Below are 56,323 nucleotides of genomic sequence, written 5' to 3' on the forward strand. Positions count from 1 at the left end.
ATGCGTTGCGATCCGGACTCGATCTGACGGGTCCTCATGGGTCGTCATGAGCCCTCACGGTCCCTCAGAAGGGCGTCCGGGGGCGGTGGGTCACCCGTTCGGTCGCGGCCGGGCGGCTCAATTCTCTCCGGGGTCTCCTGTGCCTCATTCGGCCCAGCCGCCGGGACGGTGTCCTTGAGCAGCGGCGATCAATGCGTGATCAAGCGGCGATCGGTACGACGAAGAGATCATCTGCCGACGGTCAGTGAATTCGGTGCATTCCTTCGTCCGGGCGAATTCCGGGCGCCGTCTGCCTTTTGATCTTCGCGACTACCGGCGAATTCCCTTTGAGGCGCCCTGTTTTGATCAACCGGGGCTCCCTACAATCCGTCCACATCTCTTGCTCAGGACGCCTGAGCGTGCTTCCGCGCGCCCATGTGCCAAACGTCAAGGAGGACGAATGGCGGGGCCTTACACCCCTCAGTTGCTTGACACCCCCTCTTTTCTGGCCGGGCCGTCACTGACCGCGGGCAACCGCGGCATCGTGCTGGTGATCGCCGCGGTAGCGCTGGCGGCGCTGGCCGTCGCGGCGGTGCTGGTCCGCCAAGTGCTTGCGGCCGGCGAGGGAACCGACAGTATGAAGAAGATCGCGGCGGCGGTGCAGGAAGGCGCAAATGCCTACCTGGCACGGCAGTTGCGGACCCTCGGCGTATTCGCGGTCGTGGTGTTCTTCCTGCTCATGCTGCTGCCCGCGGATAACTGGTCGCAGCGCGCCGGACGCAGTGCCTTCTTCTTGATCGGCGCGGCATTCTCGGCGGCCACCGGCTATATCGGCATGTGGCTCGCGGTGCGCAGCAATGTGCGTGTGGCGGCGGCCGCCCGGGAGGCCACTCCGGCCGAGGGCGAATCCCGGGAAAAGGATCTTACGGCGGTATCCCACAAGGCGATGAAGATCGCTTTCCGCACCGGTGGTGTGGTCGGCATGTTCACCGTGGGACTCGGTCTGCTCGGTGCGTCCTGTGTGGTCCTCGTCTACGCCGTCGACGCGCCCAAGGTGCTGGAGGGCTTCGGCCTCGGAGCCGCGCTGATCGCGATGTTCATGAGGGTCGGCGGCGGCATCTTCACCAAGGCCGCCGACGTCGGCGCCGACCTCGTCGGCAAGGTCGAGAAGGGCATCCCCGAGGACGACCCGCGCAACGCCGCGACCATCGCGGACAACGTCGGCGACAACGTCGGTGACTGCGCCGGTATGGCCGCCGACCTCTTCGAGTCGTACGCCGTCACACTGGTCGCCGCCCTCATCCTGGGCACGGCGGCCTTCGGGGACGCGGGCCTCGCCTTCCCGCTGCTGGTGCCGGCCATCGGCGTGATCACCGCGATGATCGGCATCTTCGTCGTCGCGCCGCGGCGCCGGGACCGCAGCGGCATGACCGCCATCAACCGCGGCTTCTTCGTCTCCGCGGGCATCTCGCTGGTCCTGGTGGCCGCCGCGGTCTTCATCTACCTGCCGTCCAGCTACCGCGACCTGACCGGTGTCAGCGACCCCGTGGTCCTGCGCCACAGCGGTGACCCGCGGATGCTGGCCCTGGTCGCGGTCGCCGTCGGCATCGTGCTCGCCGCGCTGATCCAGCAGCTGACCGGCTACTTCACCGAGACCACCCGGCGGCCCGTACGGGACATCGGCAAGACCTCGCTGACCGGCCCGGCCACCGTCGTCCTCTCCGGCATCTCGGTCGGTCTGGAATCGGCCGTCTACTCGGCGGTGCTGATCGGACTGGCCGTCTACGGGGCGTTCCTGCTGGGCGGCGCGTCCATCACCCTGGCGCTGTTCGCCGTGGCGCTGGCCGGCACCGGCCTGCTGACCACCGTCGGCGTGATCGTGGCCATGGACACCTTCGGACCGGTCTCCGACAACGCGCAGGGCATCGCCGAGATGTCCGGCGACGTCTCCGGGGACGGCGCGCAGGTGCTGACCGACCTGGACGCGGTCGGCAACACGACCAAGGCCATCACCAAGGGCATCGCCATCGCGACCGCCGTATTGGCCGCCTCCGCGCTCTTCGGCTCCTACCGGGACGCGATCGCCACCGCCGTACGCAACATCGGGCGGGCCGCCGGCGGCATGGGGCTCAGCCTGGACATCTCGCAGCCCAACAACCTGGTCGGGCTGATCCTCGGCGCCTCGGTCGTCTTCCTGTTCTCCGGGCTGGCGATCAACGCCGTGTCGCGGTCGGCGGGAGCGGTGGTCTTCGAGGTGCGCCGGCAGTTCCGGGAGAAGCCCGGAATCATGGACTACACCCAGACGCCCGAGTACGGGCGGGTGGTCGACATCTGCACCAAGGACGCGCTGCGCGAGCTGGCCACCCCGGGCCTGCTGGCGGTGCTCACCCCGATCGCGGTCGGCTTCTCGCTGGGTGTCGGCGCGCTGGGCTCGTTCCTGGCCGGGGCGATCGGCACCGGCACCTTGATGGCGGTCTTCCTCGCCAACTCCGGTGGCGCCTGGGACAACGCCAAGAAGCTGGTCGAGGACGGCCACCACGGCGGCAAGGGCAGCGAGGCACACGCCGCCACCGTCATCGGTGACACCGTCGGCGACCCGTTCAAGGACACCGCCGGACCGGCGATCAACCCGCTGCTGAAGGTGATGAACCTGGTGGCGCTGCTGATCGCGCCCGCCGTGGTGAAGTTCTCGTACGGCGAGGACAAGAACATCGGCATCCGGATCGCGACGGCCGCATTGGCGCTCGTCGTCATCATCGGTGCCGTGTACGTCTCCAAGCGGCGCGGGATCGCCGTGGGTGATGAACACAACAACTCCGAGGAGCCCGACGGCGTCGCCAAGTCGGCCGAGACGGCGGTGGCGTCCTAACCGGAACCGACCGTCGGAAGGCTCGCGGACCGCTCAACTGGGCGGGTGGACGGCGCACGTTGCAGGCGCCGGCCACCCGCCCTCGGTCTGCCCGGGTGGCCCTGCGCTCCTTGGTGCAAATGGCTGCAATGAGGGCCGGGCCGGATGCCCGACCCGGGGACCAGGGCGTTCGGACGTGTATGTTCCGGGGCCGAGAGCCATGGAAGGGACCAATCCGGTGAACAAGAAGCTTGTGGCTGCACTGTCCGGCGGGGCGGCACTGATGCTCGCGCTGACCGGCTGCAGCGAGGACAACGGAAAGAAGCTCAACGACTGGGCGAAGAGTTTCTGCGACCCCGCGCAGGCTCCGTTCAAGCAGATCCAGGACGCCAACGCCGCCATGCAGACGGCCGACAACGGCAGCACGGACTCCAAGAAGGTCCAGCAGACCGACTCGGCGGCCTTCCAGAAGATTTCCCAGGCGTACGCCTCGCTGGCCAAGTCCCTGCAGCAGGCCGGGCCGCCGCCCACCGACCAGGGCAAGCAGGCGCAGGAGAACGCGGTCAAGGAGCTCAACTCGCTGTCCAAGGGCTACGCGGACCTGCAGAAGCAGGTCAACAGCCTCGACACCTCGAACAAGCTCAAGTTCGCCGACGGGCTGCGCGACCTGTCCAACGGCATCAACAAGCTCAACAAGCAGAGCGAGGCCGCCTTCAAGAACCTGGAGGCCGGTGACGTCGGCGCCGCGATGGCGAAGCAGAAGGGCTGCCAGAACCAGGCCGCGTCCGGTTCCCCGGTGCCCACGCCGTCCAAGAAGTCGTAGCGCCTCCGCGGGGCCTCCTGCCGGCCCGGCGACGCGCCCGGGAAGGGCGTGCCGCCGGGCCGGCGCCGATTGTCGGTGGCAGCACGGACAATGGTCGGTGTGAGTACGCACCTCCCCACCGCTGATGTCCAGGACCCCGAGAGCAACGCCCGCACCGCCAGGCTGCGCGAGGCGCTGCTGACCGCCGCCTTCACCGCCGACGGGCTGCTGGACCTGCTCGGCGCGCCCGCCTACGCCGCGCTGGCGCGCAACGAGACCGTCCCCGCGCTGCGCGCGACCCGCGGCGACAGCCCGCTCGCGACCCTGGTGCGGCTGTTCCTGCTGCAGCGGCCGGTGGAGCTGGGCCGGGCGCGGGCGGCCCTGCCGGTCGAGGACTGCCTCGCCGACGGCTGGGTGGTGCAGGACGGCGACACCCTGCGCGCCACGGTGGACGTCCGCCCGTACGGCGGCCCCGAGGGACAGGACTGGTGGATCGTCTCCGACCTGGGCTGCGCGGTCGGCGGCGCCGGCGGCATCCGGGGCGCCGGGGAGACCGAGCGCGCGCAGCTGGTGCTGGGCGTCGGCGGCGCGTCCACCACCCTCGCCGGGATCACCGTGCGCCGGCCGGCCGCCAAGGCGCTCGACCTCGGGACGGGCTCCGGCATCCAGGCGCTGCACGCCGCCCGGCACGCCACCCGGGTCACCGCCACCGACCTCAACCCCCGCGCCCTGCGGATCACCGCGCTGACGCTGGCGCTCTCCGGGGCGGGCGCGGCGGACCTCAGGGAGGGCTCGCTGTTCGAACCGGTCGGGGACGAGACGTACGACCTGATCGTGTCGAACCCGCCGTTCGTGATCTCGCCCCTCGGGCCGGACGGCGCCCGGCTGACGTACCGGGACGGCGGGATGGGCGGCGACGACCTGTGCCGGATCCTCGTCCAGCAGTCCGCCGCGCACCTCAACGACGGCGGGTACTGCCAGATGCTCGCCAACTGGCAGCACGTCGAGGGCGAGGAGTGGCACGACCGGCTGCGCTCCTGGGTGCCGCGCGGCTGTGACGCCTGGATCGTGCAGCGCGAGGTGCAGGACGTCACGCAGTACGCCGAGCTGTGGCTGCGGGACGCCGGTGACCACCGCGCCGGCGACGAGGAGTACGCCGCACGGTACGACGCCTGGCTGGAGGAGTTCGCGGCCCGTAGGACCAAGGCCGTCGGCTTCGGCTGGATCACGCTGCGCAAAACCGGGTCCGACACCCCGTCCGTCACGGTCGAGGAATGGCCGCACCCGGTCGAACAGCCGCTGGGGGACGCGGTCGTGGCCCACTTCGAGCGCCAGGACTATCTGCGCTCCACGGACGACGCCGCGCTGCTGGCCGGGCGCTTCCGGCTCGCCGACGGCGTGGTCCAGGAGCAGGTCGGGCTGCCGGGGGCCGAGGACCCCGAGCATGTGGTGCTCCGTCAGAACCGCGGTATGCGACGGGCGACGAAGGTGGACACCGTCGGTGCGGGCTTCGCCGGTGTGTGTGACGGCACGCTGCCCGCCGGACGGATCCTGGACGCCATCGCCCAACTCGTCGGCGAGGACCCGGTGCTGCTGCGGGACCGTACGCCCGCCTCGATCCGGATGCTGGTCGAGCAGGGCTTCCTGGAGCCGGTGGCGGAGGAGGAGAAGTAAGGGGGAGCAGGGGGAGTAGGGGAGCAGAGGGGGACGGCGAGGGGGCGGAAGGCGTTCATCCGGTGTTCGCCGGGACGCCGCCCTGGAGTGCGACGCTGCGCGCATGGAGAGTGGACCCGAGGCATTCGCCGGTGTGGCGTTCGCGCTGTTCGGTGCCGGACTGCTGGTGTGGACGGGGGCGTGCGCCCGGACCGGTACCCCGGTCGCCGAGGGGGTCAGCCGCCCGGTCGCCGCGGTCACCGCGCTGCTCGCGGGGGTGCTGTTCCTGATCACCGGGGCCTGGCTGCTGGTGGCGCTGTAGCCGGGCGGCGGGTGGAGGCGCGGTGGTACGTCCAGTTCCAGACAGTTCTGTCACAGATGGCTGATCTGTGACGGCCCGCGGAACGTCCGCGGGCCGTCCGTCATGTTCCTCGGTGAAGGTCGCCAACGGCCACCACACCGACAGTGAGGAAACTCCCATGAACCGCGCACTTCGCTACGCCACCGTCGGCGCCATCGCCGTCTCCCTGATCGCCGGGGGCTCGGCCGCCGCCTTCGCCGCGCCGCAGGACCTCCACGCCGCCAAGCCGGTCGTGGCCACCGCCCCTGCCGCCGCGTCGCTGACCGCGAAGGCCAGCGTGAACTCCGTCAAGGCCTGGCAGGAGTTCCGGATCTCCGGCACCGCCAAGGGCCTCAAGGCGGGCACCAAGGTCACCGTCCAGCAGAAGCAGGGCACGAAGTGGGTCTCGCTGCCCGCACAGACCCCGGTTGCCAAGAGCGGTGCCTACTCGGTGCGCGTCAAGCTCGGCATCAAGGGCGCCAACCAGCTCCGGATGGCCGCGGGCAAGACCGTCTCGCCGGCGGTCTCCGTCACCGTCCGCTGACCTTGATGGTCTGGGTCCCCGTCGGCTGAGGCCGCCGGGCGTCAGCCGACGAGGTTGCGGACGAGCATCCACACCGCGGCGATGCCGAACACCACGGCATTGCCGCGGCCCGTCAGTTGCAGCCGGTACGCGCGGCCGCGCAACCCCAGGACCAGCCAGCGCAGCAGGACGTACGCGATCGCCGGCACGCCCAGGACGAGCAGCACCGCGTTGTCGTGGAAGGCCCGCAGCACGTCGCCGTGCAGCAGGTCGTACGCCATCCGGGTGCCGCCGCACGCCGGGCACAACACCCCTGTCAGCAGCCGGAACGGGCAGGGGATCAGCACCTGCCCGGGCTGGTGCGGATCGGTGTGCCAGAGGTAGACGGCGGCCGCCGCACCGGCGGCGAGGGCGAGTGACGCCCGCCGGACGGTGCGGCTCCGGATCGCCGCCCCGGAGGGCGGACCGGCCTGTCCCGCGTCGCTCACACGCTCAGCGACCGTGCGTAGTTGACCTGGTTGAGCACGAACATGACCTGCTCGCGCGACTGCACCGGGACCATCGTGGAGTGGTGCCGGCCACCGCTGGCCACCGTGACCTGCACGAAGCCGGTCGTGGTCCGCTCCTTCATCAGCAGGAAGAGCAGACCCAGCAGACAGAACAAGAAAAAGATGATGGCGAGCACGACCGCGTGCGCCGGCATCTTCTCCTCGGTCCGCGACATGTCCGTCGCGGTCCACACGGCGCCCTTGAGCGGCATCGCCCCCGTAGGCGTCATGATCGTGTCGCCGCTCACCGCGATGTCCCCGAGCGACAGCGCCATCCCGCCGGGCTGCGGAGCGGCCTGGAAAGCGCCGGGGCCGGGCGGCGGGGGGCCGGCCGGAGCGCCGGCGGGCGGGAAACCGGGCGGCGGGGGCGTCGAGCCGGGCTGCGGATAGCCGTATCCGGGCTCGCCGGGGCTGCCGCCCTGCGGATAGCCGTAGGCGGAGTCGGCCGGGCCGGGCGTGGCGTACGGATTCTGGCCGGGCTGAGCGGGCTGGCCGGGCTGCTCCGGTGGCGGTCCGGGGTACTGGTTCGCCATGGGTGAGATTCCCCCGAGGGTATGCGTGACGACGGCGGTACCCGGCCCGAGCGGTGGGCCGTGCCGTGTCCATCCTGCGCCCATCCTGCCAGCCCGCTCACCTGACGTACCAAGACAGTGAAGGGATCCGGGGCCGTCTTGTGACATGTGCCGCGGCGCGGGCGCGGATCGCGGACCTGGATCATGCGCGGGCCTCCGGGCGGAGCCGCGGGGCCGTCATGATCCAGATGGCGCGTGCCGGACCCGTGGCGGCCGGCTGAGGTGGTCCAGGCGGCATGAAGGCATGTAGTCGGGTTACCGTTCGAGTGGCGTTGCGGGGTTTTTCCGTTTGACACGGGGGCGGGAGGTACCGTCACACTCCGCAGCGTCAAGCGTCACCGCAGTGCGCCCCCGCATCCGGCCGGGGGGCATTTTCCGCGTCGACCGGAGAGAAGAGCGAAGTTGTCCCCGACCAGCGAAGCCACGAAGGGCGGCGGCCGCCGACTTGTCATCGTCGAGTCGCCTGCCAAGGCGAAGACGATCAAGGGCTACCTCGGCCCGGGCTATGTGGTCGAGGCCAGCGTGGGGCACATCCGTGACCTGCCCAACGGCGCGGCGGAGGTCCCGGCCAAGTACAAGGGCGAGCCCTGGGCCCGGCTCGGGGTGAACGTCGACGCCGATTTCCAGCCCATCTATGTGGTGAACAGTGACAAGAAGGACCAGGTCAAAAAGCTCAAGGAGCTGCTGGCCGAATCCGACGAGCTCTACCTCGCCACCGATGAGGACCGCGAGGGCGAGGCCATCGCCTGGCACCTCCAGGAGATCCTCAAGCCCAAGGTCCCGGTCCACCGCATGGTGTTCCACGAGATCACCAAGGACGCGATCCGCGAGGCCGTCGCCAATCCGCGCGATCTGAACCAGAAGCTGGTCGACGCCCAGGAGACCCGCCGGATCCTCGACCGCCTCTACGGCTACGAGGTCTCGCCGGTCCTGTGGAAGAAGGTCATGCCGCGGCTGTCGGCCGGCCGGGTGCAGTCCGTGGCGACCCGTCTCGTCGTCGAGCGGGAGCGCGAGCGCATCGCCTTCCGCTCCGCCGAGTACTGGGACCTGACCGGCACCTTCTCCACCGGGCGGGCCGGCGACGCGAGCGACCCCTCGACGCTGACCGCCCGCCTGAACACCGTCGACGGCCGCCGCGTCGCGCAGGGCCGCGACTTCGGCCCCAACGGGCAGCTCAAGAACAACGATGTCCTCCACCTGGACGAGGCGAACGCCCGCGCGCTCGCCGCCGCCCTGGAGAACACCGACTTCTCGGTGCGCTCCGTGGAGTCCAAGCCGTACCGGCGCTCCCCGTACGCGCCGTTCCGGACCACCACCCTCCAGCAGGAGGCCAGCCGCAAGCTCGGCTTCGGCGCCAAGGCGACGATGCAGGTGGCGCAGAAGCTGTACGAGAACGGCTTCATCACCTATATGCGTACGGACTCCACCACGCTCTCGGACACCGCGGTCGCCGCGGCCCGGGCGCAGGTGACGCAGCTGTACGGCGCCGGCTACCTGCCGGACAAGCCGCGCACGTACGCCGGCAAGGTCAAGAACGCGCAGGAGGCGCACGAGGCGATCCGCCCCTCCGGCGACCGCTTCCGCACCCCCGCCGAGACCGGGCTGACCGGCGACCAGTTCAGGCTCTACGAGCTGATCTGGAAGCGGACCGTCGCCTCCCAGATGAAGGACGCGACCGGTAACTCCGTCACCGTCAAGATCGGCGGCACCTCTGCCGACGGCCGGGACGCCGAGTTCAGCGCCTCCGGCAAGACCATCACCTTCCACGGCTTCCTCAAGGCCTACGTGGAGGGCGCCGACGACCCGAACGCCGAGCTGGACGACCGCGAGCGCCGGCTGCCGCAGGTCGCCGAGGGCGACGCGCTGGCCGCCCGGGAGATCACCGCCGACGGGCACGCCACCAAGCCGCCCGCCCGCTACACCGAGGCCACCCTGGTCAAGGAGCTGGAGGAGCGGGAGATCGGCCGCCCGTCGACGTACGCGTCGATCATCGGCACCATCCTCGACCGCGGCTACGTCTTCAAGAAGGGCACCGCGCTCGTCCCCTCCTTCCTCTCCTTCGCGGTGGTCAACCTCCTGGAGAAGCACTTCGGCCGGCTGGTCGACTACGACTTCACCGCCAAGATGGAGGACGACCTCGACCGCATCGCCCGTGGTGAGGCGCAGGCCGTGCCGTGGCTGCGGCGCTTCTACTTCGGCGTGGGCGAGGACGCGAGTGCGGTGGGTGCCGCTTCGGACGCCGGCAACGGCGACGGCGACCACCTCGGCGGGCTGAAGGAGCTGGTCACGGACCTGGGCGCGATCGACGCCCGGGAGATCTCGTCCTTCCCGGTCGGCGAGGGCATCGTGCTGCGGGTCGGCCGCTACGGCCCGTACGTCGAGCGCGGCGAGAAGGACAGCGAGGGCCACCAGCGCGCCGACGTCCCCGACGACCTCGCGCCCGACGAGCTGACCGTGGCGTACGCGGAGGAGCTGCTCGCCAAGCCGAGCGGCGACTTCGAGCTGGGCATGGACCCGGAGAGCGGCCACCAGATCGTCGCCAAGGACGGCCGCTACGGCCCGTACGTCACCGAGATCCTGCCCGAGGGCACCCCGAAGACCGGCAAGAACGCGGTCAAGCCGCGCACCGCCTCGCTCTTCAAGTCGATGTCGCTGGACACCGTGACGCTGGCGGACGCCCTCAAGCTGATGTCGCTGCCGCGCATCGTCGGCAAGGACCCCGAGGGCGTGGAGATCACCGCGCAGAACGGCCGCTACGGCCCGTACCTGAAGAAGGGCACGGACTCGCGCTCCCTGGAGAGCGAGGAGCAGCTCTTCACCATCACCCTCGAGCAGGCCCTGGCGATCTACGCCCAGCCCAAGCAGCGCGGGCGGGCCGCCGCCAAGCCGCCGCTGAAAGAACTGGGCACGGACCCGGTCAGCGGCAAGCCGGTGGTGGTCAAGGACGGCCGGTTCGGTGCGTACGTGACCGACGGCGAGACCAACGCGACGCTGCGGCGGGACGACGACGTCGAGACGATCACGCCCGAGCGCGGCTACGAGCTGCTGGCGGAGAAGCGCGCCAAGGGGCCGGCGAAGAAGAAGACGGCCAAGAAGGCGCCGGCGAAGAAGACGGCCGCCAAGAAGACGACGGCGAAGAAGACCGCGGCCAAGAAGACCACCGCGAAGAAGACGACCGCCAAGAAGGCCACCGCGAAGACCGCGGCGGCCAAGAAGACGGCGGCTTCGGCGGAGGACTGAGCCACCTGGTTCCAGGGCCGGGGCCGGGCCCTGTGCCCCTGGTGAGGCGTGGTGTGCGGGCGGGCACGACGGACGCGTTCCGTTGTGCCCGCCCGTTTGTTCGGGCGGGCGGTCGACGGTACGCGCCCTCCCGATAGGCTGGCGGGATGACGCGTGCCGAGCAGCCAACGGTCGTGACCCCCACTTCTGGCGCCCTAGCCGCGGATTCCCGCGAGCGCGCCGTGCGAGCCCTGCTGCGCTTCCCCCCACTGAAGCGGCTGTGGAGCGCCCAGTTCGTCGGGGGCATCGGCGATGCCCTGTCCATGCTTGTCCTGGTGGTACTCGCCCTCCAGGCGGCGCTGTACGTGCCGCTGGGCGGCGAGGCCGTCTTCGGCGGCGGCTATCGCGGTGCCGCCCTCGCCGTCACCGCGGTCTTCGGCGCCCGGATGCTGGCGACACTGCTCTTCGGAGCCGTCCTCCTGGGCCCGCTGTCCGCACTCACGGCGCCCTCCGGGCCGCTGGACCGCCGCTGGACGATGATCGGCGCGGACGTGCTGCGGCTCGCGCTCCTGGTCGTCGCCCCCCTCTGGATCGACTGGACGCCCGGCAAGGCCCTGGCCTGGGTGCTGGTCACGGTCTTCGTGACCGGCGTTGCCGAGCGCTTCTGGACCGTCGCCAGGGAGAGCGCGGCGCCCGGCCTGCTGCCCACGCCGCCCCCCGAGGGCGCCGTCGTGAGGCCGCTGCCGGACAACCTGGACGCCCTGCGCCGCCTCTCGCTGCGCACCACCTTCATCTCCCTGCCGATCGCGGCCGCCGCCCTGGTGGTCGTCACCCTCATCAGCAAGCTCCTGGGGACCGGCATCGACTGGTTCCACCTCCACCAGGCGGCACTCGCCTCCTACGTGGCGGCCGGTCTGTTCGCCGCCTCCGTGTCCATCCTGTACTTCATCGAGCTCCCCGGTGGGCAGACGCCGCGGCCGCGCTCCCCCCTGGAGGGGCTGCGCCGCCCGAAGGCCGCGAAGTCGGCCCAGGGCGAGCCGGCCGGTGCCGACAAGGGCCGTACGGGCGCCGTCCCGCTGCTGGTCACGGCGTGTGCGGCGGTCGCCGCCGGGATCGCCGCGGCCGTCTCGCTGGCCGTGCTGCACGCCTACGACCTCGCGGGCGGGCCGGCCTTCTTCGCCCTCCTGGTGCTCGCGCTCACCGGCGGTACGGCCGCCGGCATCCGCGGCGCCCACCGGGTGCTGCCCGCGCTCTCCCGGCGCCGGCTGCTCGCCCTCGCGGTGGCCGCCACCGGCGTCGCCCTGCTGGCCATGGGCCTGGTCCCGGACCCGACGACCGTCCTCCTGCTCGCGCTGCTGGCCGGCGTCGGCGCCGGCATCGCCGCCAACACGGGACACGTCCTGCTGGACCAGGAGGCCGAGGAGCTCCGCACCGCCCGTACGACCGAGCACCTGCACGCCGTCGTACGGCTCGCGATCGCGCTGGCCGCCATCGTGGCGCCGCTGCTCGCCGCCCTCATCGGGCCGCACCACCTGGGCAACGCCACCTTCGACTTCTCCTACGGGGGCGCCGCCTACACCCTGATGCTCACCGGCGCGCTGCTGCTGCCGGTCGCCGCCTGGGTCCTCGGCAAGGTCGACGACCGGCACGGCGTCCCGCTGCGCCGCGATCTGCGGGAGGCGCTGCGCGGCGGCGACCCGGCGCAGGCACCCGCGCCCACCGGCTTCTTCATCGCCCTCGAAGGCGGCGACGGGGCCGGCAAGTCCACCCAGGTCGAGGCGCTCGCGGAGTGGATCCGCAACAAGGGCCACGAGGTCGTGGTGACCCGCGAACCGGGCGCCACCGCCATCGGCAAGCGACTGCGCTCGATCATCCTGGACGTCGCGACGACCGGGCTGTCCGACCGGGCGGAGGCGCTGATGTTCGCCGCCGACCGCGCCGAGCACGTCGACAGCGTCATCCGGCCCGCCCTGGAGCGCGGTGCGGTCGTCATCTCCGACCGGTACATCGACTCCTCGGTCGCCTACCAGGGCGCCGGGCGGAACCTCGCCCCCACGGAGATCGCCCGGATCAACCGCTGGGCGACGGACGGCCTCGTCCCGCACCTGACCGTCCTGCTCGACATCTCCCCGGAGACCGCCCGGGAGCGCTTCACCGAGGCGCCCGACAGGCTGGAGTCCGAGCCCGCCGAGTTCCACCAGCGGGTCCGGGCCGGCTTCCTCACCCTGGCCGCCGCCGACCCCGCGCGCTATCTGGTCGTCGACGCCGGACAGGAGCCCGAGGCCGTCACCACCGCCGTACGGCACCGCCTCGACCAGGTGCTCCCGTTGTCCGAGGCCGAGGCCAAGGCCCAGGAGGAGGCCCGTAGGGCGGCCGAGGAGGAGGCCCGCCGCCGGGCCGAGGAGGAGGCCGCGCGCAAGGCCGAGGAGGCGCGCCTGGAGCGGGAGCGCCAGGAGCAGCTCGCCAAGCTGCGCGCCGAGGAAGAGGAGCGCAAGCGCCAGGAGGCCGAGCAGGCCAAGGCGCTGGAGGCCGCCCGCCAGGCCGCGGAGGCCCGGCAGCGCGCCGAGGAGGCCCGCCAGGCGGCCGAGGCCGAGCGCCAGCGCCGGGAGGCGGAGGAGCGGGCCCGCCTGGCCGAGCAGGAGCGGCTGCGCAAGCAGCACGAGGAGCAGGCCCGGCTGCGCAAGGAGGCCGAGGAACGCCGCCTGGAGAAGCAGCGCAAGGCCGAGGAGGCCCTGCTCCGCGCCGAGCAGGCCCGGATCGCGGCCGCGGAGGCGGCGGCCGCGGCGGAGGCGAAGGCGGCTGCCGAGGCGGCCGCCGAGGTCGAGGCAGCGGAGGCGCCCACCAGGGAAACGCCGGTGGCGGACCTGCGGAAGCGACTGGGGGAGGAGCACGGCGACGGCTCTTCGTCCGGGGCGGAAGCGTCCGGTTCCGGTTCCTCGGGCGCCACGTCGCAGGAGCGGACGGAGTCGCTGCCGCGGCCCGAGGCCTGGGGCGGCAACGCGCCCGGCGCGGCGGACGAGACGGCGGTGCTGCCGCCGGTCCGCGACGCCGGCTCCGACGCGGGCCACGGTGCGGGCACCGACGCCGAGCAGACGGCCGTCCTGCCACCCGTACGGGACACCCGGCCGGGTGGTCAGGAGGCCCCGCAGGCTGGTCAGGACGCCTGGCACCAGGACACCCGGCAGGAGCAGCGGAACGACCGGCAGGGCCGGAACGACTGGCAGGCGCGGGACACCCGGGGCGAGGACCCCACCGAGCGGGTGCCGTCGTGGATGTTCCGCAAGGAGACCCCGAACAGCGCCTCCACCGCGGAGTCGGGCATCGAGCGCACCCGCGAACTGCCGCAGATCGACCCGTCGACGGGCCACCCGTCAGAGAACCCGCCGCGCACCCGCCGGCGACCCGAATGGGCGGAAGAGACCCCACTGGACGATCTGCCGACGCTCGCCGACGAACTGCTCGGTCCGCGTGACGACGAGGACGCGGATGACGGTGCGGGCGACGACGGCCGCCGCGGGGGCCGGGGCCGGCGCCGCTAGCCCGGACGGGAGCCGGGGCGAAAGGCGTTGCAGAAGCGGGCCGTGGCCGCAGTGGGAACACTGCGGCCACGGCCTTTTCGCGGCCTTCCACGGGGTCCTGCGCAGCGCCTCCGCGGGGCCGCGCGGGCTCCGTCCGACTGCCCCGGCACCGGCTTCCGGATTCGTTTGTCAGTGGGTTGCACCACAATGGGTCAGGTCGCGGGCGACGCGCGGACGGCGATCCCGGCCGTGGCGCCGACCGGCGGTCACAGACACGAAGACACCGGAGAAGAGGAACGGCGGCAGCGATGGCGGTGTGGGACGACGTGGTCGGCCAGGAGCGGGTGACGGCTCAGCTGGCCGCTGCCGCGCGGGACGCGGACGCCCTCGTCACCGCCGAGGCGGAGGGCCGGGCCCGCGCCTCGGAGGGCCGGTCCGGGACGCCGTCCCCGGGCGAGCGGAGCGGTGCCTCCCAGATGACGCACGCCTGGCTGTTCACGGGGCCGCCCGGCTCCGGCCGGGCCACCGCCGCGCGTGCCTTCGCCGCCTCCCTGCAGTGCGTCAGCCCCGACCGCGCCCTCGGTGGCGCCCCCGGCTGCGGCTTCTGCGACGGCTGCCACACCACCCAGGTGGGCACGCACGCCGATGTCGAGATCGTCCGTACGGACCTGCTGTCCATCGGCGTGAAGGAGACCCGCGACCTGGTCCGCCGGTCCTCGCTCTCCCCGGCCGGCGGCCGTTGGCAGGTGATCGTCCTGGAGGACGCCGACCGCCTCACCGAAGGCGCCGGCAACGTCCTCCTCAAGGCCGTCGAGGAGCCCGCGCCCCGCACGGTCTGGCTGCTCTGCGCGCCCTCCATCGAGGACGTCCTCCCCACCATCCGCTCCCGCTGCCGCCACCTCTCCCTGCGGACCCCGCCGGTCGCCGCGGTCGCCGACGTCCTCGTCCGCCGGGACGGCATCGCCCCGGAGGCTGCCGACCGTGCCGCCCGCGCCACCCAGGGCCATATCGACCGGGCCCGCCGCCTGGCCACCGACGAGCGCGCCCGCGCCCGCCGCGCCGCCGTCCTGAAGCTCCCGCTCCGCATCGACGACATCGGGGGCTGCCTCAAGGCCGCCCAGGAGCTGATCGACGCCGCGGGGGAGGACGCCAAGCAGGTCGCCGAGGAGGTCGACACCAAGGAGACCGAGGAGCTGCGCGCCGCGCTCGGCGCCGCCGCCGGGACGGGCGGCCGGCTGCCCCGGGGCACCGCCGGCGCCATGAAGGAGCTCCAGGACAAGCAGAAGCGCCGCTCGACCCGCACCCAGCGCGACAGCCTCGACCTGGCCCTGGTCGACCTCACCGGCTTCTACCGGGATGTCCTCGCCCTCCAGATGGGCGCCTCGGTCCCGCTCGCCAACGACGAGGTGCGCGACAGCCTGGAGCGCATCGCCGCCGGTTCCACCCCCCAGCGCACCCTCCGCCGGATAGAAGCGGTGATCGCCTGCCGAGAGGCCCTGGACCGCAACGTCGCGCCCCTCCTGGCGGTCGAGGCGATGACCGCCGCCCTCCGCGCCGGCTGACCTGACCACCTGCCCTCGCCCCTCGTAAAGCCGCAGCGGGCACCCCGCCCACCCGCCCAGCCACCACTCCACCTGGCCAGCCACCACTCAGCACCCGCCAACAGCCCACCCGCACCCGCTCTTCAGCGCCACCACCGAAGCGTCACCACCGAAGCGCCACCACCGAAGCGTCACCACCGATGAAGCACCACCCAAGACGCCTCACCCTCAAGACGCACCACCGCCGAAGCACCGCCCAAGACCCACTACTGAAGATCCACCCCCAAGACGCACCACCACGAGGTACCCGCCACCCCCCACCACCGGCTCTCCCGGCTACCAGACCCAGGCTCCAGCTTCCAGGGACCGCGACCAAGGGACCGTCCATGGCCACCAGCCGTCTGCTCCGCACCTCCGCCGCTGTCGTGGCGGCCACCGCTCTGCTGATGTCCGGCTGCTCCTCGGGCAGTTCGTCCCCTGATGCCCACGCGTCCCCGGGCCGTACGACGGAGGCCGGCGCCCAGCGGCCCGCCGACGACGCCACCCTGCAGCCCCTGCCCGCCGCGATCCCGGCCGACCTGCGCCCGTACTACGACCAGAAGCTGACCTGGCACCCCTGCGGGGTCGCCGGCTTCGAGTGCGCGACGATGAAGGCCCCCCTGGATTACGCGCACCCCTCCGCGGCCACCGACCTGAAGCTCGCGGTGGCCCGTAAGAAGGCCACCGGCCCCGGCAGCCGGCTCGGCTCCCTCATGGTCAACCCGGGCGGCCCCGGCGGTTCGGCGATCGACTACCTCCAGCAGTACGCCCCGCAGCCCGCGTCGGTCCGCGCCCGCTACGACATGGTGGCGATGGACCCGCGCGGCGTGGCCCGCAGCGAACCGGTCGAGTGCCTCACCAACCCGCAGATGGACCGCTACACCCAGACCGACCAGACCCCGGATACACCGGCCGAGGTCAACAAGCTCGTCACCTCGTACCGCGACTTCGCCAAGGGCTGCCAGGCCCGTTCCGGCAAGGTGCTCCGGCATGTCTCCACGATCGAGGCGGCCCGTGACATGGACGTCCTGCGCGCCGTCCTGGGCGACAAGAAGCTGACGTACGTCGGCGCCTCCTACGGCACCTTCCTCGGAGCCACCTACGCCGGCCTCTACCCCTCCCGCACCGGCCGCATCGTGCTGGACGGCGCCGTGAACCCGGCGCTGGACTCCCGCACGATCAACCTCGACCAGACCAAGGGCTTCAACACCGCCTTCGCCGCGTTCGCCGCGGACTGCGTCAAGAAGAAGGACTGCCCGCTCGGCCACAAGAACGCCGAGGACGCCGGCAAGCGGCTCGCCGCCCTGTTCAAGAAGCTCGACGCCCACCCGGTGGAGACGGGCGAGGCCCGCAAGCTCACCGAATCCCTGGCCACCACGGGCGTCATCGCCGCGATGTACGACCAGCGCGCCTGGCCGGTCCTGCGCGAATACCTCGCCCAGGCCGAGGCGGGCAACGGCCGCGGGCTGCTCACCCTCTCGGACAGCTACTACGAGCGCGACCCCAGCGGTAAGTACGCCAACCAGATGTACGCGAACCCCGCCGTCAACTGCCTCGACCTGGCGCCCACCTTCACCGGCCCAGACCAGGTCCGCAGCGCCCTCCCCGCCTTCCGCAAGGCCTCCCCGGTCTTCGGCGAGAGCTTCGCCTGGTCCGCGCTGAGCTGCGCGTACTGGCCGGTGAAGGCCACCGGCACGGCCCACCGCATCCCGGCCAAGGGCGCCGCCCCGATCGTCGTCGTCGGCACCACCCGCGACCCGGCCACCCCGTACGCCTGGGCCCAGGCCCTCGCCGCCCAGCTCTCCAGCGCCACCCTCCTCACCTACGAGGGCGACGGCCACACCGCCTACGGCCGCGGCAGCACGTGCATCGACAACGCGATCAACACCTACCTCCTGACCGGCACCACCCCGCCCAAGAACAAGCACTGCACCTGACCGCGCCCCGCCCCGCCGCGTGACCCGCCCCACACCCCTCCCCGCCCACCTCTGACCAGCCCCGCAACCGGTTACGAACCACCCCTCAGTGGTGTGTAGACTGGGCCGCGCACCACGCCGCCTTAGCTCAGTTGGCCAGAGCAACGCACTCGTAATGCGTAGGTCTCGGGTTCGAATCCCGAAGGCGGCTCCGCGGAAAAGCCCAGGTCACGCTATGTGGCCTGGGCTTTTTGCGATGTCTGGTGGGCTGGCGACGGGCTCGGTCGTGGTCTCAGTCGTGGTCGCGCGGCGGAGGGCGGTCGTGGTGAAGGCGATGGTCAGCAGGGCGGCGGTGGTGGCAGGGCGGGCGCCACATGCCGACGTGCGGACGTAGGCGCTGTTGTGGGTGCGGCGGTGGTCGCCAGGGCACCGATCTGCATGATCAACCAGGGGGCGTCCGAGCCCCGTACGGCCAGGTAGCCCCGGGGCTTGGGGGCGGGCAGGACGACGGCGTCTCGCGGGCCGACGGGTCGGAGGGGCGGCGGGTCCGGTCGCGGAAGCCGGCGAGCCGGCGCCGTGGGGCCGAGGGGCCAAGGGGCCGGGCAGGGCGGGGGCAGACGTAGCGTCAGGTCGTCGGGAGCCGCTTGTTGTTGCCCGCTGCTGCTGCGGTAGGGCTTGGTGGGTGCTGAGGCTGGTGGGCCTAGTGAGCCTTGAGGGCCTGGTGGCCGTCCTTGGTGACCGTGAGGTGCTTGGGGACCTCGACCGTGAATCTGGCGTCGCAGAGGGCGAGTCCGCTGCAGCCGGCGTCGATGTCGAGGATGTCGCCCTTGAGCGTCCACTTCAGGTGCACGGTGCCCGCGGCGGAGTCGAACCAGCGGGTGACCTTGATGTCCTTGCGGTCCGTCGCCACCAGTTTCGTCGCGACCTCGTGGGTCTGCAGCTTCAAGGACGTGCCGGCGTACGGGAAGCGCTTCGATTCCGGCTTCGCGGTTTTGGCGTCCACGGAACAGCCGGTGAGGCCGAGTACCGCGACAGCTGCGAAGGCAACGGCGGCCGCCGTGACGGATGCGGCGGTGCGGGATGTGCGTGTGGGGGTGGGGATGGAGGTCGAGTTGAGGGTGGGGGCGGGGACTTGGGCGGGGGACGGTACGCCTGAGGACATCGGAATCTCCGGTTGTACGTGTTCGGCTGGGGAGCGGTGGCTCCGAGGAGAGGATTCCGGGGCGCGGTGGCCGGCACATCTGCCGATCGGTAGATATCGCGGAGTCAGATATCGCGGAGGCTGGTGTGGGGAGGGAGCGGGCGTCACTTGGTGAGGGGAGGACTCCTCAGCGGGTGGGCGGCGTGGGCAGTAGGCAGCGCACGTGCCAGCCCTTTCCGTTTCCGTGCGGGCCGGCTTCGAGGGTGCCGCCGAGGGCGCTGACGCGTTCGGCGAGGCCGGCGAGGCCGGTGCCGCCGCCCTGGCGGGGGCTGCGGGCGGATGTGGCTCGACCTGCGGTGTTCGTGACCGAGATCTTGAGGGTGCGGTCGGCGGTCCGGCCGACGGAGACCTCGACCCGGTCTGCCCGCGGGGCATGGCGGCGTACGTTGGTCAGCGCCTCCAGCACCACTCGGTACGCGGTGTCCTCGGCCTCTCGGGTGAGGCTGTCGGTGCCGGTGAGCTCAGTGAGCTCGGTGAGCTCCAGTGTGACCTCGGCGGGTGTCATGGACGAGAAACGGTCGACGAGTTCCGGCAGATCGGTCAGGCCGTGGGGGCGGGTGGGTGGCGGTTCGGTTGGTTCCCGTTGGCTAGGTGGTTCGCTTCCGGCGCTTCCCTCTTTCCCATCGCTCCGCTCGCGACTTTCTGCCGTACGTAGCGCTGCCACCGTACGGTCCATGGATTCCAGGGCCCGCAGCCCGGCCTGCTCGATGCGTTCGAGCAGGGCGCGGTGTTGTTCCTGCTGATCCTGCTGATCCTGCCATTCCTGTTGGGGATGGTGTTGGTGTTGGTGGGGTGGGTTGGGGGCGTTGGTGGTTGGGGTTCGGGTTGGGGGCGAGGGTGCGGGGGCGGTGAATTGGGCTGCCTGTGCTTCCAGAACGATGCCGGTCACTTCGTGGGCGACGAAATCGTGGAGGTCGCGGGCGACTTCGAGGCGTTGTTCGCGGCGGGCCAGGGCCACCGCGTGCGCACGGCGGGTGTCCAGCGACCGCAGGTAGACGCCGACGCCGGTCGCGCAGGCTGCTGGGAAGAAGGCCAGCGCGGCGACGAAGATCGATTCCTTGAGCCCGGTGTGCGGCGCGTGCAGGGTGAAGCGCAGGGGCAGCAGCACCGCCGCGGCGCCGGTCAGGCCGCCGACCAGGCCCACTCGGGAGCCGGGCACCTGGCGTACCGCCCGCCCCAGGAGAACGAGCAGTGCCACCGTCTCGAAGGGGAGCCAGAGGACGACGAGGCCCGGCGGCCCGAAGTACGCGAGGTCGGCGGCGAGCGAGAGCAGCGCCGTGCCGGCCGCTACGTGGGCGAGTTCGTACCGGCGTATCGGCCAGGAGAGCAGTGAGACGACGGTGGTCAGTGCGGCCAGGATGGCGAGTGGGGCGGCGCCGGGCGGGGCGAGGAGTGCGGGGGCGAGCAGCAGTACCGCGGCGGTCGTTGCCCATGCCCGGCGGAAGCGGCCATTCCGTTGGACCGACTGGCTTTGGTGCGGTGTGTGGCTACCTCGCTCTGCGGCCCGGGGCTGCCGGGGCGGGGTGATGGACGGCGTCATCGCGACGGTCCCGATGGTCCCAGTGGTCCTGGCGGACCCGATGGTCCCGGCGGTCCCAGCGGTCCCGACGGTCCCGGCGGTCCGGGAGTGCGGCCGGTGGCGTAACCCAGTTCCCAGGCCCGGACCGCGATCCCCACCCGATTGCGGACCTGCAACTTCCGCTGAATGCTGGCGATATGGGTCTTGACCGTGCCCGCGGAGATGAACAACTCGCCGGCGATATCCGAATTGGTCTTTCCCTCGGCGACCTTTCCCGCGATTTCCCGCTCCCGTTCGGTCAGCACGGAATCACGGCGCCGGGCGCGACGGTCCGACGTGCTTCCCGTGACGTGCTGTAACAGCCGTACGGTGATCGACGGGCTGATCAGGCTGTCGCCGGCCATTGCCGCCCGCACCGCCTCGATCAGCATTGCCGGCCCGGACCGTTTGAGCAGAAAGCCCGAGGCGCCGAAACGCAGCGCGGGATAGACGTATTCGTCGAGGTCGAAGGTGGTGACGACCACGACGCGTACCGGGTGCGCCGAGGCGGGATCGGCCAGCCGACGGGTCACTTCCAGGCCGTCGAGGCGTGGCATGCGGATATCCACCAACGCCACATCGGGCGCGAGGGCCCGGCCCAACTCGACGGCGGCCACTCCGTTCGCCGCTTCGCCGACCACTTCCATGTCGGGCTGGCTCTCCAGAATGCGGCGTATCCCCCGGCGGACCATCTCCTGGTCGTCGGCGATCAGCAAGCGAATGGTCACGGGGAGGAATTCTGCCGTACCGGCCTTGGCGCCGTACTGCGTCATGGCGCCGAACCGCACCGCAGCGCCGTACCGCACCGCTCCCGGCCTACCGCAGAACCCGGTGCTTGGCGAGGCGGCCGGGCGCGGCCTCGTGGATACGGCTGGCGGGTCACCGGAATGGACGCGTGCCCGCAGGCCGTTCACCGACCTCCCCGCTCACCTCGCCCCCTCCTCCCGGCCCTGCCCTGACCTGCGGAAAGCTGCGTAAAGGCGCCGTGACGAGCCAGGGGTGCAGCCGCTCGGGCGCGGCCGTCGCCGGACCGTTCGCGTGGCCGACTCGCCGGCCCGCAGGCACGTTGAACAGAAAGGCCCACCGGTCAGGGCCCGCGTGGAGGGATCCCAGTGGCGCCATACGGGAGCCCCGGCGGTGCCCTACGGGAGCCCCCAGGGACGCCTACGGAGCCGTGCGGGGCGCGCCATACAGGGCCTACCTGATGGGCCCATGTGATGGGCCTACCTGATCCCACGTGCCCGGACCGACCTGGAGGCTGCCGCATGCTTCGGAGATCGTTGCGGATACCGGCCGCCGGAGTCGCGTACCTGGTGACGGCGGCGATATCGTCGTCGGCCATGGCGCCGGGGCCGGAGGAGTACGCGGACGTCGCCGTGAGCAGCGGGGCGCGGGCCGGGCCCGGCACCCCCGCCGCCATGGTCATCGCGCACCGCGGCGCCTCCCGTTACGCACCGGAGAACACGCTGGCCGCCGTGGACGCGGCACATCGCCGCGGCCTCATATGGGTCGAGAACGACGTGCAGCGCACCAAGGACGGCCGGCTGGTGGTGATCCACGACACCACGCTCAAGCGGACCACGGATGCCGCGAAGGTGTTCCCCGGGCGGGCGCCCTGGCGGGTGGGGGATTTCACGGCCGCCGAGATCGCTCGGCTGGATGCCGGGAGCTGGTTCGGCAAGCGGTTCGCGGGGGAGCGGGTGCCGACGCTCGCCGACTATCTGCGGCGTCTGGACCGTAACGGGCAGCGGCTTTTGCTGGAGATCAAGTCCCCTAAGGACTATCCCGGAATCGAGGCCCAGGTCGTCCGGGAACTGCGGTCCCACGGTTGGCTGGATCGCGACCATGTGCGGAGCCGACTGGTGGTGCAGAGCTTCCGCGTGGCCACCGTGAAGACCGTGCATGCACTGGTACCACAGGTACGTACGGGAATCCTGGGGGCGCCCGATGTACGCAAACTGGCGGCCTACGCCCGCTTCGCCGACCAGATCAACCCCCGTATGTCAGCGCTGAGTTCGCGATGGCTGGCGGCGGTCCACCGGCTGCGCGGCCCGCACGGGCGCCCCTTGCAGGTCTACGCCTGGGACGTGGCGGAGAACACCAACGCGCGGGCGGTGCGCGCCCGGGGAATCGAAGGTGTTATTGAATAGCGGGTGGCGTCCCCGACGGTCCGCCGGCCGGCTCCGGCCCCTGACGGTGCGTGAAGGTGCTGTGGAGGGTGGATGGGTGCCGGGTGGCCGCGACAGGCGGGGATTTACGTGATTCCCACCGCGGAGCTAAGGTGCCTGAGATGTTCGACGCCGCCACCCTTCCCGTAAAAGAACTAAGACGCAGGATTTGGCTTTTGGGTTCCGATTTGCGGCCCGGTGCGGGCCAGCGTCCGGCTCCTCCCGTGGGCTCGTTCCGGGAGGCTTCTTGAACAACGATTTTCCGGTGTACGGCCAACGGCGGGTCCCGCTCCCACCGCCGCGGCAGACGCCGAACGGCACGAACGACGGTGCCGGTTCCGGCGCCCCGTACTCCTCTTCGTCCTCCTCCTCGTACTACTCCTCGCCATACTCCGCCACGCCCTCGTCCTCGTCCTCGTATGCGTCTGCCCACGCGTCCCCGGCAGCAGCAACGGCCGCGATGACGGCCGCGACGACGATGGCGCCGGCCGGCACGGAGCCGGCCGAGTCCGAACGCTCCATGGGTGAACGCGCCCTGAGCGAGGGCGCAATGGCCGATGGGTCCGTGGCGGAACGTGCTGCGGCACCGGCGGGCGGACGGGCCTCCGGCTCGGCCTCGCACGCCAGGCCCCGGGGCCGCGCCAGGGGCCGGGGACGAGGCAGCCTCGCGAACGACGGCGCCGTCGACACCAAGGCCGGCGCCAGTGCCAACGCCGCGGGCGGCGCCAAGGGGAAGCCGCGCGACGCGTTCTTCGACAACGCGAAGTACCTGGCCATCGTGCTGGTCGCGATGGGGCACTCGTGGGAGCCGCTCCGCGACGGCAGCCGGTCGGCGGCGGCGCTGTATATCACCGTCTACGCGTTCCATATGCCGGCCTTCATCATCATCTCCGGCTATTTCTCGCGCAGTTTCGATATGCGCAAGGACCGTTTGCAGCGGCTGATTACCGGCGTCGCGGTGCCGTACATCCTCTTCGAAGTCGCCTATACCTTCTTCAAGAGGTGGGCGGATGACGACCCGCATTACCCAATAAGTCTTACGGACCCTTGGTATCTGACCTGGTTCCTGCTGGCCCTGTTCATCTGGCGGCTGACCACTCCGCTGTGGAAGATCGTGCGCTGGCCCGTACCGCTGGCGCTCACCATCGCCGTCCTCGCGTCCATCTCCCCGAACATCGGCGACGACCTGGACCTCCAGCGGGTGCTGCAGTTCCTTCCGTTCTTCGTGATCGGGCTGTCGCTGCGGCCCGAACACTTCAAGCTGGTCCGTCGCAAGAAGGCCCGGATCCTGGCCGTCCCCGTCTTCGCGAGCGCCCTGGTCTTCGCGTACTGGGCGGCACCCCGTATGAACGCCGCCTGGTTCTACCACCGGGATGCGGCCCAGGAACTGGCCGCTCCGTGGTGGAGCGGTGCGGTGATGACCCTGGCGATGTTCGGATGCTCGCTGGTACTGGTGGCGTGCTTCTTCGCGTGGATACCGGGCCGCACGATGTGGTGCACGGCGCTGGGCGCGGGCACCCTGTACGGCTATCTGCTCCACGGTTTCCTGGCAAAGGGATCGCGCTTCTGGAACTGGTACGACGTGCACTGGGTCCACACCCCGTGGGGCGCCGTGCTGCTCACCCTCGCCGCCGGCACCGTCGTCACGCTGCTCTGCACACCACCGGTCCAGCGGATGTTCCGCTGGGCCATGGAGCCGAAGATGACCTGGGCCTTCAAGAAGGACCCGGTGGGAATGGCCCGCGAACGCACCTGACCACCACGGCCCACGGCCGGCGGGCCGCCCCACGGCCACCACAGCCAGATGGGCGGCCCCACGGCCGCCACGGAGAGCAGGGCGGCCCCACGGCCGCCACGGAGAGCAGGGGGCCACTACGGCCACCAAGACCCGCGGGGACCCGGTGGGCGGGACGGCCCCCAGCGTTCCGTAGGGAGCGACAGTCAGCGGCGAGAACAGCACCAGCACCAGGGGCGCCTGCGCCGCCGGGAAACCGGCCGCGGGCGCCCCTGGCGCGTTTGGAGCCTTGGGGCGTACGGCGCCGTGGTTCGCACGGAGCGAGCAATGCTCAAGACCTGTGGATCAGCGGGTGGGACGCGGAGGGCGTACCTTCCCGATGATCCCTTGACGGTCATCGAGTTGGCCCGCGTTGCAGCGCGGGTCGGGAAGGCACGCCCGTGCTCAGCGTAGTCACCGAAGACGGCACCACCCAGTCCGGCTCCCTGATCGACGAGATCGTCCGCGAGGGCGCGCGCCGGATGCTCGCCGCCGCGCTGGAAGCGGAAGTCAACCAGTACATAGCCGAGTTGGCAGGCGAGCGGGACGAGCATGGGCACCGTCTGGTAGTCCGCAACGGCCATCACCGGCCCAGGTCCGTGATCACTGCGGCTGGCTCGGTCGAGGTCACCGCGCCCCGGGTGAACGACCTGCGCATCGACGAGGAGACCGGCGAGCGGAAGCGGTTCTCTTCCAAGATCCTTGCGCCGTGGTGCCGTAAGGCCCCGAAGATCTCCGAGGTCTTGCCGCTCCTCTACCTGCACGGCCTGTCCTGCGGGGACTTCGTGCCCGCGCTGGAGCAGTTCCTCGGCTCCGCGGCCGGCCTGTCGCCCGCGACGGTGACTCGGCTGACGAAGCAGTGGAGCGACGACCACGCGGCTTTCCAGCAGCGGGACCTGTCGGACCGGGACTATGTCTACGTGTGGGCGGACGGCGTCCACCCCAAGGTCCGGCTCGGGCAGGCGCATTCGTGCGTCCTGGTCCTGCTCGGGGTCCGCCTCGACGGATCCAAGGAGCTGATCGCGCTGGCTGAGGGGCTTCGGGAGAGCACGGAGTCATGGGCTGACCTGCTGCGCGACTGCCGCCGCCGCGGGATGCGCGACCCGGAGCTCGTGGTCGGAGATGGTGCGATGGGGCTCTGGCGGCACTGGCCGAGGTGTTCCCCGCCGCCCGGCATCAGCGCTGCTGGGTCCACAAGGCCCGGAATGTCTCGAACTGCCTGCCGAAGTCGGCGCAGCCGAGCGCGACGAAGGCGTTGCAGGAGATCTACAAGGCCGAAGATCGAGCCCACGCCGAGAAGGCGATCGAGGCATTCGCGAAGACCTACGGCATGAAGTGGCCCAAGGCCGTCGCGAAGATCACCGACGACCGGGAAGAGCTGTTGGCGTTCTACGACTTCCCGGCCGAGCACTGGGTCCATCTGCGGACCACGAACCCGATTGAGTCGACGTTCTCCACGGTCAAGCTCCGCACGAAGGTCACCCGCGCGGGGGGGGGGGGCAGTCCTGCCGCGGCGCTGGCGATGGTGTTCAAGCTGGTCGAGTCCGCGCAGGCCCGCTGGCGCGCGATCACCGGAGCTCACCTCGTGCCCCTGGTCCGCGCCGGTGCTGTGTTCGAGTACGGCATCCTCGTCGAGCGCGAGGAGCAGGCAGCTTGAGCACGTCAGAGAGCCCCCAGCCGGGCATGGCGGGGCAGTCCACCTGCATAGATCTTGACCTATCCTCAGTCGTTCACGACCGGGACAGGGGCGATCGAACATGGCATATCGGGTTGGCGACGAAGTGATCGTCTCTTGCGAACCGGCAAGCGCTCGGGTCGTCTCGGTGAATGCGACCCACATCCGCTTCCAATGGCCATGGGGAGAGATCGACAACTCCGGGCAATTTCACTGGGACGGGACATTCCTCCTCCCCTGGGCCGACTCAAGCCCTGAGTGGTCTCCCTATCGCTTCGAGCCGGCACCTCCTGCCCTTCGCGCCGGAGACGTCTGCGCGGTGTCGATCCCTCCCACTCGCCTCTGCGTGGGGCACTATGAGGAGTACGACCCTCCACGCGACTTCGGCTGGCTTCCCGCCCCCACCGCCGGAATCTACGTCGTGCCGCCGGAGAGCTTCGACGTGGAGGACGTGGACGAGACCGCGGGGTGCATGCTTTACCTGGGCGGAGCGGAGCCCCATCGAGTAGAACCTGTCCAGGACTGAGCCGCCAAGAACCGCACGTCATCTCGTCCACAGGTCTTGACTATTGCTCGTACGGTGCCGTGGTTCGTACGGAACCTTGGTTCGTACGGTGGCCCTGCGCGTACCGGCCTTGGCGTGTCACCGGCCCTCTCCCCAGACCCTGACGTGCCCTGCCATGAGCCTGATCAGGAACCCTAAGACTGGTCAGGGCCGGACCTAGTAGGCCGCCTCGGGGACAAGCCTTAGGACGAATAGCCGATCCCACCACGGCGGCAGATCTCCTACGCTCGGGACGGGAAAGACCTAGGTCAACGGGGAGGGCGCAGCGTGCCGACCAATGCCGTTTGGGGCGGGGATCAGCTGGATCTGGAGGCGTATCTCGCCCGGATCGGCTACGAGGGCGACCGCCGGCCCACCCTGGAAACCCTGCGCGCACTGCACGCCGCCCACCTGTGCTCGATCGCCTTCGAAAACCTCGAGATCGTGGTGGGCCGGCCCGTTCTGCTCGACCTGGAGTCGTTGCAGGCCAAGATGGTCGAGCAGGGCCGCGGCGGCTACTGCTACGAACAGAACCTGCTCTACGCCGCCGCTCTGGACCGCCTCGGTTTCCGGATCTCCGGCCTCTGCGCCCGGACCCGTATGGGCGAGCGGCGCATCCGCCCGGCCACTCACGCGCTGCTCAAGGTCGAGCTGGACGGTGCGGACTGGATCACCGACGTCGGCTTCGGCGCCGAGGGGCTGCTCGAACCCCTTCCGCTACGGGACGGCGTCGAGTCCCACCAGGGGGAGTGGACGTTCGGCCTGATCCATGAGAAGGAGACGGAGACGGCTTCCGAGGCCTGGGTGCTCCGGACACGCCACGCAGACGACTGGTTCGACCTCTACGCCTTCGGGACCGAACGGCGCTTCCCCGTCGACTACGCGGTCTTCAACCACTACATATCCACCCACCCCCGCTCGCCGTTCACCGGCCAGATGGTGGTGCAGCGCCCGAGCCGCGACCTGCGCAGGACGCTGATCGGCCGGGAGTACGCGGTGACCCGCCCGGACGGCACCCGCGAAGCCCGCGAGGTGAGCCCCCAGGAGCTCCCGGACCTCCTGGCCGCCGAATTCGGCCTCACCTTGTCGGCAGCGGACGCGCAAGCACTGGCGACGTTCCACGAACGCTAGGGGGAGACACCCTCTGGATGGACGGCCGGATGGCTGGACGGCCAGGCGGCCGGGAGGCCGGGAGGCCGGGAGGCCGGGAGGCCGGGAGGCCGGGAGGCCGGGAGGCCGGGAGGCCGGGAGGCCGGGCGGTCAGACGGCCGGAAGGGTGGACGGCCAGGCGGCCAGAAGAAGGGGCAACGAGCAGACGGCCCGACGGCCAGACGAGCAGCCCACAGTCGACCGTTCGCCCCTTTGGCCCCTTGACCCCTCGTCCTCTCCTCGCCCCCAACTACTCAGTACCACCCACCCGTTGCCAGCTACCGGACCACCGCGATCCCCTCGATCTCGACGAGGGCCGCCTCGTCCCAGAGGCGGGTGGCGCCGATCACGGCCATCGCCGGGTAATCACTGCCGACCAGCCGCTTCCACACCCGGCCGATCTCCCGAGCGTGCCGGCGGTAGTCCGCGATATCGACGGCGAAGACGGTGAGTTTGGCGAGGTCCGACGGGGCGGCTCCGGATGCGGCCGCGACGTCCAGGAGGTTCGTCAGCGCACGCTCGAACTGCTCGACGATCCCGTTCCCCACGATCCGGCCCGTACCATCCAGCGCGGTCTGACCGGCGAGGAGGACCAACGTTCCCGGCGCGGCCCGGACGGCGTGACTGAACCCGGTAGGCGGGGCGAGGTGCGGCGGATTGATTCGCTCCATCTCTCCGCCTCCCACGGCTCTCCGCGGCGCGTCCCCGGCGCCGCTCGCCGTCTGCTCGGGCTCACCGCTCATCTCAGTCTCCGCACTCATCCCCACGAACTCCCTTCCACCGCCCACTCGTACCGCACCCGCCGCGCACGCGCACCCGCCGCGCACGCGCACTCGTACTCACACGCGTCCTCGTACGCGCACGCGTCATCGTGCTCGCACACGCACTCCAGGGATTGAAGCCCGTCCTGTTCCTCCTGGGGAAGCCGTCCACCGGGGAAGACACATCGGAGTCGGCCACCGGGGTAGGTTCGTAGAGCACCCAGAGCGGCGCCCAAAGCGCCCAAAGCGCCTACAGCGCTTACAGCGCCTGAGGTCCAAACCCGGGGCAGTCCACCCTCACACCTCTGTGGTCGCTGGCAAACCAGCAGTCGCCAGTGGGTCCCGGCCGTTCAAAGTGCCTTGGGCGGCATAAGGGAGGCAGCGTACGAACCCGGCCTCGTGGTGGAACGGTGCTGCCTGATGCGCCTGGATCGCTGCTTTGTGATCGGGCTGCGCGGAGCCGTACGCGTAGCGGCGCATGGCGTCCACGCTCTGCCATATGGAGAACGTGCTGACGAAGCGGGGAGGTCTGGCCAGGGCGAGGGACGCAAGCAGGGCGGGATCGGCTGCCGCTCGCCCGGCGGCCCGGGAGTTGGCACGGAGGAACGGCAGGGCGCGACGCAGGCGGAGCTGTCCGAGGGTGAGGACGGCGACCGGGGTGGCGGTAGCGCCGGACGCCACCTGCTCGCCGTATTCCTCCTTGCCGTCTTCGTGGTCGCCGTAATCCTGGTTGTCATCCGTCGCTGTGCCGGGTGCGACCTCCACCGGCATCGCGCTCCATGATCCGGACATCCGGATGGGCCGTAGTCGTACGTGCCAGCCGCCTGCCAGCCGTTCCGCCAGCGGGTTCTTCTCCACGCGGAGGAAGCCGTCGAGTGCGGCGTCGCCCTCCCAGGAAGCGAGCAGGGCGACCCGGCCCGGATGCAGCTTGGGCAGGCCGGCCGCGATGGCCCCGGTCAGTGTCGTCCGGGCGGAGCGCAGCCCCGGAACGTCGTCCGGATGCAGCCGCTCGCGGAGGAGGGCGGGTACGGCACGCGCCCCTACGTCGGCGACATGCAAGGAAATGATCACAGCGACCCCCGTATCCGGTCGCCTCACGGTGAGCCGACCGTAAGCTGCTCGTAAGTTACTCATGCGTATACCAAGCGGTACACGATCTAGTATCCTTCATCACAGCGGTGATTGCGAGAGGAATCGAGCAGTCGGAATCGGCCAAACGGAGGGGTGGCGAGGGTCGTATGAGGGAGATCGATCGGGGGCGCGCGGCGCGCGCCGAGGCCAGGACGCGTATCGAGGACACCGCCGCCCGGCTGTTCGCCGAGCGCGGCTACGCGGGCACGACCATCGGGGAGATCGCCACCGAGGCCGGCCTGAGCAAACCCATGCTCTACCGCCACTTCGACTCCAAGCAGGAACTGCACCTGGCCCTGCTGGAGCGACACCGCGATGAGCTGGCGGCCGCCCCGATCCAACAACTCCTGCACGGGGAAGGGGATCTGGACAGCCGTATGAGGGCGATGTACGACGCCTGGTTCGGATATGTGCAGAGCCATCCGTACACCTGGCGGATGATGTTCCGTGACACCACCGGGGACGCGGAGGTGCAGGACTTCCACCGTGAACTGCAGCGCAGACAGCGCGAGACGGACATGGCGCTGCTCCGGGAGTTCGCCCCCGGTCTGCCCGAGGGCGAACTTGAGCCGCTGGCCGAGGCGATCCGCAGTTCGCTCTACGGACTCGCCCTGTGGTGGCTGGACCAGCCCGAGCAGCCACGGGAACTACTGGTGTCGGCGATGACCCGGATTACCCGTGGCCTGATTTCAACCGTCGGGTAGCCGGGGGAGGGGCGAGAGGCGCCGGCCCTTGAGGGGGCACCTGCGCAGGGACCAGATGCGCAGGGAACAGGCCACCCGGCCCAGGTCACCGTGCGCAGCCCACACGGCGCAGGTCACACAACCCAGGCCACACGGCGCCGGTCACACAACCCAGACCGCTCAACTCAGGCCACACGCCCAGGCCACTCGACGCAGCCGCCTCCCGCGCCCAAACCCGGAGCCCACACCCGCGACTCGCAGCCCACAGCCCCCAGCGCGCTCAGGCCACCACCGCCCCTCCCGCCCCGTCCGCCCGCTCCGGATACAGCGCCGACCGCAACTGCCCCTTCCAGTGCGCCTTCGTCTCCCTGGCGAGGCGGGTGTCCGGGGCGTGCAGCTCGAAGCCGTGCCACGCGCCGGGGACGTTGTGGACCGTCACCGGCACGCCCGCGTCCATCAAGCGCCGGGCGTACGCCAGGCCGGTGTCGCGCAGCGGATCGAGGTCGCAGACCATGACGTACGCGGGCGGCAGGCCGGAGAGGTCGGTGGCGCGGGCCGGCGAGGCGTAGGCGTCCGGCACCGTCGTCCCCTCGGGGAGGTAGTGCTGCCAGGCCAGGCGCACGGTCCGGAGGCTGTTCAGCCAGGGGTTCGGCGGCGCATCGGCACCGGCCCCGGCACCGGCTCCGGAGCCGGCCCCCGCCCCGGCGTTCTCGTCCTCCGGCATGGCCGGAATGGGCTGCTCGGCGGCGCGGTCGTCCACGTCCGGTACGCACATCGACTGGTAGACCAGCCCCGGGCCGCCGCGGTCGCGGGCCATCAAGGCGACGGCCGCGCTCAGCCCACCGCCCGCCGAATTCCCGGTGACGGCAATCCGGTCCGTGTCGATCCCCAGATCATTCGCCTGCTCGGCCGTCCACTCCAGGGCCAGATAGCAGTCCTCCACACCGGCCGGGTACCGGTGCTCCGGAGCGAGACGGTATTCAACGGTGACGACAATGGCGGGCAACTCGCGGCAGAGCGCGATCGCCGACCGGTCCTGACCGGGCAGCGAGCGACCGATGGCGTATCCGCCACCGTGAAAGTGCAATACGGCGGGCAGGAGGCCCTCCCCAACCTCCCTGCCCTCGTCGTCCTTCTCGTTCTCCTCGTTCTCCTCGTTCACCTCAGCCTCCGCCCGCACCGGCCGGTAGACCTCGACCGTGAGGGCGCTCCCGTCCGGCCGCGCGATGTCGTACCGCGTGCTGCTCACCGAGGTCCGATCGGCCGGGCGCAAAGCCAGCAGCCCGCGGAACTTCTCGCGGGTGGCCTCGATGTCCTCATATGGATCCGTGAACGGCTGCAACTTCCCGAGGTAAGGGACCAGTTCGGGATGCACGGCCAATCCGGGCGGGACAGTTATAGGAAGGTTCTTCTCAGCCATATACGTCTCCTATCAGCGTTGACGTGCGGATGTGGCGATATGGCGAAGCCGGAGCGGCCGAACCGAGGAAACCGGGGAAGCCGAGGGGAATCGAGGAAACCGAGGAAACCGAGGACACGAAGAAACCGACCGAAACCAAGCGAAGCCAATGCAAACCAAGAGAAACCAAGCGAAACCAAGGAAAATCAAGGAACTTGAGAGCCGCAAGCCGCCCGAAGAGGGCAGCACGCACGCACCTCACTTCGCGTCCGCGTAGCACTCCACCACCACCGTGGTGAAGGGAAAGCGGACGGGCGTCTCGCCGAACGCCGTCCGGCCTGCCGTCGCGGCCGCTGCCGTGATGGCCTCGGACACCGCGGTCGCCTCCTCCGCGGGGCAGTGCACGATCACCTCGTCGTGCTGGAAGAACACCAGCTCGGCGCGGAGACCGCCCGCCCACAGCGCCCGGCGCAACGCGGCCAGCAGCAGCAACGCCCAGTCGGCGGCGCTGCCCTGCACGACGAAGTTACGGGTGAACCGGCCGCGGGCGCGGGCGGCCGCCGAACTGCCGCCGTACCCCGTGGACGGCTCCTCCTCCTGGGGCAGGCCCGCCTCGTCGGGCGGTGCCATGGAGGCGGGCGGACAGGTGGGGCCCAGCCACGTACGCACCAGGCGTCCCTCCTCGCCCGCGCGCGCCGCCTCGTCCACGTACGCCACGGCCGCCGGATAGCGGCGGCGCAGATCGGCCATGTGCTTGAGGGCGTCACCCGACGTCTGGCCGTAAATCGCCCCCAGGAGCCCGAGCTTGGCCCGGTCCCGGTCGCCGCCGAACGCACGGGCGGCCAGGTCCGCGTAAAGGTCCTCGCCGCTGCCGGCCACCTCCATCAGGCCCCGGTCGCGGGAGACCGCGGCCAGCACTCGCGGCTCCATCTGGTCCGCGTCGGCGACCACCAGGCGCCACCCCGGATCGGCGAGCACCGCCCGGCGGATCACCTTCGGGATCTGCAACGCACCCCCGCCGTTGGTCGTCCAGCGGCCGGAGACCGTGCCACCGGGCAGGTACTCGGGACGGAACCGGCCGTCGTGCACCCACTGCTGCAACCACGCCCACCCATGGGCGGTGTGCAGACGGTAGAGCGTCTTGTACGCCAGCAGCGGCGCCACCGCGGGATGATCGACCTGCTGCAGCTCCCACTTACGGGTCGAGGTCAGCGGAATCCCGGCCCGGCCGAACGCCTTGACGATGTCGTTCGGCAGATCGGGACGCACCCGCGCACCGGGCCCGAACGCCCGGGACACCTCGTCCGCCAGCTCCGCCATCCGCCGTGGCTCCAGCCCGCCAGGGAAACGCTCGCCCAGCAGCTCGTCGAGCAGCGCACGATGCACGTCCGCACGCCACGGCACGCCCGTACGCCCCATCTCGGCGGCCACCAGCATGCCCGCGGACTCGGCGGCGAGCAGCAGCCGCATCCGCTCCGGGTGCTCGGCCCGTGCCGTCCGCGCGACCTGCTCGGCATAGACCTCCGTCAGCGCCGACAACTCGTCCGTACCGGGCGGCAACGGCACCGGACCCGGTTCGAAGAGGGACGGCTGGGTCTCCGCCGCACGCGGGGGAGCGTCCGGGGGCACGGGCAGGGAGTGCAGCCGTGCCCAGGCGGCGGCCAGCGAACGCGGCTGCCCCGACTGGCCCTCCTCATGGCCGGTCAGCAGCGCCTCCGCGGCCTCGACGTCGTAGCACCGCTCGACGCGCACACCGGCAGTCAGCAGCCGCCGGTAGATCTCGGCGGTGGACCGCCACACCCACCGCTCGACCTCCGGCCGCGACCGGACCGCCTCGGCGAGCGACGGCTCGCTCACCACCGGCCCCGCCACCCGGCCGTCCGGAGTGAGCGGGCAGAGACGAGCACCCCCGTCGCCCGTCTCCACCACCGCCCATCTCATGTCCTGCAGTCTTGCACCAGGGTCTGACAATGGCCCTGACCTGCACGTTCGCCACACACGGCAGCACAATTTCCCGTGGCGGTCACGGGCGCGGTCACGGGCGCGGTCACGTCCACGACCTACCGCACCCGCACCACCAGCCGCCGTTCGCGGCCCGTGCAGCGGGCGAGATGGGCGGCCTCCGCCTCCAGGCCCGCGGCCGGCACCGCGCCGTGCTCCGCGAACAACGTCACGTCCACCGTCTCCTCCCTGAACTCCCATACGCCCGCCACCCGACCCTCATGCACCACCACCGGCGAGATCCAGCCGCCGCTGCGGCTGACCGCGGTGCGCCGCGCGGCCGCGATGAGTCGCGTATCGGCGGTGCTGGGCCCGAGGACGTACTGATCGAAACCGGCCAGCAGCCGCACCTCCTGCGAGGGCTTGATGCGCGCCAGCGCCGCCACGTCCTCACTCCGCACATACGCCGTGCCCCCACCCCCGCCCGCACCCGTGCTGCCGCCCCCGCTCCCGGCCTCGATCTCGACCGGGGTCAGCCGGTCGCCGAGCGACTCGAACCATCCGCGGAGCACGGCCTTACGGGTCGCGCCGCGCAGCAGCCAGGCGTCGAACGTGGCCGGAGTGGCCGGACCGTGGGCCGCCAGGTACGCCGAGATCACCGCCGGCGCGGCCTCGTCCGGGTCCGGCACCCCTCGCCAGCCGGGCACCCAGGAGCGCGGTGAGGTGAACGTGACGTGCTGCCCCTGTGGCGGGCCCTGGCACAACCGGCCCGTCCAGGCCAGCGGTTTGAGCACGGCGCCCCAGCCGGACGCCAACTGCTCGCCCAGACCTTCGAGACCGGGCCGCGCCCGCACCGCGTCGATCAACTCCTGCCGGGTCAGCACCTGCCCGTCGAGGATCTCGTCGACGGCCTCACCCAGCCTCGACACCTGCTGTGGGCTCACCCCGAACGCCCGCTGCCAGGACGGCTTTTCCCATGTACGCGCCGCCCCCAGCAGGGCGAGATAAGCCGCCGCCCCGTCGGCCGGCAGCAGATGCAGCGTGCCCCGCATCGCCCAGGTCCTGACCAGCGACCGGGCCGCGAGCGCCTCCTGGACAGCGCCGCGGCGAGGCGTCCTCTGCCGTATCGCCAGGGCGAGTTCGGCCGCCGAGGCGACCTGCGCCTGCACGCCGGCCAGTTGCCCGACGAGCCGCTCCACCGAGGCGGTCGTCCGCGGCGCCAGACTCTGCTGCCGCAGCCGCCACGCCAGCACCTGCGCAAGTGTCACCTTCATGTCGCCATTGGAACCGACGCCACTGACAATCGGCTTTTCCCGGACGGGGTTTGGCAGCATCCCCCTAGCCGCGCCGCGTGCGACGATGACGACGAGACGCCCGGTAGGCCGAGCCGCCAAACGGCTAACGGCCGCCAGATGTGCGAGACGTCCCTTTCACCCGTTTGAGCCGCTACTTTTGCCCCGGTTGGTGAGTTGAACTGCTTGTCGCTCTAAGGGGCGCACGTATCTGAATGCCGCTCAGTGAAGAGGTACACCGTGAAGTTTGTCTCGAAGGCCGTCGTCCTGTCCGCCGCCGCGGGCATCACCGTGGTGGGCGCGGCCGGTATGGCCAGTGCCACCGGCGGTGCCTCCGCCGCGGGTGGCGCAGTCAACTCCCCCGGTGTCATCTCCGGTAACCTCATTCAGGTGCCGATCTCCATTCCGGTCAATGTGTGCGGCAATACCATCAATATCATCGGACTGCTGAACCCGGCATTCGGCAACGTCTGCATCAACCGCTGAGCGCTGTACAGAGGTTGATGCCCCGGGCCGCTGACGCGGGCGGTCCGCCCCAAAGGCCGGTACGCATTCCCGTACCGGCCTTTGTGCCGCCCACCACGTATCCGCGGCCGAAAGGCCGCCCGGATGCAGTGATATGTGTCTATCGTTCCGCGGCATTCGGGTGAATGGGCGAAACCGCACCCAAAGAAGCGAGTTGACCAGTGCGCTCCGGATACGGGCACTCCGCTTCGAGAAGGGTAAATCGTGATCAAGAAGGTCCTGGCCACGACGGCTGTAGCCGCGTCCGTCGTCGGAATTTCGGCGGCGATGGCGCCCCAGGCGATGGCGATCGGCAACCACCACGGCACGTCGACGGTCAACGGCAACGGAGCCAAGAGCGCGTTCGGCAACTCCACCACGCACGGCAGCATGAGCCCGCAGCTGGAGCTCATCCAGGGCACGCTGAACAAGCCCTGCATCGCCCTGGGCAAGGTGCCCGTGCAGGTCCTGGGCGCGATCCAGGTCCAGGACATCAATGTGCTGTCCAACCCGCAGAACCAGCAGTGCGTGGACAACTCGACGCAGGCGAAGGGCGACGAGACGTTGTCGCACATCATCGACGACATCCCGATCCTCTCCGGCAACGGCGTCGGCAACCACTGATCCGGTGCCATCGGCCGCAGGTCCGGACCGCCGGCTCTCACTTCCAGGGGGGTCCGGTCCTGCGGCGTCCCTTACGAACCGTAGGGACAGATATTCTCGATCTCCCTTTCGGTAGGAATTCGTATTCGGCGGATACCCCGTCTGTTCGAAGTCCGATGTTTTTTCCGCGTCGTATGCGCGGTGGCAATCTCTCGGGACGGTCATGCACCCTTCGAGCGATTCCTCTGAAAGCCACCGGGCAAGGGTTTCGTTCACGACGGGCAATCGTTACCAATATTGGCAGCGGCGTTACGGGCGAGCAGATCAGCGCCCGAGCGACACGACGGTCGTGTTCGCTACGGACCCGTTGCAGGAAGGGCTGAAAGTGAAGTACGCAAAGGTCGCAGCAGTCACTGCCGGTACGCTCATGGCAGTGGGTGCGGCTGCGCCGGCGTTCGCCAACGCGGGTGCCGCGGGCGGCACCAAGAACTCCCCCGGCGTGATCTCGGGCAACGCCATCCAGGTGCCGATCCACATTCCGATCAATGTGTGCGGTAACACCGTTAACATCGTCGCACTGCTGAACCCGGCGTTCGGCAACAACTGCCTGAACAACTGACTCGAAGGTATTCGAGCTGTGTCTTTGTGACCCGGCCCCGGTGCGTGTTTCCCTGTGCATCGGGGCCGGTCGCCATTCGTTTTAGCGAGTAGTAAAAGTCGTAGAGCCCCGTACTTTTCTGATGGGCCGGCCGCGAAGGGCGAAACTTCAGGGTTTCTTCGGGCGGCGGTCCTCGTTAATCACGCTGAAAGCGGTGATCCGAGCAGCGAAGTGATCGCTTATGCGGCGCTGATCTCCCGGGACCGTCAAGCACCTCCCGAGAAGGGACAGTTGAAGTGAAGTACGCAAAGTCTGCTGCGGTTGTTGCCGGTTCCGTCCTGGCGCTGGGGGCCGCCGCGCCCGCTTTCGCCGCGCCGCCCGGAGCTCCCACCATGAGCCTCAACGGCGCGGTGAACGACACGCTGAGCAGCGATCAGCTGGACGGCCACCAGCTCGCGCCGCTCCTCAACATGGTCAGGACCGCGCGGGACAAGGTCAAGGCGGCCGGCGCGAAGAAGCTGCTCGGTGGCGTCAACAGCACGGCCAAGAATGCACGGCTGCTCGGTGGTCTTCCGCTCAAGTAATTTCGACGCGTGGCCTCGGCCGCCCTCCGGTGGAATGCGACGGGGGAGCAAAAATCCACATCATCGGACTGCGGCGTTTGATTTCACGAGACTGCACCGCCCCCGGATGTTTTTCGTGCCGGGTTCCGGTGCCGGGTGCCGGTCGCGAGGCCGATCGGCAATACGCATCAGGCCACCCGCTGTTTGAGTGAATGAGAACAACCAAAAACGTCCCTGTCAGTTGGGCAGATTGCCCGGCCCAAAGGTACCCCGAAACACGAAGGACCAAAATGATCAAGAAGGCTCTGGCGACCGCTGCAGCGGCTGCGTCCATTGTCGGCGTAGCCAGCGCCGCTGCCCCTGCGGCGATGGCGATCGGTAACCAGCACGGGACGTCTTCCGTCAACGGCAACGGCGCGACGCAGTACTACGGGAATTCGACCACGTACGGCTACATGAGCCCGCAGATCGGCCTGGTACAGGGCTCGCTGAACAAGCCCTGCATCGCCCTGGGCAAGGTGCCCGTCCAGGCCCTGGGCATCCTGTTCCAGATCCAGGACATCAATGTGCTGTCCAACCCGCAGAACCAGCAGTGCGTCGAGAACTCCACCCAGGCCAAGGGCGACGAGCCGCTGTCGCACATCCTGGACAACATCCCGATCCTTTCGGGCAACGGCGCCGGGAACCACTGACCGGCTGAGCGAAACCCGGGCCGCCCGGCCCTCCTTCTTCCGGGCGGCCCGGGTTTTTGCTGCCCACCCCGGGGCCGGGAAATGTTATTCGCTCGTGACTGAACTCCGGCGCATCCGGTCGTTAGGAAGGGTGTGTGGAGGGAAGCATGCCAATGCCCTTGCGAATTGATGGGGTTGCCAGGGCATTGGCATGCCGGCCGGAAACGAGGACAGGGTCTGCGCAGCCGTTTGGACGGTGGTGCGGGCCCTGTGTCGTGGGCCGGGTCCCGATGAGCCGGTGAAGAGGGACGGGAGCCGGACGGCGAAACTCCGGGAGAAGTTGTCCCATTGTCGTTTTCGGGCCGGTGTGAGCGGCCTCTTTTCCGGCCGGCCGGGCCACTATTCGGGTGACGCTGCGCAACTCGCGGCCGCGTGGCGGGTTGTTCAAATAGGGCTCCCGGGCCGGGAGTTCCGTCTCCTGAAGGGTTTGCGTGAATGAAGAAGATTTTTGCGGGCGCGGCCGTGGCGGCTTCGCTGATCGGTATCTCCGTTGCGGCCGCTCCGCAGGCCATGGCGATCGGCGACCAGAAGGGCACCCAGACGGTCAACGGGAACGGGGCGGCGTCGATCTACGGCAACTCCACCACGCACGGCAAGCTGAGCACTCAGCTCGGGCTCGTCCAGGGCTCGCTGAACCAGCTGTGTGTCGCTGTGGGCAAGGTGCCGATCCAGGGCTTCGCACTGGGCCAGATCCAGGACATCAATGTCCTGTCCAACCCGCAGAACCAGCAGTGCGTCCATAACTCGACGCAGGCGAAGGGCGACGAGACGCTGTCGCACATCATCGACGACATCCCGATCCTCTCGGGCAACGGTGTCGCCAACCACTGAGTACGGCCGGCGGCTTCGGCCGTTGCACCGCTTGCGTCTCCGGGCGGCCGGCGCCGCGTACGCGCTGCCGGCCGCCCGGCCGTATTCGCACCACAGGGGGAGCGGGCCCCTGGGCCCGTACGCAACGACTGCAGACGAGGGATGAGAGATGCGACAGAGCCTGAAGACCTGCGTGCTCATGGCCGCGGCGTCGGGCGTGCTTGGCGCGGGTGGCGGGACGGCATACGCGGACGCCGGCGCCGGGGGAGGGGCCTCGGACTCTCCGGGGGTGCTGTCCGGCAACAGCGTGCAGGTGAGCGTGGACGCCCCGGTCAACGCGTGTGGCAATTCGGTCGACGGGGCCGCGGCGCTCAATCCCGCCATGGGCAACTCCTGCGGGAGCGGTGCGGCGCCCGCGCCGGCCGTACCGCCTCCCCCGGTGGCACAGCGGCCGCCCGTGTCGCCGGGCAAGCCGGCGGAGCCGGTGCGGCGCCCGGAGAAGGCGCACATGCGGCACGAGGCGCCGGCGCCGGTGAAGCCGGCGCCCGAGAAGGCGCCGCCGGCCGGTCACGGGGCCGCGCACGAGCCCGTGCACCGGCCCGCGCCGCGGTCCGTACCGGATCAGCGGATGGGCGCGGTGGCGCGGGCCGGCGCGTCGGCGGGCTCGGCGCTGCTGGCGTCCACGGGGACCGGCGAGCTGGGGACGGCGGCCGGCGCGGGCGGGGGCCTGCTGCTGGGCGGTGCGCTGCTGCTGCGCAGGGCCCGTACGCGGCGCCGGTGAGCGACGCGGACGACGTCGATCACTGGGTGGGGGCCGGCGGGGCCGGTGGCGCCCGGTGTATCCCGGGTGGCCGGCGGCGAGGCGGCCGGCCGAGCGGGTCCGGCGGGCCGCTCGGCCTGGGCCGCCCGGTCGATCCGGCCGTCGGCATCCCCGGACGGTTCGACCGCGGGCCGTCGCATCGCTTCCGGCGGGCGGGGCTGCGGCTGGAAGCCGCCCTTCCGGTGGCACGACGGATCGTGCGGATCAACGCGTGAGGACCCGCTCCGGCACGGGAAGGATCGTTCTTTCGCTCATTGGTGGGACCTGCCTCGCAGGGCGTTTGAAGGGCGCGGAAAGGGGGGTTCCGCGGGGTGGTGCCGGTCCGTTCTACCTCTGGCAAAATGGCGGTAAAGCCGCATAGGTGATGAGTCGATGAGGTGGGGACATGCTCATTGCGCTGGCGCAGACCGATTGCGTGCTGGGTGAGGTGGCGGACAATCTGAAGGTCGCCCATGAGCAGATCGAGCAGGCCGCGGCCCAGGGTGCCGATCTCGTCGTCTTTCCCGAACTGAGCCTGCACGGCTACCACTTGGGCGCACTCAAGCGCGACGAGTCCCTCAAGGCGAACGACCCGCGGCTGCTGGAGCTGAGCACCCTGGGCCCCGACGTCCTCGTCGGCTTCCACGAGCACACCAGCCTGCGCGCGTACAACACCGCGGCCCACTACGCGTCCGGCGCGCTGCTGCACGCCCACCGCAAGCTCTACCTGCCCAACTACCTCGCCTGGGAGGAGCGCAAGCACGTCAGTCCCGGACAGTCGCTGCGCGCCTACGAGCTGAAGCGGTCCGCCCACGGCGGCCGGGGCGCGACGCTGGTCTGCAACGACGCCTGGCAGCCGGTCCTGCCGTGGCTGGCGGTGCAGGACGGGGCGGAGGTGCTGTTCGTGCCGACCAACAGCGCGGCGAGCCTGGACCCGGAGGCGATGGACACCGGCCTGTACTGGGACACCCTGCTCTCCTACACGGCGAAGATGCTGCAGTGCTGGGTGGTCTTCGTCAATCGGGTCGGCAACGAGCACGGGGCGACGTTCTGGGGTGGTTCGCGGGTGGTGGACCCGCGCGGCGCGGTGGTGGCGCAGGCGCCCAAGTGGGAGCCGGCGCTGGTCACCGTCGAGATCGACCTGGCCGAGGCGCGCCGCCAGCGCCGGGCGGTGCCGCTGGTCGCCGAGGCCCGGCTGGGCCTGATCGACCGCGAGGTGCGGCGGCTGATCGACGAGGGCGGCGACCACTGACCACGGTCGGCCGCCCGGCCGGGGTCAGTGGCTGGCTGCGGACTCCGCCGCTTCTGCGCGGGGTGCCTCGGCGGCCCGGTCGTCCTTGAGGGCCTTGGCCTCGGACTTCAGGATCCGCATCGAGCGGCCCAGGCCGCGCGCCATGTCGGGCAGCTTCTTCGAGCCGAAGAGCAGCACCAGGACCGCGATGATCAGGAACAGGTGCCAGGGTTCGAAGGCGTTGCGGAGCATGCGCACTCGCTTCCGTCGGGGAGCCGCCAGGGGTCGGCGGGCGTTCTGTCCAGTATTACCCGGTCGTGCCGGGCGGTGCGGTCCGGGGGCCGCCGCCGGCGCCGGACGGCTGAGCGGGCCGCCGCCGGACCGGCCGGGCGCGGCTGGCGGCGCGCCCCTCCGCCGGTGCGCGGCAACTACGGATGACGGCCTGGAGGACGGCCCGGCGGGCCGCGTAACAGGCGACGACCGCCCGGCGCCGCGCCTTCCCCGTGATCCTGCCCTGCTGAGGCGTCGAAGGCCTTGACGGCATTGAAGGCGTCGAACGAATCGAAGGCATCTCAAGCGCTCCTTGCGGTAGAGGCCCAGGTCAGAGCCTATTGAAAATGGAAACCATTTCCGTATACTAACGGGCATGGCCCGCAACGAACTACGCCCGGTCGTCAAACTCCGGTCCACCGCCGGCACCGGATACACCTACGTGACCCGCAAGAACCGCCGTAACGACCCCGACCGCCTGCACCTGCGCAAGTACGACCCGGTGGCCGGCCGGCACGTCACCTTCCGAGAGGAGCGCTGAGCCCCATGAAGCACGGAATCCACCCCACCTACGGGCCGGTCGTCTTCCGCGACCGGGCCGCGGGCCACGCCTTCCTCACCCGGTCCACCGCCACCAGCGACAAGACCATCGAGTGGGAGGACGGCCACACCTACCCCGTCATCGACGTCGAGACCTCCTCGGCGAGCCACCCCTTCTACACGGGCACCGCCCGGGTGCTGGACACCGCCGGCCGCGTCGAGCGGTTCGAGCGGCGTTACGGCAAGCGGGCCCGCTGATGGACCGGCTGCACATCGTGCTGGTGGGCGGACTGCACGCGGACGCCCGGCGGGCCACCGTCGAGCGGCTGCTGCACTCCGTCCCCGGCAGCGTCGCCCTCCACCACGACCTCGCCCCGGCCGCCGACGGCACCGTCCGCCGCACCATCCGCGACGCCGGCGGCACCCTCGCCACCGGCGAGGCGCCGCTCGTCAACGACTGCGCCTGCTGCGCCCTGCGCGAGGACCTGGTGCCCGAGCTGGAACGACTGGCCGCCGGCCGCACCTGCCGGCTGGCGGTCGTCGAACTGTGGGACTCCGTCGAACCCAGGGCGATGGCCGAGGTCATCACCGGCTGTGGCAGCGAGCGCCTCGCACTGACGCAGGTGATCACGGCCGTCGACCCCGCGCTGCTGCTGCCCTACCTCGGCTGCGGCGACGACCTCACCGAAGCCGGACTGGCCGCCGCGGCGACCGACCGGCGCACGGTCGCCGACACCTGGGCCCGGCAGCTGGAATACGCACCCGTGCTGGCGGTCGCCGCGGGCGACGAGCCAGCCGAGCCCGCCGACCTGGCACTGCTCGCCCAACTGCACCCCACCGCCCGCCAAGTACCCGTAGAATCCGCCCAGTTGGCGGCAGCCGCCACGGCCGGATTTGACGTCGAGGCGGCCGCCGCCCGCCAGCACCCGGCCTGCGCGCTGCTCCCCCAGGAGGCCGACGCGGACGGCGTCGGCACCCTCGTCTGGCGCCACACCCGGCCCTTCCACCCCGAGCGGCTCTACGCCGCGCTGGAGGACCTGACCTGCGCGGCCGCGCGCAGCCGGGGCCGCTTCTGGCTGGCCGACCGGCCCGACACCCTGCTCTCCTGGGACGCGGCCGGCGGAGCGCTCTGCGTCGAGAACGCCGGACCCTGGCTGGCCGCACTGCCGGACGCCGCCTGGGAGATGGTCCCGCCGATGCGCCGCGCGGCCGCCGCACTGGACTGGCACCCCGAGCACGGGGACCGCGCCCAGCACCTGGTCTTCACCTCGCCGGGACTCGACCGCGACGGGCTTACGTCCCTCCTGGACTCCTGCCTGCTCACCGACGCCGAGTACGCGGGCGGCCCACCGGCCTGGAAGGCCCTGCCGGCGGCCTTCGACGAGCTCCTCGATCCGGTTTCGTAGTCCCTTGGTTCAGCTGGGTGCAGCTGGGTGCCCGCTGCACCGCACCACCCTCCCCGCCCTCCTTCGTCACAAGGACGTCCCATGCCCCGTCGGCACGACCCGCGCCGCAGGACCACGCCCCGCCCCAATCCGCTCGACGCGGCCGGCATCACATACATCGACTACAAGGACACCGATCTGCTGCGGAAGTTCCTCTCGGACCGCGGCAAAGTGCGCAGCCGCCGGGTCACCCGGGTCACGGCGCAGCAGCAGCGCCAGATCGCCCGGGCGATCAAGAACGCACGGGAGATGGCGCTGCTGCCGTACGCCTCACGGTGACGGGGGCCGGGGAACGGGCCGGCCGGCAGCGGATCCACCGCCTGGAGGCGGCACCGCACGGCCCGACCGACCTCCGTCAGCGAGGGTCTGGCGGGTGCTGACCGAGCCCGAGCTGATCGCCCGGTGGCCGATGCCCGTCGATTTCCGGCTGGCCGAAGGGCACCGCTGCGAGCAAGGGGGAGGGTGCTGCGGCTGCGCCGGCGGGACGCCGACGTGGGGGGAGGACGACGACCTCGCGGACTCGCCCCCCACCTGGTCCCTGGAACCCGAGGGGCGTGGCACACGTCTCTTCCTCGTCCATGAGGGCTTCGGCCCGGACGGGCCGTACCAGGTAAAGGCGCACCGCATCGTGGGCGGCGGCCGGCGATCGAGGGTGGAGGAGCGCTTGGGCCAGGTGCTCGACAAGCTGTGACGGGAGCGGCACCGGCTGTCGTGCACGTGCATCTGCGCATGCATCCGCATGTGAACGCAGCTATGATCCCGGGCAGTTGACACCATTTCTCACCGGGAGAGCCCTGTGCCCCACGCATACAACGGCATGGCCGCAACGGAGCTCCGCGACGTGACCTGGCAGAAGAGCCGGCACAGCAACTCCCAGGGCTCCTGCGTGGAGTTCGCCAAACTGCCCGGCGGTGAGATCGCGGTCCGCAACTCCCGCTTCCCGGACGGCCCGGCGCTCGTCTACACCCCGGCCGAGGTACGGGCCATGCTGCTCGGCGTCAAGGACGGGGAGTTCGACCACCTCGTACCGGACTGAGCGTTCACGCGACGGAGCGGCCACGGCGCCGGGTGGCACCACGCGTCGTCGGCACATGCATATGCAAGGAGCGCCCACCGGTAGGGCGGGCGCTCCTCGGGTGCGACGGATGGCGGGCAAGGCCGGCTACGGCAGCCGGAACTGCGCCCACACGATCTTGCCGTGGGTGACGCCGGACAGCGGGTGCCAGCCCCAGCTGTCGCTGAACGAGTCCACCAGATAGAGCCCGCGCCCCGATTCGGACGCCGAGTCCGCCGCGGAGTCCGCCTCGCCGGCCACCGGTGAGTCATCGCTGGGATCCCGCACCGCACAGATCAGCCGCTGCGACCAGCGCATCAGGTGGAGCCGGGTGGGCGGCGGGGCGTCGGCGTGCTCGGGGGCGGCGAGGACCGCATGCCTCAGGGCGTTGGTGACGAGTTCGGACACCACCAGCGCGACCGAGTCGAAGAGCTCGTCGAGTTCCCAGCCCTGGAGCGTGTCACGGGTGAACTTCCGCGCGGAGCGCACCGATTCGTACCGCGGGGGGAGCGTGCACGACGCGGATCCGGAGACGGCCAGCGGGTCGACGGGAGGAAAGCCCTGCCATAACGGCTCGAGCATGGTCAAAACCTTGGTCCCCATGCGAGGCACTCCTGGCGTTCGCGGACGTCATGACCCTGGCCGGTTCAGCCGGATCTGGCGGATCTTTCACGAGCGTGCATGCGTGCGCCGCCTATGGTTCCCAATGTGCGAGACAGATGCAAGGGCAGATGCACGTGCACGCGCCGCGATTGCCCGAAATCGGCCCGGTTTGGCGGCAATTATTGCCACCGGTTCTTGTGGAGGGCTTGCGAGAGCGGCTCATATCAGTAACCGGATGAGCACTCAACGAAGCCTGAACGTGGCAGACTGCGGCCCACCATTGGACGGGGTGGGTCACAGGAGGGTCAGAGAGGTGTCCGCAAGTGAGTCGAGCGGGTCGGTGGTGCGGCGGATCCTGCTCGGGTCGCAGCTCCGCCGACTGCGTGAATCCCGTGGGATAACCCGCGAGGCGGCCGGCTACTCGATCCGTGCGTCCGAATCCAAGATCAGCCGCATGGAGTTGGGCCGGGTCAGCTTCAAGGCACGCGACGTCGAGGACCTGCTCGTGCTGTACGGAGTCAGCGATCCGCAGGAGCGCGAAGCGCTGCTCTCCCTCGCACGCGAGGCCAACGTCGCGGGCTGGTGGCACAGTTACACCGATGTGCTACCCAGTTGGTTCCAGACGTATGTCGGCCTGGAAGGAGCCACCTCGCTCATCCGGGTCTACGAAGTCCAGTTCGTGCACGGGCTGTTGCAGACCGAGAGCTATGCGCAGGCCGTCATCCGGCGCGGTATGCCGGACGCCGCGCCCGCCGACATAGAGCGCCGGGTCGCGCTGCGCATGGAGCGCCAGAAACTGCTCGTCGCCGAGCGGCCCGCGCAATTCCACTGCGTACTCGACGAGGCGGCGCTGCGCCGCCCGTACGGCGAACGCGAGGTGATGCGCGAGCAGGTGCGGCATCTGATCGACGTTTCCGAGCGGCCCAATGTGCGCCTCCAGGTCATGCCGTTCAGCCTGGGCGGGCACGCGGGGGAATTCGGCGCCTTCACCATGCTCGGATTCCAGGAATCGGGACTCCCGGACGTCGTCTTCCTGGAGCAGCTCACCAGCGCACTGTATGTGGACAAGCCCGAAGAAGTGGCCCAATACGCGCGGGTGATGGACCGCCTCCAGGAAGAGGGGCCCAGTCCGGCGGAGACCAGAGACCTTTTGCGTGGTCTACTCCAACTTATGTGACGTCTATCCCATCTCATGTGACGCGTCGGTAGGATGCGCCCCATCAGGAGTCAGCACCCCCCAACTAGGCACCCTGCGTGCCCTGTTCTCCAGATCGGGATGGCATGTCCTACTTCGACGAGTTGGCCTATCAGTTCATCGACGGTGAGTGGCGCTCCGGAAGCGGCTCGTGGGACATCGTCGATTTCAATCCCTACAACGGCGAGAAACTGGCCTCCATACCCTGCGCCACGGTCGAGGAAATCGACCAGGCCTACCGCGCCGCCGAGCGTGCGCAACGGGAATGGGGCGCGGTCAATCCGTACACCCGGCGGCTGGTCTTCGAACGGGCCCTGCGGATCATCGACGACCGTGAGGCGGAACTGTCCGAGGCGATCGCCGCCGAGGTCGGCGGCACGCTCGCCAAGGTGGGCTTCGAACTGCACCTGGCCCGCGAATTCCTGCGCGAGGCCATCCAGTTGGCGCTGCGCGCCGAGGGCCGCATCCTGCCGTCGCCCATCGACGGCAAGGAGAACCGCCTCTACCGGCTGCCGGTCGGCGTCGTCGGGGTGATCAGCCCCTTCAACTTCCCGTTCCTCCTCTCGCTCAAGTCCGTCGCGCCGGCCATCGCGCTGGGCAACGCGGTGGTCCTCAAACCGCACCAGAACACCCCGATCTGCGGCGGCGGGCTGGTCGCCAAGCTCTTCGAGGAGGCCGGGCTGCCGGCGGGCGTGCTCAACGTCGTCGTCACCGACATCGCCGAGATCGGCGACGCGCTCATCGACCACCCCGTGCCCAAGACGATCTCCTTCACCGGCTCGGAGAAGGTCGGCCGCCACGTCGCCACGGTCGCCGCCGCCCACTTCAAGCACTCGATCCTGGAACTCGGCGGCAACAGCGCGCTGGTCGTCCTCGACGACGCCGACGTCGACTACGCCGTGGACGCCGCCGTCTTCAGCCGCTTCGTGCACCAGGGCCAGGTCTGCATGGCCGCCAACCGGATCCTGGTCGACCGCGCCGTCGAGCGCGAGTTCACCGAGAAGTTCGTCGCCAAGGTGGCGTCCCTCAAGGTCGGCGACCCCACCGACCCGCAGACCCACATCGGCCCGCTGATCAACGAGGGCCAGGCCGAGGCGGTGGCCTCCCTCGTGGACCGCGCGGTCGCCGAGGGCGCCTCAGCGCTCCTGCACGGCGAGACCCACGGCACGCTCGTCGCCCCCAGCGTCCTGAGCGGTCTCCCCGACGACTCCCCGCTCCTCACCCAGGAGATCTTCGGCCCGGTCGCGCTACTCGTCCCGTTCGACGGCGAGGAGGAAGCCGTACGGATCACCAACGCCACGCCCTTCGGGCTCAGCGGCGCGGTGCACACCGGCGACATCGAGCGCGGGGTGCGGTTCGCCAAGCGCATCGACACCGGGATGTTCCATGTCAACGACGCCACGGTCCACGACGAGCCGATCGTCCCCTTCGGCGGGGAGAAGAGCTCGGGGGTCGGCCGGCTGAACGGGGACGCGATGGTGGAGGCCTTCACCACCACGAAGTGGATCTCCATCCAGCATGGGCGGTCGGCGTTTCCGTTCTGAGCGGTCGCTTCATCTGTTCTGGGCGGTCGGCGGTTGGCATGCGTGTGCTTCGGGGGCGTGCGTGGGTTGGGGTCGCGGGCGGGGCGGCGGGGGTCGGGGTGTGGCGTGGGGTGATGCGCGGGTGCCTTGGGCCGGGGCTGCCTCCATTCTTTTCCGGCAACGATTACGGAGGGTAGTTTTGTTCCCGTGAACGTAACAGAGAGTGGTGGGAGTGGTGAGGGTGGGGAGGGAGCGTGCCGGGGGGTTGGGTGGGGGTGAGGGGTTGAGGAAAGAGGACACGAGCTGTCCTTTATGAGGGCTAGCTTGGGGGTGTTGGAGGGCGGCGGCTCGGTGTGGGTCGGGTGTCCTTGGTGTGGGGTGGAAGGTGGATGGCATGCCTACTCATGTTGTGGCTGAGGCTCATGGGGACGAGCTCGGGGCGCTGCTGGCCTTTTTGGAGGCGCAGCGGGGCGGGTTGCGGCGGGCCGTTCTGGGGCTGACCGACGAGCAGGCGAAGCAGCGGCCGAGTGCGAGTGAGCTGTCGCTGGCCGGGCTGGTCAAGCATGTCGCGGAGACCGAGCAGGGCTGGGTGGAGACGGCGCAGGAGCGGCCGCACTCGATCGAGCGGACGCAGGACACCTGGCACCTGTCGTTCCAGCTGGAGGACGGCGAGACGGTGGCCGGGGTGCTGAAGTTCTGGGACGACGTCGCCCGGCGGACCGAGGAGTTCGTGCGGTCCGTGCCGAGTCTGAACGACACGTTCCCGCTGCCCGAGGCGCCGTGGTTCCCGAAGGACGCCCGGCAGTCGATGCGCTGGCTGCTGCTGCACCTGATCGAGGAGACCGCCCGGCACGCCGGGCATGCGGACATCATCCGGGAGTCGCTGGACGGTAAGACCGCCTTCGGGCTGGTGGATGAGGAGCGGCAGGCCACGGAAGGGTAGGGCGAGGCCAGAGGAAGGGTTGCGGAAGGGTTGGAGCCGTAGCGTTCCTTGTGCGTTCTAGGCTGGGCCTTGAGGGGTCGGGGCGTCGTCCGGTGGCGGCCCGACCAGGTGTGGTGCCGAGGCGACGTGTCGTCGGGGCGACGGGCGCAGAGGTGACGGGACGCGAGGGGTGCGATGTCGGCGATCCGGCTGCTGGTACTGGGTGCCGTGCGGCAGCACGGGCGGGCGCACGGCTATCAGGTGCGCAACGACCTGGAGTACTGGGGCGCCCACGAGTGGTCGAACGCCAAACCCGGTTCGATCTACCACGCGCTCAAGCAGATGGCCAAGCAAGGGCTGCTGCGCGCGCACGACATCGCGCCCAGTACCGCCGGCGGCCCGCCGCGTACCGAGTACGAGGTGACCCCGGCGGGCGAGGCGGAGTATTTCTCGCTGCTGCGGGAGGCGCTCTCCAGGGCGGACCAGAAGTTCGACGTGCTGAGCGCGGGCATCGGCTTCGTGGTGGATCTGCCGCGGGACGAGGCGGTGGCGCTGCTCAAGCAGCGGGTGCGGGCGCTGGAGGAGTGGCGGTCCACGGTCACCGGGTACTACACGCCGGAGGAGGGGCCGGGGCAGCTCGGCCACATCGGCGAGATCATGAACCTGTGGGTGCACTCGGCGGACAGCGGCGCGGTGTGGACCCGCGGGCTTATCGAGCGGATCGAGGGCGGGGCGTACGTTTTCGCGGGCGAGGGGGAGCCGTTCGTCGGGGTGCTCGCCGAGGGGGAGGAGAACCCGTACGCGACCGGGGAGCGTCATCCCGGGGATGTTCACTGAGACCCTCCCCAAGACCGTCAGTAAGGCGCCGGGACCGTCGGCTGCCACGTCACCTGCCGGAGACGAGTTCGGCCAGGTGGTGCAGTGAGTTGGTGAGGTGCTCGGGGGCGAACGGCGGGAACTGGAGGTATTCCCGGATGCGCTGCGGCACCGCCGACCAGTCGTAGGTGAGGGTGACCTCGGTCTCGGACGGGCCGAGCGGTGCGAGGTCGTAACCCCAGGTCCAGCCGCCGAACTCCAGGTGACCGTCGGCCTTCTCCTCGCCCGGCAGCCAGCCGATGGCGCGCGGTGGGTCGAGCACCTGGACTTTGTTGGCCACCTGGTAGTCGCCGTGGGGGTGGTTGGGGTGGTACATGGCCATCCGGAAGATCTGTCCCACCTCCGTCAGCGGCGCCCGGTCGACCGCGTCCTGGACCCAGCCGGTGCCATCGATCGCGGCATGGGCCGTCGGATCCGCGAGCACCGCGAACACCCTCGCGGCGGGCACGGCGACAGTCAGGGTGGCGCTCACGTTCTCCTGGTCCACGGTGTGCACGCTCCTTGTCAGCTGGTCTCTGGCCTCGTGTGGGCGGAACCCGTACTCCGGCATACCCGCTTTTGCGGAGGCGGCCAAGGCGGCCAGGAGACGGCCCAGGCGGCGGCCCCGGAGACGGCCTAGTGGTGGAACGCCGTGGCCAGGCGTTGCGGGCGGTCCAGGGGGGCGGATTGCCGGCGGAGTTCCGGGAGGAGCTGCGTCAGGTCGTCGAGGAAGAGGTCGGCCAGGTCGTGGGAGAAGCCGTTGCGGCAGACGATCCGTAGGACGGAGAGGTCTTCGCGGTTCGGGGGGAAGGTGTAGGCGGGGAGCAGCCAGCCGCGTTCCTTCATGCGGCGGGAGACGTCGAAGACGTCGTACGAGGTGACGTGGTCGGCCGTGGTGAAGGCGAAGACGGGCAGTTGGTCCCCGCGGGTGAGGAGGGTGAAGTCGCCGAGGGCCTCGATGCGTTCCGCCGTGGAGCGGGCCACGTCGCGGGTCGCCTGCTGGACGGCGCGGAACCCGGCCCGGCCGAGGCGGAGGAAGGTGTAGTACTGGGCGGCGACCTGGGCGCCGGGCCGGGAGAAGTTGAGGGCGAAGGTCGGCATGTCGCCGCCCAGGTAGTTCACGCGGAAGACCAGCTCCTCCGGGAGCGCGTCCATGTCCCGCCACAGCGCCCAGCCGACGCCCGGGTAGACCAGGCCGTATTTGTGGCCCGAGGTGTTGATGGAGGCGACCCGCGGCAGGCGGAAGTCCCAGACCAGTTCCGGGTCGAGGAACGGGGCGATCATCGCGCCGGACGCGCCGTCCACGTGGACCGGGATGTCGAGGCCGGTCCGTTCCTGCACCTCGTCGAGCGCGGCGCAGATCTCGGCCACCGGCTCGTACGACCCGTCGAAGGTGGAGCCGAGGACGGCGACGACGCCGATGGTGTTCTCGTCGCAGAGTGCGGCCGCGGAGGCGGCGTCCATGTGGAAGCGCTCGCCCTCCATGGGGACCAGGCGTGCTTCGACCTCCCAGAAGTTGCAGAACTTGTCCCAGCAGACCTGCACATTGGCGCCCATGACGAGGTTGGGCCGGGCGCTGCCCGGGTAGCGGTCGGTGTTCCGCCGCATCCAGCGCCGCTTGAGCGCCATGCCGGCGAGCATGCCGGCCTCGCTCGACCCGGTGGTGGAGCAGCCGACGGCGGCCGACGGGTCGGGTGCGTGCCACAGGTCGGCGAGCATCGCCACGCAGCGCCGTTCCAGTTCGGCGGTGCGCGGGTACTCGTCCTTGTCGATCATGTTCTTGTCCCGGCACTCCGTCATCAGGACCCCGGCCTGCGGTTCCATCCAGGTGGTGACGAAGGTGGCGAGGTTGAGCCGGGCGTTGCCGTCCAGCATCAGCTCGTCGTGGACGAACTGGTAGGCGGTGTGCGGGGCGACCGGCCCGTCGGGGAGGGTGGTGTGGGGCGGTGACTCCTCCATGCCGGAGATCGGGTCGGCCTCGCCGTAGAAGGGGTTGACCGGACCGGCGGTGCGCTTCTCGTCGGCCTTCGATGCGCCTTTGTGCAGAGTCAACTCTCGCCCCTTCGCGTCAGGTTGCCGGCACCAGGCCGTGCTTGATGGCTTTGGTGAACTTCACGACGCGCTGCGCCTGGATGCGGGCGGCGGTACGCGCGTCCTCGTCGAGTGGGGTGTCCGGTCCGCCGACGTGGGAGGTGCCGTACGGGTTGCCGTCCCGGTATTTCGCCGGGTCGGTGTAGCCGGGCGTGACGAGGATGCCGCCGAAGTGGTGGACGGTCTGGTAGAGCGCCAGCAGGGTGGACTCCTGGCCCCCGTGGCGGGTGGCGCTCGCGGTGAACCCGCTGTAGACCTTGTCGGCCAGTCTGCCCTGGTGCCAGAGGCCGCCGAGGGTGTCGAGGTACTCCTTGAGCTGGGCGCTGACGTTCCCGAACCGGGTCGGCGTCCCGAAGATCACCGCGTCCGCCCAGAGCATGTCCTCGGGGGTGGCTTCCAGGATGTCCGCGGTGGCCTCGGCATTGGCCGCCCACGCGGGGTTGGCGTCGATCGCGGTCTGCGGTGCGAGTTCGGCGGTCCGCCGCAGCCGTACGTCCGCGCCCGCGTGCTCGGCGGCGTCCGCGATCCACTGGGCGAGCGTGGCGATGGTGCCGGTCGACGAGTAGTAGATGACGGCGACGTGCACGTCGTGCGGGGGTAGGTGCATACGGCATACCTCCTCATGCCCGACAATACGGGCATGAGGAGGGGGTAGCCATCACCGTCGGCCGGTCGGCCCGCCCTGATGGCTCAGGCGTCGCCGAGCGTGCCGTTCTTGACGGCGTGGACGAAGGCGGACCAGTGGGGGGCGGAGAAGGTGAGCACCGGGCCGTGGGGGTCCTTGCTGTCCCGGACGGGGACGAGGCCGGGGAGGTCGTCGCGGACCTCCAGGCAGTCGGCGCCGTCGGGGTTGCTGTGGCTGCTCTTGCGCCAGGTGGCCGAGCTCAGGTCAAGCTTGTTGCTGCGCTTCATCTCTGTATCCCCTTGCCGCTTCCTCGATCAGGGCCAGGGACGCCTCGGGCGGCAGCGCGGCGGCCCTGAGCAGATCGTATGACCTCCGATACACCGTCACGTGAGGCGGATAGTCGATGATTTGGCCGCTGTGCTCGCCTTCGGTCCAGACGAGGGGTGGGGCGTCCGGGAAGGTCATGACTTTGGCCAGCCCCATGGGCAATGGGTGACCGACGGTCGTTTCCGGCAGGACCTGCAGAACGCTCCGGGTGTTCCGGATCAGGTCGTGGATGTGCGTCAGCTGCTCAGCCATCTCCTCGGGAGGAAGCAACGGCTTACGGATCAGCTCTTCGCGGAGGATTGCCCAGTACGCGGGGCGGGCGTCGCTCTTCCAGATCTCCGCGCGTTTGATCCGTGCGCGGACCTTCTCTTCGACGATGTCGGGCGCTTCCCACGGCCTTGCGGTCTGTACGAGCTTCCGGACGTACGCGCCGGTCTGCAGCAGGCCCGGGATCACGAGGGGCGCCCAGTCTTCGATCGTCGTCGCCTGCTTCTCCAGGTCCGGGACATCCGCGAAGTAAGGCGGATGGCCGTTCTGCCGCGCCTTCTGGGCATCTTCGCAGCGGCGCTCGAAGAAGCCGTCCGTGCCCAGCTTCTGGTCCACATGGCGGGCCAGATCCATCGGCATCCCCCGTTCGCCCCGCTCGATCTGGCTGAGGAACGAGAGGCCGCGGAAACTGCCGTCCACCAGCTGTTCGAGGGTGAGGCCCGCCTTTTCCCTGAGGTAGCGCAACTCGGCGCCGTAGAAGCAGGGGACGCTTGCGGACGGGTCGGGGTCCTTGCGAGGGGGCATGGTTCACCACCTGTTTCGCCGGGCTGCCTGGCGCAACCCAAGTGCCTTCCACGCTACGTGCGTTGACGTCACGCTGTGAGGGATTCGTCACACAGCGCACGGAAGGGTGCCCAGCCCATGCTCAGCCATTTCCACCACGACCACGACGTCCACGACTGCACCGAGGCACTGCGGACCGCACTCCGCGCCCACGACATCACGCTGCCGTCACTCGGCGTCGATCTGCCGGGGCTCGCGGGGAGTTACGCGCTGCCGCTGGTCGCGCTCGGGAACTGCAACACCGAGACGGCCCGCAGGCTCACGGACGTCCTGCACAAGGCGGCGGCAGCGCGTTAGCTGCAAAAGGGCGAAAGGCTTCAGCTCGCGCTGGCCAGGGACAGCTTCGCGGCGAAGCCGAGGAAGGCCGCGCCGGCGCCCGCGGACAGACCCGCGGTCAGGCGCCGGCGGCGGCGGAAGGTGGCCGCCAGGTACGTACCGCTGAAGATCAGGATCGACAGGTACGTGAAGCTGAACAGCTGGGCCCAGGCGCCCAGGGTCAGGAACGACAGCACCGGGTGGGCGTAGGCCGGGTCCACGAACTGCACGAAGAAGGAGATGAAGAAGAGGATCGCCTTGGGGTTCAGGAGGCTGACTATCAGGGCGCGGCGGTAGGGGCGTTCGGCGGCCTCCTTGCGGGACGCCGCAGGGACCGCGTCGGCTGTCTCCGGGGTCTCCGCGTCGCGCGTCGCCTTCCGCTCCTCGCGGCCGCGCCACAGTGCCCAGGCGCCGCGCAGCATCCCGACCGCGAGCCAGGTGAGGTAGCCCGCGCCGGCGAACTTGACGATGCCGAAGAGGACCGGGCTGGCCTGCAGCAGGGAGGCCACGCCGCCCGCGGACAGCGTCATCAGCACCGTGTCGCCGCACAGCACTCCGGCGGCCGCCCGGTACGCCACCCGGGGGCCGCGGCGGGCCGCCACCGAGACGACGTACAGCGAATTGGGGCCCGGCAGCAGAATGATCAGCGCGAGCCCGGCCAAATAGGTCGACAGATCCGTTATCCCCAGCATGGGCGGAAGGATCTCACCCCCGATTCCGTCGCCCCACCGCTTTTCAGGATCCGGACTTGCACCTCACGCGGCGTGAGGACACATCGTTGCGTGCGTACCGAGAAGGGAGCGGGAGTGAGTTATTCGGTAGGGCAGGTCGCGGCCTTCGCCGGGGTGACGGTGCGCACCTTGCACCACTACGACGAGATCGGGCTGCTGCACCCCGGTGAACGCAACCACGCAGGTCACCGCCGTTACGGCGACGACGACCTGGACCGGCTGCAGCAGATCCTGTTCTACCGCGAGCTCGGTTTCCCGCTCGACGAGGTCGCGGCCCTCCTGGACGATCCGGGCGCCGATCCGCAGGAACACCTGCGGCGCCAGCACGACCTGCTGACCGCGCGGATCGGCAAGCTCCAGGAAATGGCCGCGGCCGTCGAACACGCCATGGAGGCACGCAGGATGGACGTACGGCTCACACCGGAGGAGAAATTCGAGGTCTTCGGGGATTTCGACCCCGATGCGTATGCCGCGGAGGCCGAGGAGCGCTGGGGCGGGGCGGACGCCTACGAGGAGTCGCAGCGCAGGACGGCGGCGTACGCGAAGGAGGACTGGAAGCGGCTGACGGCGGAATTCGACGCCCTCCACCGCAGGATGGCCGATCTGCTGGCGCAGGGCGTGCCGGCGGATTCGGAGGCGGCGATGGACGTCGCCGAGGAGCACCGGCAGTTCATCGGCCGCGGCTACTACGCGTGCTCCTACGAGACGCACACCGGGCTCGGCGAGATGTACGTCGCCGATGAGCGGTTCACCGCCACCTACGAGGCGATCCGGCCCGGGCTCGCCGTGTACATGCGGGACGCGATGCTGGCCAACGCGGTCCGCCACCTGTGATCCGTACGGGCCGGGGCGGCGCGGTTCTCCGCCGGGCGCCCCGGCCCGTACGGCGATCCTTCGGGCACCCGATCGCTCGGGGCTTTGCCAGGGCGGCTCAGCCCATGGGGGCGATCACCACGGCCGTTCCGTAGGCGCACACCTCGGTGCCCACGTCCGCCGCCTCCGTGACGTCGAAGCGGAACATCAGCACCGCGTTCGCGCCGCGCGAGCGGGCCTGTTCGATCAGCCGCTCCATCGCCTGGTTGCGGGTCTCCACGAGGGTCTTGGTCAGGCCCCGCAGCTCGCCGCCGACCAGCGACTTCAGGCCGGCGCCGATCTGGCTGCCGAGGTGCCGGGAGCGCACGGTGAGGCCGAAGACCTCGCCGACGACCCGTTCCACGTGAAACCCGGGGACGTCGTTCGTCGTCACCACCAGGACGTCGGACTGTGCGTGCTGTCCGCCGCCGTAATCCTCGATGCCCATGGGTGCGCACCTCCTCAGTGGCCAGGATCACCCGGGTCCGGGGGCACGGCCAGCGGTGGGGGAGCGGTCGGGTGGGGGCCGGGGCGGGCGCCTGGAACCGAGGGGGGCCGCGGGGCGTTGATAGCTTTGGGCCGACACCCGGCGCCCGGGCCCGTCCACCGCTCGTACCCCGCTCGTCGCACCGCACGATCCGGCGCCCTCGACCCAGGAGCCTTCACCCCGTGAATACTCTCGCGCTCGGCCCCCAGTGGCTGGACCCGGACTATCTGATCGCGACGTTCGGCCTGATCGGCGTCCTGGTCATCGTCTTCGCGGAGTCCGGCCTGCTGATCGGCTTCTTCCTGCCGGGCGACGCGCTGCTGTTCACCACCGGCCTGCTGGTCACGACGAACAAGATCACTCAGCCGCTGTGGGCGGTGTGTGTGCTGATCGTGCTCGCGGCGGTCCTCGGCGACCAGGTCGGCTACCTCTTCGGCCGCAAGGTGGGGCCGTCGCTCTTCAAGCGGCCCGACTCCAAGCTGTTCAAGCAGGAGAACGTGGTCAAGGGCCATGAGTTCTTCGAGAAGTACGGCCCCAAGTCGCTGATCCTGGCCCGCTTCGTGCCGATCGTCCGGACGTTCACGCCGATCATCGCGGGCGTGAGCCGGATGAACTACCGCCCCTTCATCACCTTCAACCTCATCGGCGGCGCGCTGTGGGGTGCGGGTGTGACGCTGCTGGGCTCGCTGCTGGGCAACATCAAGTTCGTCCACAAGAACATCGAGATGATCCTGATCGCGATCGTGCTGATCTCGGTCGTGCCGATCGCGATCGAGTTCCTGCGCGCCCGCGGCAAGGCGAAGAAGGAAGCCCCGGCCGCCCCGGCCGGCCCCCGCCCGCACGGCGCATCACCCGCCGACCCGGCCCGCCGCGGCCGCCACGCCAAGCGCTGACCCGGCCCCGCACCACACCACCTACGCCAGCCCCCACCGGCCTCCTTCCCTCCCACCCACGGGAGGGGACGGGCCGGAGGGGGCTTGTTCGTGGACGGTGAGCGACCCCCACGGCGGGTCGGCCGACGACGTACGCGGACCCGCCCGCCGC

Annotated in this window: 55 protein-coding genes, 1 tRNA gene and 1 pseudogene; 37 read left to right on the plus strand and 20 right to left on the minus strand. The window is 70.3% G+C overall.

The genetic code is table 11. The features are described from left to right. Positions 1-439: 439 nt before the first annotated feature. The 5 genes from IG62_RS0113515 (at position 440) to IG62_RS0113535 (ending at position 6,166) form a co-directional block, all read left to right on the plus strand. The gene (locus IG62_RS0113515; protein ID WP_030801485.1) at positions 440-2,848 is read left to right on the plus strand and encodes a sodium-translocating pyrophosphatase; all 2,409 of its coding nucleotides are present in this window, start codon (positions 440-442) and stop codon (positions 2,846-2,848) included. Between the two features lie 217 nt (positions 2,849-3,065). Then, on the plus strand, positions 3,066-3,650 hold the full coding sequence (locus IG62_RS0113520) for a hypothetical protein (RefSeq protein WP_030801486.1): 585 nt from the start codon (positions 3,066-3,068) through the stop codon (positions 3,648-3,650). A gap of 90 nt (positions 3,651-3,740) precedes the next feature. Beyond that, positions 3,741-5,303 (plus strand): DUF7059 domain-containing protein, encoded by a 1,563-nt coding sequence (locus IG62_RS0113525; RefSeq protein ID WP_399123439.1) that lies wholly within the window; start codon positions 3,741-3,743, stop codon positions 5,301-5,303. A 103-nt stretch (positions 5,304-5,406) separates the two neighbouring features. Continuing rightward, the gene (locus IG62_RS0113530; protein ID WP_030801490.1) at positions 5,407-5,604 is read left to right on the plus strand and encodes a hypothetical protein; all 198 of its coding nucleotides are present in this window, start codon (positions 5,407-5,409) and stop codon (positions 5,602-5,604) included. 157 nt (positions 5,605-5,761) lie between these two features. After that, a complete protein-coding gene (locus IG62_RS0113535) occupies positions 5,762-6,166 on the plus strand; it encodes a hypothetical protein (protein WP_030801493.1) in 405 nt (134 codons plus the stop codon). Between the two features lie 41 nt (positions 6,167-6,207). On the opposite strand, the gene IG62_RS0113540 is transcribed toward IG62_RS0113535, so the two are convergent. Then, on the minus strand, positions 6,208-6,633 hold the full coding sequence (locus tag IG62_RS0113540; RefSeq protein WP_030801495.1) for a DUF2752 domain-containing protein: 426 nt from the start codon (positions 6,631-6,633) through the stop codon (positions 6,208-6,210). After that, a complete protein-coding gene (locus IG62_RS0113545) occupies positions 6,630-7,226 on the minus strand; it encodes a hypothetical protein (RefSeq protein ID WP_030801498.1) in 597 nt (198 codons plus the stop codon). Before IG62_RS0113545 ends, IG62_RS0113540 begins: the two co-directional genes overlap by 4 nt. 441 nt (positions 7,227-7,667) lie before the next feature. Between IG62_RS0113545 and topA the strand changes: the two genes are divergently transcribed. The 5 genes from topA to IG62_RS0113570 all read left to right on the plus strand — a co-directional run bounded on the left by topA (position 7,668) and on the right by IG62_RS0113570 (position 17,709). Continuing rightward, entirely contained in the window at positions 7,668-10,505 is a 2,838-nt protein-coding gene (gene topA / locus IG62_RS0113550; protein WP_030801500.1) for a type I DNA topoisomerase, read from the plus strand. Positions 10,506-10,651: 146 nt separating this feature from the next. Next, entirely contained in the window at positions 10,652-14,023 is a 3,372-nt protein-coding gene (gene tmk / locus IG62_RS0113555) for a dTMP kinase (RefSeq protein WP_030801503.1), read from the plus strand. A gap of 287 nt (positions 14,024-14,310) precedes the next feature. Further along, positions 14,311-15,564: a DNA polymerase III subunit delta' gene (locus IG62_RS0113560; RefSeq protein ID WP_030801505.1), complete on the plus strand. Its 1,254-nt coding sequence runs from the start codon at positions 14,311-14,313 to the stop codon at positions 15,562-15,564. A gap of 365 nt (positions 15,565-15,929) precedes the next feature. After that, the gene (locus IG62_RS0113565) at positions 15,930-17,519 is read left to right on the plus strand and encodes an alpha/beta hydrolase (RefSeq protein WP_030801508.1); all 1,590 of its coding nucleotides are present in this window, start codon (positions 15,930-15,932) and stop codon (positions 17,517-17,519) included. Between the two features lie 116 nt (positions 17,520-17,635). Next, positions 17,636-17,709: transfer RNA gene (locus IG62_RS0113570), tRNA-Thr, on the plus strand. Between the two features lie 489 nt (positions 17,710-18,198). Here the strand turns inward: IG62_RS0113570 and IG62_RS0113580 are convergent. The 3 genes from IG62_RS0113580 to IG62_RS0113590 form a co-directional block, all read right to left on the minus strand. Next, the gene (locus IG62_RS0113580) at positions 18,199-18,660 is read right to left on the minus strand and encodes a hypothetical protein (RefSeq protein WP_234326477.1); all 462 of its coding nucleotides are present in this window, start codon (positions 18,658-18,660) and stop codon (positions 18,199-18,201) included. A 166-nt stretch (positions 18,661-18,826) separates the two neighbouring features. Then, entirely contained in the window at positions 18,827-20,239 is a 1,413-nt protein-coding gene (locus tag IG62_RS44605; RefSeq protein WP_107052971.1) for a sensor histidine kinase, read from the minus strand. Continuing rightward, the gene (locus IG62_RS0113590; RefSeq protein WP_078872001.1) at positions 20,236-20,985 is read right to left on the minus strand and encodes a response regulator; all 750 of its coding nucleotides are present in this window, start codon (positions 20,983-20,985) and stop codon (positions 20,236-20,238) included. Before IG62_RS0113590 ends, IG62_RS44605 begins: the two co-directional genes overlap by 4 nt. Before the next feature lie 537 nt (positions 20,986-21,522). Here IG62_RS0113590 and IG62_RS0113595 point away from each other — a divergent pair. Continuing rightward, the gene (locus IG62_RS0113595) at positions 21,523-22,407 is read left to right on the plus strand and encodes a glycerophosphodiester phosphodiesterase (protein WP_030801518.1); all 885 of its coding nucleotides are present in this window, start codon (positions 21,523-21,525) and stop codon (positions 22,405-22,407) included. Between the two features lie 393 nt (positions 22,408-22,800). Here the strand turns inward: IG62_RS0113595 and IG62_RS47200 are convergent, their stop codons facing one another. Further along, positions 22,801-22,947: a hypothetical protein gene (locus IG62_RS47200; protein ID WP_158795039.1), complete on the minus strand. Its 147-nt coding sequence runs from the start codon at positions 22,945-22,947 to the stop codon at positions 22,801-22,803. Between the two features lie 28 nt (positions 22,948-22,975). Between IG62_RS47200 and IG62_RS0113605 the strand changes: the two genes are divergently transcribed. The 3 genes and pseudogenes from IG62_RS0113605 (at position 22,976) to IG62_RS0113620 (ending at position 27,549) form a co-directional block, all read left to right on the plus strand. After that, positions 22,976-24,181, plus strand: a complete 1,206-nt coding sequence (locus IG62_RS0113605) for an acyltransferase family protein (RefSeq protein WP_420711066.1) — start codon at positions 22,976-22,978, stop codon at positions 24,179-24,181. A gap of 419 nt (positions 24,182-24,600) precedes the next feature. Continuing rightward, a pseudogene (locus IG62_RS41825) lies at positions 24,601-25,856 on the plus strand (IS256 family transposase). Between the two features lie 850 nt (positions 25,857-26,706). Continuing rightward, positions 26,707-27,549 carry an arylamine N-acetyltransferase family protein gene (locus IG62_RS0113620; RefSeq protein WP_030801524.1) on the plus strand — a complete coding sequence of 281 codons (843 nt, stop codon included), beginning with the start codon at positions 26,707-26,709 and terminating at the stop codon, positions 27,547-27,549. A gap of 296 nt (positions 27,550-27,845) precedes the next feature. On the opposite strand, the gene IG62_RS0113625 is transcribed toward IG62_RS0113620, so the two are convergent. Both IG62_RS0113625 and IG62_RS0113630 read right to left on the minus strand, forming a co-directional pair. After that, the gene (locus IG62_RS0113625; RefSeq protein ID WP_030801527.1) at positions 27,846-28,238 is read right to left on the minus strand and encodes a RidA family protein; all 393 of its coding nucleotides are present in this window, start codon (positions 28,236-28,238) and stop codon (positions 27,846-27,848) included. Positions 28,239-28,625: 387 nt separating this feature from the next. Then, positions 28,626-29,399 carry a hypothetical protein gene (locus IG62_RS0113630; protein WP_030801529.1) on the minus strand — a complete coding sequence of 258 codons (774 nt, stop codon included), beginning with the start codon at positions 29,397-29,399 and terminating at the stop codon, positions 28,626-28,628. A 167-nt stretch (positions 29,400-29,566) separates the two neighbouring features. Between IG62_RS0113630 and IG62_RS0113635 the strand changes: the two genes are divergently transcribed. Continuing rightward, positions 29,567-30,163 (plus strand): TetR/AcrR family transcriptional regulator, encoded by a 597-nt coding sequence (locus IG62_RS0113635; RefSeq protein WP_030801531.1) that lies wholly within the window; start codon positions 29,567-29,569, stop codon positions 30,161-30,163. A gap of 259 nt (positions 30,164-30,422) precedes the next feature. Here IG62_RS0113635 and IG62_RS0113640 read toward each other — a convergent pair whose 3' ends face one another. The 3 genes from IG62_RS0113640 to IG62_RS0113650 all read right to left on the minus strand — a co-directional run bounded on the left by IG62_RS0113640 (position 30,423) and on the right by IG62_RS0113650 (position 34,756). After that, positions 30,423-31,562 carry an alpha/beta hydrolase gene (locus tag IG62_RS0113640; protein WP_078871989.1) on the minus strand — a complete coding sequence of 380 codons (1,140 nt, stop codon included), beginning with the start codon at positions 31,560-31,562 and terminating at the stop codon, positions 30,423-30,425. 237 nt (positions 31,563-31,799) lie between these two features. Then, complete coding sequence (locus tag IG62_RS0113645; RefSeq protein ID WP_030801536.1) at positions 31,800-33,482, minus strand: bifunctional 3'-5' exonuclease/DNA polymerase; 1,683 nt, start codon at positions 33,480-33,482, stop codon at positions 31,800-31,802. A 119-nt stretch (positions 33,483-33,601) separates the two neighbouring features. Continuing rightward, positions 33,602-34,756, minus strand: a complete 1,155-nt coding sequence (locus IG62_RS0113650) for a winged helix DNA-binding domain-containing protein (protein WP_030801539.1) — start codon at positions 34,754-34,756, stop codon at positions 33,602-33,604. Between the two features lie 258 nt (positions 34,757-35,014). Between IG62_RS0113650 and IG62_RS0113655 the strand changes: the two genes are divergently transcribed. The 9 genes from IG62_RS0113655 (at position 35,015) to IG62_RS0113695 (ending at position 40,634) form a co-directional block, all read left to right on the plus strand. Continuing rightward, complete coding sequence (locus IG62_RS0113655; protein WP_030801541.1) at positions 35,015-35,260, plus strand: chaplin; 246 nt, start codon at positions 35,015-35,017, stop codon at positions 35,258-35,260. A gap of 243 nt (positions 35,261-35,503) precedes the next feature. Beyond that, positions 35,504-35,902, plus strand: coding sequence for a rodlin (locus tag IG62_RS0113660; RefSeq protein WP_030801544.1), 399 nt, complete (start codon positions 35,504-35,506; stop codon positions 35,900-35,902). A 364-nt stretch (positions 35,903-36,266) separates the two neighbouring features. Further along, positions 36,267-36,500, plus strand: coding sequence for a chaplin (locus tag IG62_RS0113665; protein ID WP_030801546.1), 234 nt, complete (start codon positions 36,267-36,269; stop codon positions 36,498-36,500). A 275-nt stretch (positions 36,501-36,775) separates the two neighbouring features. Beyond that, the gene (locus IG62_RS0113670; RefSeq protein WP_030801548.1) at positions 36,776-37,063 is read left to right on the plus strand and encodes a hypothetical protein; all 288 of its coding nucleotides are present in this window, start codon (positions 36,776-36,778) and stop codon (positions 37,061-37,063) included. Positions 37,064-37,332: 269 nt separating this feature from the next. Then, positions 37,333-37,734, plus strand: a complete 402-nt coding sequence (locus IG62_RS0113675; RefSeq protein WP_030801550.1) for a rodlin — start codon at positions 37,333-37,335, stop codon at positions 37,732-37,734. A gap of 474 nt (positions 37,735-38,208) precedes the next feature. Next, positions 38,209-38,604, plus strand: a complete 396-nt coding sequence (locus IG62_RS0113680) for a rodlin (RefSeq protein ID WP_030801552.1) — start codon at positions 38,209-38,211, stop codon at positions 38,602-38,604. Between the two features lie 148 nt (positions 38,605-38,752). After that, the gene (locus tag IG62_RS49835; protein ID WP_030801556.1) at positions 38,753-39,364 is read left to right on the plus strand and encodes a chaplin; all 612 of its coding nucleotides are present in this window, start codon (positions 38,753-38,755) and stop codon (positions 39,362-39,364) included. Continuing rightward, the gene (locus IG62_RS0113690; protein ID WP_030801558.1) at positions 39,361-39,618 is read left to right on the plus strand and encodes a hypothetical protein; all 258 of its coding nucleotides are present in this window, start codon (positions 39,361-39,363) and stop codon (positions 39,616-39,618) included. The genes IG62_RS49835 and IG62_RS0113690 overlap by 4 nt, the downstream gene beginning before the upstream one ends. Before the next feature lie 170 nt (positions 39,619-39,788). Beyond that, positions 39,789-40,634 (plus strand): nitrilase-related carbon-nitrogen hydrolase, encoded by an 846-nt coding sequence (locus IG62_RS0113695; RefSeq protein WP_030801560.1) that lies wholly within the window; start codon positions 39,789-39,791, stop codon positions 40,632-40,634. Positions 40,635-40,658: 24 nt separating this feature from the next. Here the strand turns inward: IG62_RS0113695 and tatA are convergent, their stop codons facing one another. After that, positions 40,659-40,865, minus strand: a complete 207-nt coding sequence (gene tatA, locus IG62_RS0113700) for a Sec-independent protein translocase subunit TatA (RefSeq protein WP_030801562.1) — start codon at positions 40,863-40,865, stop codon at positions 40,659-40,661. Positions 40,866-41,259: 394 nt separating this feature from the next. On the opposite strand from tatA, the gene rpmG reads away from it, so the two are divergent. From rpmG to IG62_RS0113730, 6 genes are all read left to right on the plus strand, one after another. Beyond that, positions 41,260-41,424: a 50S ribosomal protein L33 gene (gene rpmG / locus IG62_RS0113705; RefSeq protein WP_030801565.1), complete on the plus strand. Its 165-nt coding sequence runs from the start codon at positions 41,260-41,262 to the stop codon at positions 41,422-41,424. A gap of 5 nt (positions 41,425-41,429) precedes the next feature. After that, on the plus strand, positions 41,430-41,681 hold the full coding sequence (locus tag IG62_RS0113710) for a type B 50S ribosomal protein L31 (protein WP_030801566.1): 252 nt from the start codon (positions 41,430-41,432) through the stop codon (positions 41,679-41,681). Further along, positions 41,681-42,829, plus strand: coding sequence for a CobW family GTP-binding protein (locus tag IG62_RS0113715; protein WP_030801567.1), 1,149 nt, complete (start codon positions 41,681-41,683; stop codon positions 42,827-42,829). Before IG62_RS0113710 ends, IG62_RS0113715 begins: the two co-directional genes overlap by 1 nt. 81 nt (positions 42,830-42,910) lie before the next feature. Beyond that, on the plus strand, positions 42,911-43,147 hold the full coding sequence (gene rpsR, locus IG62_RS0113720) for a 30S ribosomal protein S18 (RefSeq protein ID WP_030801569.1): 237 nt from the start codon (positions 42,911-42,913) through the stop codon (positions 43,145-43,147). A 94-nt stretch (positions 43,148-43,241) separates the two neighbouring features. Further along, entirely contained in the window at positions 43,242-43,559 is a 318-nt protein-coding gene (locus tag IG62_RS0113725; RefSeq protein WP_037838290.1) for a hypothetical protein, read from the plus strand. 105 nt (positions 43,560-43,664) lie between these two features. After that, positions 43,665-43,904, plus strand: coding sequence for a DUF397 domain-containing protein (locus tag IG62_RS0113730; protein WP_030801570.1), 240 nt, complete (start codon positions 43,665-43,667; stop codon positions 43,902-43,904). 126 nt (positions 43,905-44,030) lie between these two features. Here the strand turns inward: IG62_RS0113730 and IG62_RS0113735 are convergent, their stop codons facing one another. Beyond that, positions 44,031-44,525, minus strand: coding sequence for an ATP-binding protein (locus IG62_RS0113735; RefSeq protein WP_030801573.1), 495 nt, complete (start codon positions 44,523-44,525; stop codon positions 44,031-44,033). Positions 44,526-44,838: 313 nt separating this feature from the next. Between IG62_RS0113735 and IG62_RS0113740 the strand changes: the two genes are divergently transcribed. The 4 genes from IG62_RS0113740 (at position 44,839) to IG62_RS0113755 (ending at position 49,002) form a co-directional block, all read left to right on the plus strand. Further along, positions 44,839-45,702, plus strand: a complete 864-nt coding sequence (locus IG62_RS0113740) for a helix-turn-helix domain-containing protein (RefSeq protein ID WP_030801576.1) — start codon at positions 44,839-44,841, stop codon at positions 45,700-45,702. Positions 45,703-45,806: 104 nt separating this feature from the next. Beyond that, positions 45,807-47,264 (plus strand): aldehyde dehydrogenase family protein, encoded by a 1,458-nt coding sequence (locus tag IG62_RS0113745; RefSeq protein ID WP_030801578.1) that lies wholly within the window; start codon positions 45,807-45,809, stop codon positions 47,262-47,264. Between the two features lie 373 nt (positions 47,265-47,637). Continuing rightward, a complete protein-coding gene (locus IG62_RS0113750; RefSeq protein ID WP_030801580.1) occupies positions 47,638-48,186 on the plus strand; it encodes a DinB family protein in 549 nt (182 codons plus the stop codon). Positions 48,187-48,360: 174 nt separating this feature from the next. Further along, the gene (locus IG62_RS0113755; protein WP_030801583.1) at positions 48,361-49,002 is read left to right on the plus strand and encodes a PadR family transcriptional regulator; all 642 of its coding nucleotides are present in this window, start codon (positions 48,361-48,363) and stop codon (positions 49,000-49,002) included. Positions 49,003-49,051: 49 nt separating this feature from the next. Here IG62_RS0113755 and IG62_RS0113760 read toward each other — a convergent pair whose 3' ends face one another. The 5 genes from IG62_RS0113760 to IG62_RS0113780 form a co-directional block, all read right to left on the minus strand. Then, positions 49,052-49,528, minus strand: coding sequence for a polyketide cyclase (locus IG62_RS0113760; RefSeq protein WP_234326481.1), 477 nt, complete (start codon positions 49,526-49,528; stop codon positions 49,052-49,054). 128 nt (positions 49,529-49,656) lie between these two features. Beyond that, on the minus strand, positions 49,657-51,072 hold the full coding sequence (locus IG62_RS0113765) for a glutamate decarboxylase (RefSeq protein ID WP_030801587.1): 1,416 nt from the start codon (positions 51,070-51,072) through the stop codon (positions 49,657-49,659). Positions 51,073-51,088: 16 nt separating this feature from the next. Next, a complete protein-coding gene (gene wrbA / locus IG62_RS0113770; RefSeq protein ID WP_030801589.1) occupies positions 51,089-51,718 on the minus strand; it encodes an NAD(P)H:quinone oxidoreductase in 630 nt (209 codons plus the stop codon). Between the two features lie 83 nt (positions 51,719-51,801). Beyond that, positions 51,802-52,023 carry a DUF397 domain-containing protein gene (locus tag IG62_RS0113775; protein WP_030801591.1) on the minus strand — a complete coding sequence of 74 codons (222 nt, stop codon included), beginning with the start codon at positions 52,021-52,023 and terminating at the stop codon, positions 51,802-51,804. After that, the gene (locus tag IG62_RS0113780; protein ID WP_030801594.1) at positions 52,001-52,855 is read right to left on the minus strand and encodes a helix-turn-helix domain-containing protein; all 855 of its coding nucleotides are present in this window, start codon (positions 52,853-52,855) and stop codon (positions 52,001-52,003) included. The genes IG62_RS0113775 and IG62_RS0113780 overlap by 23 nt, the downstream gene beginning before the upstream one ends. Before the next feature lie 117 nt (positions 52,856-52,972). Between IG62_RS0113780 and IG62_RS0113785 the strand changes: the two genes are divergently transcribed. After that, positions 52,973-53,191 carry a hypothetical protein gene (locus IG62_RS0113785; protein WP_030801596.1) on the plus strand — a complete coding sequence of 73 codons (219 nt, stop codon included), beginning with the start codon at positions 52,973-52,975 and terminating at the stop codon, positions 53,189-53,191. Positions 53,192-53,211: 20 nt separating this feature from the next. Here IG62_RS0113785 and leuE read toward each other — a convergent pair whose 3' ends face one another. After that, the gene (gene leuE / locus IG62_RS0113790; protein ID WP_030801599.1) at positions 53,212-53,901 is read right to left on the minus strand and encodes a leucine efflux protein LeuE; all 690 of its coding nucleotides are present in this window, start codon (positions 53,899-53,901) and stop codon (positions 53,212-53,214) included. Between the two features lie 114 nt (positions 53,902-54,015). On the opposite strand from leuE, the gene IG62_RS0113795 reads away from it, so the two are divergent. Then, the gene (locus IG62_RS0113795; RefSeq protein ID WP_030801601.1) at positions 54,016-54,774 is read left to right on the plus strand and encodes a MerR family transcriptional regulator; all 759 of its coding nucleotides are present in this window, start codon (positions 54,016-54,018) and stop codon (positions 54,772-54,774) included. Positions 54,775-54,871: 97 nt separating this feature from the next. Here the strand turns inward: IG62_RS0113795 and IG62_RS0113800 are convergent, their stop codons facing one another. After that, positions 54,872-55,240: a YbjQ family protein gene (locus IG62_RS0113800; RefSeq protein WP_030414965.1), complete on the minus strand. Its 369-nt coding sequence runs from the start codon at positions 55,238-55,240 to the stop codon at positions 54,872-54,874. 221 nt (positions 55,241-55,461) lie between these two features. Here IG62_RS0113800 and IG62_RS0113805 point away from each other — a divergent pair, with 221 nt between their 5' ends. After that, a complete protein-coding gene (locus IG62_RS0113805) occupies positions 55,462-56,172 on the plus strand; it encodes a DedA family protein (protein ID WP_030801603.1) in 711 nt (236 codons plus the stop codon). Positions 56,173-56,323 lie beyond the last annotated feature (151 nt).

Source organism: Streptomyces sp. NRRL S-337 (assembly GCF_000720175.1).
GTDB classification, from domain to species: Bacteria; Actinomycetota; Actinomycetes; order Streptomycetales; family Streptomycetaceae; genus Streptomyces; species Streptomyces siderophoricus.

Coding starts and splice junctions, on each gene's coding strand:
- IG62_RS0113515 (WP_030801485.1), top strand. CDS start 440: ATGGCGGGGCCTTACACCCCTCAGTTGCTTGACACCCCCTCTTTTCTG.
- IG62_RS0113525 (WP_399123439.1), top strand. CDS start 3,741: ATGGTCGGTGTGAGTACGCACCTCCCCACCGCTGATGTCCAGGACCCC.
- IG62_RS0113530 (WP_030801490.1), top strand. CDS start 5,407: ATGGAGAGTGGACCCGAGGCATTCGCCGGTGTGGCGTTCGCGCTGTTC.
- IG62_RS0113535 (WP_030801493.1), top strand. CDS start 5,762: ATGAACCGCGCACTTCGCTACGCCACCGTCGGCGCCATCGCCGTCTCC.
- IG62_RS0113545 (WP_030801498.1), bottom strand. CDS start 7,226: ATGGCGAACCAGTACCCCGGACCGCCACCGGAGCAGCCCGGCCAGCCC.
- tmk (WP_030801503.1), top strand. CDS start 10,652: ATGACGCGTGCCGAGCAGCCAACGGTCGTGACCCCCACTTCTGGCGCC.
- IG62_RS0113560 (WP_030801505.1), top strand. CDS start 14,311: ATGGCGGTGTGGGACGACGTGGTCGGCCAGGAGCGGGTGACGGCTCAG.
- IG62_RS0113565 (WP_030801508.1), top strand. CDS start 15,930: ATGGCCACCAGCCGTCTGCTCCGCACCTCCGCCGCTGTCGTGGCGGCC.
- IG62_RS0113580 (WP_234326477.1), bottom strand. CDS start 18,660: ATGTCCTCAGGCGTACCGTCCCCCGCCCAAGTCCCCGCCCCCACCCTC.
- IG62_RS44605 (WP_107052971.1), bottom strand. CDS start 20,239: ATGACGCCGTCCATCACCCCGCCCCGGCAGCCCCGGGCCGCAGAGCGA.
- IG62_RS0113595 (WP_030801518.1), top strand. CDS start 21,523: ATGCTTCGGAGATCGTTGCGGATACCGGCCGCCGGAGTCGCGTACCTG.
- IG62_RS47200 (WP_158795039.1), bottom strand. CDS start 22,947: ATGGAGCGTTCGGACTCGGCCGGCTCCGTGCCGGCCGGCGCCATCGTC.
- IG62_RS0113605 (WP_420711066.1), top strand. CDS start 22,976: ATGGCCGATGGGTCCGTGGCGGAACGTGCTGCGGCACCGGCGGGCGGA.
- IG62_RS0113625 (WP_030801527.1), bottom strand. CDS start 28,238: ATGGAGCGAATCAATCCGCCGCACCTCGCCCCGCCTACCGGGTTCAGT.
- IG62_RS0113635 (WP_030801531.1), top strand. CDS start 29,567: ATGAGGGAGATCGATCGGGGGCGCGCGGCGCGCGCCGAGGCCAGGACG.
- IG62_RS0113640 (WP_078871989.1), bottom strand. CDS start 31,562: ATGGCTGAGAAGAACCTTCCTATAACTGTCCCGCCCGGATTGGCCGTG.
- IG62_RS0113645 (WP_030801536.1), bottom strand. CDS start 33,482: ATGAGATGGGCGGTGGTGGAGACGGGCGACGGGGGTGCTCGTCTCTGC.
- IG62_RS0113650 (WP_030801539.1), bottom strand. CDS start 34,756: ATGAAGGTGACACTTGCGCAGGTGCTGGCGTGGCGGCTGCGGCAGCAG.
- IG62_RS0113675 (WP_030801550.1), top strand. CDS start 37,333: ATGATCAAGAAGGCTCTGGCGACCGCTGCAGCGGCTGCGTCCATTGTC.
- IG62_RS0113680 (WP_030801552.1), top strand. CDS start 38,209: ATGAAGAAGATTTTTGCGGGCGCGGCCGTGGCGGCTTCGCTGATCGGT.
- IG62_RS49835 (WP_030801556.1), top strand. CDS start 38,753: ATGCGACAGAGCCTGAAGACCTGCGTGCTCATGGCCGCGGCGTCGGGC.
- IG62_RS0113695 (WP_030801560.1), top strand. CDS start 39,789: ATGCTCATTGCGCTGGCGCAGACCGATTGCGTGCTGGGTGAGGTGGCG.
- tatA (WP_030801562.1), bottom strand. CDS start 40,865: ATGCTCCGCAACGCCTTCGAACCCTGGCACCTGTTCCTGATCATCGCG.
- rpmG (WP_030801565.1), top strand. CDS start 41,260: ATGGCCCGCAACGAACTACGCCCGGTCGTCAAACTCCGGTCCACCGCC.
- IG62_RS0113710 (WP_030801566.1), top strand. CDS start 41,430: ATGAAGCACGGAATCCACCCCACCTACGGGCCGGTCGTCTTCCGCGAC.
- IG62_RS0113715 (WP_030801567.1), top strand. CDS start 41,681: ATGGACCGGCTGCACATCGTGCTGGTGGGCGGACTGCACGCGGACGCC.
- rpsR (WP_030801569.1), top strand. CDS start 42,911: ATGCCCCGTCGGCACGACCCGCGCCGCAGGACCACGCCCCGCCCCAAT.
- IG62_RS0113735 (WP_030801573.1), bottom strand. CDS start 44,525: ATGGGGACCAAGGTTTTGACCATGCTCGAGCCGTTATGGCAGGGCTTT.
- IG62_RS0113745 (WP_030801578.1), top strand. CDS start 45,807: ATGTCCTACTTCGACGAGTTGGCCTATCAGTTCATCGACGGTGAGTGG.
- IG62_RS0113750 (WP_030801580.1), top strand. CDS start 47,638: ATGCCTACTCATGTTGTGGCTGAGGCTCATGGGGACGAGCTCGGGGCG.
- IG62_RS0113755 (WP_030801583.1), top strand. CDS start 48,361: ATGTCGGCGATCCGGCTGCTGGTACTGGGTGCCGTGCGGCAGCACGGG.
- wrbA (WP_030801589.1), bottom strand. CDS start 51,718: ATGCACCTACCCCCGCACGACGTGCACGTCGCCGTCATCTACTACTCG.
- IG62_RS0113775 (WP_030801591.1), bottom strand. CDS start 52,023: ATGAAGCGCAGCAACAAGCTTGACCTGAGCTCGGCCACCTGGCGCAAG.
- IG62_RS0113780 (WP_030801594.1), bottom strand. CDS start 52,855: ATGCCCCCTCGCAAGGACCCCGACCCGTCCGCAAGCGTCCCCTGCTTC.
- IG62_RS0113785 (WP_030801596.1), top strand. CDS start 52,973: ATGCTCAGCCATTTCCACCACGACCACGACGTCCACGACTGCACCGAG.
- leuE (WP_030801599.1), bottom strand. CDS start 53,901: ATGCTGGGGATAACGGATCTGTCGACCTATTTGGCCGGGCTCGCGCTG.
- IG62_RS0113800 (WP_030414965.1), bottom strand. CDS start 55,240: ATGGGCATCGAGGATTACGGCGGCGGACAGCACGCACAGTCCGACGTC.